We start from the raw sequence: 55,959 nt of genomic DNA, 5'->3' as shown, positions 1-55,959 counted from the left end.
CTACAACTTCGCGAGCAAATCTGTCCTCTTCGAAGAGCTGCTCCGGCACGGCGTGAGACTCCTCACCGCCTCTCTCCGGGAGGCGGCCGAGAAGACCGCTCAGGAGGGCGGCAGCAAGGTCGACGCCCTGGACGCGATGATCCGGGCGGGGCTCGTGTTCATCGACCGCTATCCGGCCTTCACGCAGCTGTACGTGGCGGAGCTGTGGCGTACGAACCGGGCCTGGCAGTCCACGCTGATGGTGGTCAGGCAGGAGGCCGTCGCGGTGGTCGAGGGAGTTCTGCGCGACGCCGTCGCGAACGGCGAGCTGAGCGACGAGATCGACATCCCGCTCACGGCGGCGGCCCTGGTGGGCATGGTCCTGGTGGCCGCCCTGGACTGGCAGGCCTTCCAGCCGGAGCGCTCCCTGGACGACGTCCACGCGGCACTGTCGCGGCTGCTTCAGGGACGGGTGAGCGGCAACCGCTGAAGCACCCGGGGACACAGGGGGCCAAAAAGCGAGCGCCGGTCCGAGGTGGCCGCGTCCCCCGCGGGCCACGCCGGACCGGCGCCCTTCTTGCTCCCCCGTTACTTCCCCCGTTTCGGTCTCCCCCCGGTTCCCCCGTGCCTCGCTCCCGCCCCACTTCTCGGCGGAAGGAGCGGCCAAGGGCGCTGCACCGTTCCGCCGCCCCGTGTCGGCGGTGCCGGAGCCGCGCCCCTTTCCGTGCCCCCACTCTCTCGTTCGCGCAGGTCGGGCCCCATCCGCGCGCGTACTCATCTCTCTGACTAGGTACGGCTACTCAGTCCTGCGCACTCAGGCCCAGAACGCACCGTTGCCTACTGGTTACGAACGCCTCCGTGCCGCTACTCCCGCGCCGCTCTCCTGGGCCGGAATCCGGGACCCACGCGCGCGAGGCGGTGGCAAGCCGATGGTGGCGGCGGCGTTGTCAGTGGCGGCCGATACAGTCCCTGGCATGGCACGAATTGCGGTGATCGGCGCCGGGATGGGCGCGCTGGCGGCCGCCGCCCGGCTGGCCGTCGCGGGCCACCGGGTGGTGGTGTACGAGCGCGCGGCGACGTACGGCGGGTCGGTGGGCATCCTTGAGCGCGACGGCTTCGTCTTCGACATAGGCCCGGGCCTGCTGCCTCTGCCCGCGGTCTACCGCGATCTGTTCGTCAAGACCGGCAAGGAACCCCTGGAGAAGTGCGTCGACCTGGTCCAGGTGGACCCGGCCTCGCACCACCTCTTCGCGGACGGCACGGAGGTCTCGCTGCCGAACGCCTCGCGCGCGGGAGTCGTCTCAGCCCTGGAAGCGGCCCTCGGTGCGGGCGCGGGAGAGCGCTGGGGCAAGCTTTTGGTACGGGCGCGCGAGGCCTGGGACCGTACGCGCCGACCGCTGCTCGAAGAGCCCCTGTGGCCCAACTGGCAGATTCTCGCCGAGCGTGAGCCCTATCCGCCGGTCAAGCAGCGGCGTCTGCTGCGTACCCGGACAGCGACGACTCTCGCGGAGGTCGGCGCCTGGGAGCTGGGTGACGCGCGACTCGCGGCCCTCTTGGAGAGCCACGCCCTCGCCTACGGCCTCGACCCGCGCGTCGCTCCGGCCGCCGCGACCGTGCTGCCGTACATGGAGCATGCCTTCGGGACGTGGTACGTGCGCGGTGGGATACGGGAGTTGGCGCGGGCCGTGTACGAGCGTTGCCTGGCCCGGCGGGTCGAGTTCCACTTCGATACGGCCGTCGAGCGGATCGTCGAGAAGGACGGCCGTGCAGCGGGCCTGGAGCTGGCCGACGGCGCCCTCCAGGAGGCGGACTTCGTGGTCGCAGGCGTGGCGCCCGGAGTGCTGGACCGGCTGACCTCCGGGATCGCGATACACGGCGACAGCGAGGTTCCGCCGCAACGGGGGCTGCCGAGCCGCCTGACGGTTCATCTGGCGCTGCGCGGCGGGCGGCCGGAGGGGATGGCTCATCGGACGGTCGTGCACGCGGCGGATCGCGAGGCGGAGCTGCACGCGTTGTTCGGCGACCGACCCGGACGTACGGCTGCTACGGGTGCCGGAGTCCCGGCCGCGCCCACGGTGACCGTGCTGCGTCCCAGCGATCCCACGCTGGTGCCGGACGACGACCACGAGGCGGTCACACTGCGCGTCACGGTGCCGTCAGGCCTGGAGCCAACCGAGGTAGACGTCCAAGGCGTTCTCACCACCGCCGAGCGCGCGATACCCGGCCTGCGCGAGCGCCTCCTCTGGCACGAGGTCCGTACGCCGGCTGACATCGCGGAGGCGACGGGCGCGGACGACGGCGCCGTACCGGCCCCGACCCTGGCCGCCGCGGGCGGACGGCTGCTGCACCCGTCCAACAGCACCCGTCTGCCGGGCCTGTTCACGGTCGGCGGCTGGGCCCACCCCGGCGGCGGACTGCCGCACGCGGGCATGTCGGGCGCGCTGGTCGCGGGACTGATCGTGGAGGGACCGGACTTCCAGGGCTCTCAGTGAGGGCCTAACAGGTCCCGAAAGAATCCGAACGGATCCTGCCGCGCTGCCAGAACCGATACTGCTCAGAACCGGTACTGCTCGTCGTACCCGTTGCCGGTGCCGTTGCCGTTCGCGTTCCCGTTGCCCTCGTACGGATACTGCTGCTGCTCCGGCGGGAGTTCACCGCCGTACGTGTCGTCGGAGCGCTGCTGCGGGACCCAGACGCCGCCAGCCGGGGTCTCGCCGCCGTAGCCACCGCCCGCGTACTGGTCCTGGGCGTATTCCTGCTGCCCGTACTGCGGCTGTTGCGAGGCGTCGTAGGGCGAGTCGTACGAGGCGCCCCCGTACGTCTGCGAGCCGAGGTACGGGTCGGAGTAGGCGGCGTACTGCTGCTGGCCGGTGTCGTAGCCGTACTGCTGCTGGTCGTAGCCGGAGTAGCCGTCGTACCCGTAGTTCTGGCCGGCGAAGTCCTGGGACTGGGTGGATGCCGCGTACGCCGGGTCGGTGGCGGCGGCGTAGGCGGTGTCGCTGTAGACGCCGTAGTTGCCCGTGTCGTCGGGCAGGGGCTGCGGTTCGTAGACAGAGGTGGTCTCGGCGGCTGTTTCGGCGTGCTGCCCGAAGCTGTCGGAGCGCTGCCCGAAGACGGACTCCTCGCGGCCGTAAAGGTCGTCGCCCGGGCCGAAGTTGTCCCGTGGACGCATTCCGTTGTCGGCCGCCTGGAGGTCGGAGACCTCGAGCGTCGGGTCGCGGTCCGGCTCGCCACGGCGGCGCTTGTTGGCGCCCGGGCGGCCGACGACGGCCCAGCCGGCCGCGAAGCCACGGCGGAAGGACAGCGTGACGTAGGTCTGCCCGACGGCGAACGCGGCGGCGCCCAGGCCGATGACCGGCACGGACGGGATGAGCACGCCGATCACCACGCCGAGGAAACCCGCGAAGGCCAGCAGCCGCCAGCGGAGCCGTGCCTTGTACTGCAGCAGGACCTCGCCGAGCAGCCACAGCGCGACGATGCCGAACGCGATATAGAGGACCGTCCAGCCCATGTACGCCCCTCTCCCAGTGGCCGTTACGCAGTGTGTCGTACGAGGATGCGTCCGGTCTAGGCCTGCTGTGGGTGGTGCAGTCCCAGATTCTCGTAGATTTCCAATGTCGCGGTGGAGTTGTTCAACGTGATGAAGTGCAGTCCGGGGACTCCCTCGGCCAGCAGCCTCGCGCAGAACTCCGTAGCGAACTCGATTCCAATGGAGCGTACAGCCGCCGGATCGTCCTTGGCTGTGAGGATCCTGTCTTTCAGGGCGTCCGGGAACGAGGCGTTGCTCAGCTTGGGGAGCCGCTCCAGCATCTTCACGCTGGTCACGGGCATGATTTCGGGGATGACCGGGGTCTCGCAGCCGGCCGCGTCGACTCGGTCACGCAGCCGCAGGTACGACTCCGGGTGGAAGAACATCTGCGTGATCGCGTAGTCGGCACCGGCCCGGCATTTGTCGACGAAGTGCGCGACGTCCATGTCCCAGTCGGCGGAGCGCGGATGCATCTCCGGGAAGGCCGCGACGCCCACGCAGAAGTCGCCCGACTCCTTGATGAGTCGGACGAGCTCGGCTGCGTAGGTCAGGCCCTGGGGATGCGGGATCCAGTCGCCCATGGGGTCGCCGGGCGGGTCGCCGCGCACGGCGAGCATGTTCCGGATCCCGGCGTCCGCGTACTGGCCGATGATGTTGCGCAGTTCGGCGATGGAGTGGTTCACCGCGGTGAGGTGGGCGACCGGGGTGAGCGTCGTGTCCGCGACGATCTGCTCGGTCTCCTTCACCGTGCCGGCGCGGGTCGAGCCGCCCGCGCCGTAGGTCACGGAGACGAAGTCGGGGGCGACGGCCTCGACGCGGCGGAGCGCGTTCCACAGATTCCGCTCGCCCTTCGGGGTCTTCGGCGCCGAGAACTCGAAGGAGTACGTCGTCTTGCCGGTGGCGAGCATGTCACGCACAGTGCGTGCGCGGTCAGTCCTGGTGGACGCAGATCCGAGGGCCATACCCGCAGGTTAGTCAGGGGCTGGCGGTCCCCCAACCAGACGATGAAAATTGCCCGGTTTGTCGGTCAATTGTCCATGCCTCGGACAACTATCGGACAACTAACCGTGACGCAATCGTTTCGAGAACTCCCTAGCCGCCGCACCCGGATCATCGGCTTCCGTGATCGCCCGTACGACGACGACGCGGCGGGCGCCCGCTTCGAGGACCTCGTCGAGGTTGCCGAGGTCGATGCCGCCGATGGCGAACCAAGGGCGGTCGGTGCCGAGCGCCGCCGTGTACCGGACAAGGCCCAGGCCCGGTGCGTGGCGGCCCGGCTTGGTGGGTGTCGGCCAGCAGGGGCCCGTACAGAAGTAGTCCACGCCGTCCTGGACGGCGGCGGCTGCGGCCTCCGGCCCGGCGTGTGTGGAGCGGCCGATGAGGATCTTGTCGCCGAGGACCGCGCGGGCGGCGGGTACGGGCAGGTCGCCCTGTCCCAGGTGCAGCACGTCGGCGTCCGCCGCGTGGGCGACGTCCGCGCGGTCGTTCACCGCGAGCAGCTTGCCGTGCCGTGCGCAGGCCTCGGCGAACACCTGGAGGTGCTCCAGCTCCTCGGCGGCCTCCATGCCCTTGTCGCGCAGCTGCACTATGTCGACGCCGCCCGCGAGGACTGCGTCCAGGAACTCGGCGAGGTCGCCCTGGCGTTTCCGGGCGTCCGTGCAGAGGTAGACGCGGGCGTCGGCGAGCCGCGCGCGTGCGGTGGCTTCGGGCATGCGGAAATCCCCCGTTGTCGGTGGCGTACGGACCCTGCCGTGCAGGGCACGGCCCGTACGCCGGACGGTGTGTTCAGGTCAGACGGCGAGCGCCTGGGCTCGGCGCTTCACCTCCGTACCGCGGTTCTCGCTGAGGGCCTGCGCGGGGGTGCCGGGCAGGCTCGGGTCCGGGGTGAAGAGCCACTCCAGCATCTCTTCGTCCGTGAAGCCGTCGTCCCTCAGGAGCGTCAGGGTGCCGGTCAGGCCCTTGACGACCTTGTCCCCGTCGATGAAGGCGGCGGGAACGTGCAGCGCTCGGTTCTCACCACGGCGTACGGCGATGAGCTGGCCTTCCTTGACCAGCTGCCGCACACGGGTCACCTCGACGCCGAGCTGTTCGGCGATGTCGGGGAGGGTGAGCCAGGCGGGGACGAGAGCATCGATTTTTGCGTCAATCTCGGTCACGGGATTAAGCGTGCCATCCCGGACTGACAGTCGGAAGTCGTGGCCGCCCAGCCTGGGCCGTTCGCTGGACCCCACAGCGTGCGCCGCCCGGTGCGTTGGCCGGACTCGGGCGGTCTACGCGGTCGCCGATTTCGCCGATTTCAGCGGCCGGGACGGGTCCGACAGCAGCTCAGGATTCATCAGGACTCCGGCCTCGATCAGCTTGCGTCCCTGCGCCAGGTCCCGGGGCCGTCCCACCGCGAGCACGGCGACCAGCCGGTTCTCCCGGAGCCAGCACACCGACCAGGCCGGGCCCGTCGGGTCGCCGCGCCAGATCGTGGCGTCCGCGCGCGCGTGGTGGCCCGCGTACTGGACGAAGCGGCCGAACTGCTCGGACCAGAAGTACGGCACGGGGTCGTAGGCGGCGGGCGTCTCGCCGATGATGTTCGCCGCGACCGTACGGGGCCCCTGGAGGGCGTTGTCCCAGTGGTGCACCAGGAGACGCTCGCCGTACCTGCGGGAGGGGAAGGAGGCGCAGTCGCCGACCGCGTACACATCCGGGGCGGAGGTGCGCAGATGGTCGTCCGCGACCACCTCACGATGGGCGCCGAGTTCGATCCCGGACCCGGTCAGCCAGGCGGTGGCGGGCCGCGCCCCGATACCCACGACGACGGCGCCCGCCGGCAGCCGTGAACCGTCGTCCAGTACGACCGCGCCGGGTTCGACGTGCTCCACGCGCGCGTGGGTACGCAGCGAGGCGCCGCTGTCCGCGTACCAGGCGGCCATCGGGGCGGCCACCTCGGCGGGCAGCGCGCCGGCCAGTGGCCGGTCGGCGGCCTCGACGACGGTCACCGCGCATCCGGCCTCGCGCGCCGCCGTGGCGAACTCTGCGCCGATCCAGCCCGCGCCGACGACCACGATGTCGTGCTGCCGGGCGAGCACGGGCCGCAGCCGCTCGGCATCGTCCAGGGTGCGCAACAGATGCACTCCGGGTACGCCCTCCGCGCCCGGCAGCCGCATGGGTTCCGCGCCCGTCGCGATGACCAGGACGTCGTACGGAACGGGGCCCGCGGCCGTGTCGAGTCCGTGCTCGAGGGGGCGCACACCGGTTACCTCGAGCCCCAGGCGCAGCTCGATACCCAGGGCCTCGAAGTCGACGTCGAAGGCGGAGCCCTCGGCCGTGCCGAGCAGGATGGCCTTGGAGAGCGGTGGGCGGTCGTACGGCTGGTGCGGCTCCGCGCCGATCAGCGTCACGGTGCCGGTGAAACCCTGTTCCCGCAGGGCGACCGCGGTCTGCACGCCGGCCATGCCCGCGCCGGCGATCACGACACGTCGTCGCGCCGTCCGGCTCCGTTCCCGCGTCTGCTCGTTCACCCGATCACCATAGTCAACTGACGTTCCGTCAGTCAGCGGGAGCGATCAGTGACGTCCTGCACAGCCGTCATGCCGTCCCGCGCAGCCGTCAGCGGTCGTCGGCGAGCTGCTCCACCACGCTCGTCCCGCTGCCTTCCTGCGACTCCCACTCCCAGGTCTCCTCCAGGCGTACGCGCCCGTCGGCGAGCTCGACCACCTGGGACACACAGTGCCCCGAGGAGGTGCTGCCGTCCCGCTTCAGCTGCACGTACCGGAAGTCGAGGCGGTCACCTTCACGCGTACCCACGAGGTGGCCTCGTACGACGTCGCCGCCCTCGTACTCGGCCCAGATCTCGCCGTCCTTCTCGTGGTACGTGAAGCGGGTGCGCGTACCGACCTGACCTGGAGCTTGGTCCGCGACCGGGGCGAGAACGAGACCGTCGAGCGAACCTGCCATGAGGTACGGCTCCCTTACTGAGCTATGACACGAAGAGTTAGGGTGGCCAACGTAGAGCACTCGCGGGAGTCCGGACGCACCGGGCTGAGAGGGAGGCTGGGACGGCCTCCGACCGTACGAACCTGATCCGGGTCATGCCGGCGAAGGGAGGGGCTGGACGCCCATGTCGCGTACATCGTTCGCACCGCACGCGTCGTCGAGCACATCCGACACATCTGCCACATCTGACGTCCTGGTCGTCGGGGGCGGAATCATCGGCCTGGTGACCGCCTGGCGGGCCGCGCAGCGCGGCTTCACCACCGCACTCGTAGACCCCGAACCCGGCGGCGGAGCGGCACAGGTGGCCGCCGGAATGCTGGCCGCCGTCACCGAGCTCCACTACGGCGAGCAGACCCTGCTCGGCCTCAATCTGGCGTCCGCCCGGCGCTATCCGGAGTTCGCCGCCGAGCTCACCGAGGCAACGGGCCTGGACCTCGGCTATCGCCAGTGCGGTGCGCTCGCCGTCGCGCTGGACGCCGACGACCGCGCCCATCTGCGCGAACTGCACGCGCTGCAAGTCCAGTCGGGCCTTGATTCCGAGTGGCTGAGCGGGCGCGAGTGTCGGCGCCTGGAGCCGATGCTCGCGCCGGGCGTGCGCGGAGGGCTCAGGGTCGACGGCGACCACCAGATCGATCCACGGCGGCTCGCCAAGGCGCTGGTCGCGGCGTGCGAGCGGGCCGGAGTGGTCTTCCACCGGGTCTGGGCGGAACGGCTCCGGGTCGCAGGTGACCGGGCCACCGGGGTCGTCACCACCGACGGGACCGAGTTGGCCGCGGGCCAGGTCGTCCTCGCCGGGGGCAGCCTCAGCGGGCGGCTCGCGGGCGTTCCCGACGCCGTGCTGCCGCCCGTACGGCCGGTGAAGGGCCAGGTGCTGCGGCTGACCGTGCCGAAGCGGTACGCGCCCTTCCTGAGCCGCACCGTGCGGGCCGTCGTCCGGGGCAGCCATGTGTACCTGGTGCCGCGTGAGAGCGGTGAGCTGGTCGTCGGCGCGACGAGTGAGGAACTGGGCTGGGACACCACGGTGACCGCGGGCGGCGTGTACGAACTGCTGCGCGACGCCCATGAGTTGGTGCCCGGCATCACCGAACTCCCGCTCAACGAGACCCGCGCGGGACTGCGCCCCGGTTCCCCCGACAACGCGCCCCTGCTCGGCCCGACGGAGCTGGACGGCCTGCTCCTGGCCACCGGTCACTACCGCAACGGCGTTCTGCTCACCCCCGTCACGGGCGACGCCATGGCGCACCTGCTGACCACCGGTGAACTCCCGGAAGAGGCCCGGGCGTTCACGCCCAAGCGCTTCAGTACGGCCCGCACGGAGCAGCCCGTATGAACGCCTTCGTCAGGAACGTCATCGTCATGAACGTGTTCGTCAACGGTGAGCGGCAGGAGATCGCCGCCGGCACCGCCCTCGACGCACTGGTCGCCACCCTCACCAAGGCGCCCTCCGGAGTCGCCGCCGCGCTCAACGAAACCGTCGTCCCGCGCGCGCAGTGGCCGGACACACGCCTCTCCGAGGGAGACCGCATCGAAGTCCTCACCGCCGTCCAAGGAGGCTGAGCCATGGCCGACGATCCGTTCCTCATCGGCGGTGCGTCCTTCACGTCCCGCCTCATCATGGGCACCGGTGGGGCACCCAGCCTCGATGTGCTGGAGCGCTCGCTTGTCGCGTCCGGCACGGAGTTGACGACGGTGGCCATGCGGCGCGTAAACGCTTCCGTGCAGGGGTCGGTGCTGTCTGTGCTTGAGCGGCTGGGGATTCGGGTGCTGCCGAACACGGCGGGGTGTTACACCGCCGGGGAGGCTGTGCTGACCGCCCGGCTTGCTCGGGAAGCGCTGGGTACCTCGCTGGTGAAGCTCGAGGTCATCGCTGATGAGCGGACCTTGCTGCCGGATCCGATCGAGTTGCTCGACGCGGCGGAGACTCTCGTGGATGACGGGTTCACTGTGTTGCCCTACACGAACGATGATCCCGTTCTGGCGCGGAAGCTGGAGGATGTGGGGTGTGCGGCGATCATGCCGCTCGGGTCGCCTATCGGGTCGGGGCTGGGGATTCGGAATCCGCACAACTTTCAGTTGATCGTGGAGCACGCGCGCGTGCCGGTCATTTTGGATGCGGGGGCCGGTACGGCGTCCGATGCCGCGTTGGCCATGGAGTTGGGGTGTGCGGGGGTGATGCTCGCTTCTGCCGTTACTCGGGCTCAGGAACCGGTGCTTATGGCTGAGGCCATGAAGCACGCGGTGGAGGCGGGGCGGTTGGCTCGGCTCGCCGGCCGCATTCCTCGCCGCCACTTCGCCTCGGCGTCGTCTCCTGCGGAGGGCTTGGCTCGGCTGGATCCGGAGCGGCCGGCGTTTTGAGCGGGCGGGGGTTTCTTTCCCCAAGCCCGCCCCTTCCCGAAACTGTGGGCTGCGCCCCAGGCCCCGCCGCTGCCTCCGGCGGGTGGGGGCGGGCATGCCGGGCGCGGGGTGGAGGGTGGGGCGCCTACCGGGCGGGGGGGTTGAGTTCGTGGGCGACTGCGGGCCCGCCGTGGCTTGTCGCGCAGTTCCCCGCGCCCCTTTGGGGCGCTGTCGCGTCCACGCTGCGGAGCCGCATATCGACACAGCCCCGTGCCTTACGGGCGTGATCCAGCCACCAGCCCTCGAGGCGGCGCTCCCCCTCGCGCTGTTGATCCCGGTGTGCCCTGTGGTACCGGTGTGACCTGCGATCTCGTCACAGCTCGGCTGCAGTCCGGACCCGAATCTTCACCGATCACGCGGCGTTGACAGTGTCGGCTCGTACACTCACCTGCGTGGATACGACCCTTCAGGACCCGTTGGTCGGTCAGGTGCTCGACGGCCGGTACCGCATCGACGCGCGCATCGCGGTCGGTGGGATGGCCACGGTCTATCGGGCCGTGGACACCCGCCTGGACCGCGTGCTCGCGCTCAAGGTGATGCATCCCGGGCTGGCCGCGGACGCCACGTTCGTGGAGCGGTTCATCCGCGAGGCCAAGTCGGTGGCCAGACTCGCGCACCCCAATGTGGTGCAGGTTTTCGACCAGGGGACCGACGGGCCGTACGTCTACCTGGCCATGGAGTATGTCGCCGGGTGCACGCTGAGGGACGTACTGCACGAGCGCGGGGCCCTGCAGCCGCGGGCGGCGCTCGACATCCTGGAGCCGGTGCTCGCCGCGCTCGGCGGGGCGCACCGCGCCGGGTTCGTGCACCGTGACATGAAGCCGGAGAACGTCCTGATAGGGGACGACGGCCGGGTCAAGGTGGCCGATTTCGGTCTCGTACGAGCCGTTGACACGGTCACCAACACGACGGGGTCCGTGCTCGGCACAGTGTCGTATCTGGCCCCGGAGCAGATAGAACACGGCACGGCCGATCCACGCGTCGACGTGTACGCCTGCGGAATCGTCCTCTACGAAATGCTGACCGGCGACCGGCCGCACCTCGCGGACTCGCCCGCCGCGGTGCTCTACAAGCACCTCCACGAGGACGTACCGCCGCCGTCGGCGGAAGTGCCGGGCCTGGCCTACGAGCTCGACGAACTGGTCGCGTCGGCGACCGCCCGCCGCGCAGACGTACGTCCGCACGACGCCGTGGCCCTGCTCGCTCAGGTCCGCGACGCGCGCGGCAGGCTGACCGCCGAGCAGCTGGACGCGGTGCCTCCGCAGGCGCTCACCGAGGACCACGACATCGGCGAGGACCGTACGAGCGTGATCCCGCGTGCGCTGTCCATGCCACGGCCGCTTCCGGTGAACGAGGACGGCGGCGATCGCGGGGTCCAGCACACGAGCGTCCTTCAGGCCCCGCCTCCCGACGTCCCCTCGCGTCGCCGTGCCCGTGCCCCGTTCCCGCGGCGCGGTGTGTTCGCGATCGTCGGGGCCGTGCTGCTGGTTCTCGGGCTCGGTGCGGGTGTCTGGTACATCAACTCCGGCCAGTTCACGAAGGTCCCGCCGCTGCTCGCGATGACGGAGGCGAAGGCCAAGGACCGGCTCGCAAGCGCCGGGCTCGATGTGGGGCCGGTTGAGCGTGAGTACAGCGACACCGTCGAGCGCGGCACGGTCATCAGCAGCGACCCCAAGGCGGGCGCCCGGATCCGTGACAACGACCCGGTGTCGCTGACGATCTCCAGGGGCCCGAAGAACGTACGGGTGCCGGACGTGGAGGGCTACGCGCTGGACAAGGCCAGGGAGCGACTGAAGGAGCAGGGTCTGAAGGCGGGCATGATCACCACGGCCTTCAGCGACGAGGTCACCTTCGGCTTTGTGATCAGTACGGAGCCGGGTGCGGGCACCACGCGCCGCGCGGGCTCCGCCATCGCGCTCACCGTCAGCAAGGGCAGCCCGGTGGATGTGCCGGATGTCACGGGCGACGAGCTCGCCGACGCGCGGCAGGAGCTCGAGGACGCGGGCCTGAAGGTCGAGATCGCCCCCCAGCAGATCAACTCCGAGTTCGAGGCGGGCCTGGTCGCCCGGCAGTCGCCGTCCCCGGAACGGCAGTTGGGCGAGGGCGACACCGTCACGCTGACGATCTCCAAGGGCCCCAAGCAGATCGAGGTCCCGGACGTGGTGGGCGACAAGGTCGACGACGCCAGGCGGGAGCTGGAGGGCGCCGGCTTCAAGGTCAAGGAGGACGGGGGCTTCCTCGGGCTCTTCGGTGGGGACACGGTCAAGGGCCAGTCGGTGACCGGTGGCGAGACGGCACCGGAGGGCTCAGAGATCACCATCGAGATCGAGTGACGGGGGTCGGCCAGGGCTGATCGGCATCCGCCGACGGGGTGCGCGGGACCCCATGGCACCCTGAACGGGTGAGCACTCCGCAGTCCCGCAACCCCGTCGGCAGCCATGTCCCCGTGGCCGGCGGTCTCGCCTCCGTAGGCCTGTCGTACGCGCGTGATCTGGGCGCCGAGACCGTCCAGGTCTTCGTCGCCAACCCGCGCGGCTGGGCGACTCCGCCGGGGAATCCGCGGCAGGACGAGGAGTTCCGTGCGGCCTGTGCGGCGGGGTCGATCCCCGCGTACGTCCACGCGCCCTATCTGATCAACCTCGGCTCGCACACCGAAGCGACCCTGGAGCGGTCCGTGGAGTCGCTGCGGCACTCACTGCGGCGCGGGCGCGCGATCGGGGCGCGGGGAGTCGTCGTCCACACCGGTTCGGCGACCGGCGGCCGGACGCGGGCGGTCGCGCTGCAGCAGGTACGAGAGCATCTGCTGCCGCTCCTCGACGAGCTGACCCACGACGACGACCCCGACCTGCTCATCGAGTCGACCGCTGGCCAGGGCGCGTCCCTCTGCTCCCGGACCTGGGACTTCGGCCCGTACTTCGAAGCACTCGACGCCCACCCGAAGCTCGGCGTCTGCCTGGACACCTGCCACATCTTCGCCGCAGGCCACGACCTCACCGGCCCCACCGGCACACACCAGACCCTCGACCTACTGGTCGACACAATCGGCGAGGGCCGCCTGAAACTGATCCACGCCAACGACTCCCAGGCCGTGGTCGGCGCCCACAAGGACCGCCACGCGAATATCGGCGCCGGCCACATCGGCGAGGACCCCTTCCGCGCCCTGATGACCCACCCCGCCACCGCCGACGTACCCCTGATCATCGAGACGCCCGGCGGCAAGGAAGGCCACGCGGCGGACGTGGAGCGGCTCAAAAAACTCCGGGACGGCTGAGGGCTACGCGCCGGGTCAGTCCTCCGTCTCGAAGAGCACGTGTGACGTGTCGACGAGGTGGACCACTAGCACGATCAGCAGACCGTCACTGATGACGTACTCGATCGCCATGGAGTGAGTCAGCGCGAGCGACCGGGTGTTCTCGTCCCCCGAGATGGCCGCGGAGATCTTGGTTCGCGGATCCTTGGCCACTATGGCCAGACCGCGCTGGAGTACCTCAAGGCGGTCCTCCGGCAGGCTGTCACGGACCCGCGCCGCAGCCTCCGAGAAGATCACGTTGAACACGGCCATGGAGGGCTCCCTGCACAGTTGTCGTGGTACCGGCCATGAGCCTACCGCCGCGGCCAGAACGACAGCACTCGCCTGCGGGAGCTCAGAGCTCAGGCCCGTCCCCCGGCTCCTCCTGGTACGAGTAGCGCTGTTCGCGCCAGGGGTCGCCGATGTTGTGGTAGCCGCGTTCTTCCCAGAAGCCGCGGCGGTCGGCTGTCATGTATTCGATGCCGCGGACCCACTTGGGGCCCTTCCAGGCGTACAGGTGGGGTACCACCAGGCGTAGTGGGAAGCCGTGTTCCGCGGTGAGGAGTTCGCCGTCCTTGTGGGTGGCGAAGATCGTGCGCTCGGCGGCGAAGTCGGTGAGGCGGAGGTTCGAGCTGAAGCCGTATTCCGCCCAGACCATGACATGCGTGACGGTGGCTGCGGGCGGGGCGATTTCCAGGAGCGTACGGGCCGGGACGCCGCCCCATTCGGCTCCGAGCATGCTGAACTTCGTCACGCAGTGCAGGTCGGCCACGACGGTGGTATACGGCAGGGCCGAGAATTCCTCGTGGTTCCAGCAGTGCTTCTCGCCATCGGCGGTGGCGCCGAAGACCCTGAACTCCCAGCGTTCGGGCCGGAACTTGGGGACGGGCCCGTAGTGCGTAACCGGCCAGCCACGCTGCAGTCGCTGCCCCGGCGGAAGCTCCGACTGCGCCGCATCTCCAGATTCTCGCTCCACCGGCTGACCCATGCCTCCATCCTGACAGACCGGAGTCGGTGCAGATGACCAGGCCTGTCCCGATTCGGGCATCTGCTACTAAGCCTGCACTTACTGGACGGCCTCAGATGCCGGTGGAATCATGCGGCGCATCCTGCCTGTTACCCGCGTGGAAGGAGCCTCTGCAATGCAGGGCGACCCCGAGGTCCTCGAATTCCTCAACGAGCAGTTGACCGCCGAACTCACCGCGATCAACCAGTACTTCCTGCACGCGAAAATGCAGGAGAACTTCGGCTGGACAAAGCTCGCGAAATACACACGGGCCGAGTCCTTCGACGAGATGAAGCACGCAGAGGTGCTCACCGACCGGATCCTCTTCCTGGAGGGCCTGCCGAACTACCAGCGACTCTTCCACGTGCGCGTCGGACAGACGGTCACCGAGATGTTCAAGGCCGACCGGCAGGTCGAAGTCGAGGCGATCGACCGCCTCAGGCGCGGCATCGAGGTGATGCGGAACAAGGGCGACATCACCTCGGCCAACATCTTCGAGTCGATCCTCAAGGACGAGGAGCATCACATCGACTACCTGGACACCCAGCTGGAACTGGTGGAGAAACTCGGCGAGGCCCTCTACATCGCCCAGCTCATCGAACAGCCGGACAGCTGAGCAGCCGCCCACCTACGCGGCTTCACGCCTACGCGGCTTCGTCCAGCTCCGACACCCCGGCGAGCGCGGACCGCGCCTGATCGGCGACCTCACCGCGGGACGCGGCCCGGCCCAACAGTGCCTGAATGCGTCGTACGCAGGACCCGCAGTCGGTGCCCGCCTTGCAGGCCGACGCGATCTGGCGAGGCGTGCAAGCACCGGCTTCCGCATGCTGCCTCACCTGCGCCTCGGTGACACCGAAGCAGTTGCAGACGTACACGCGGTTCACCACCCGACGGGAGAAAAGCGGGACAGACAGGTCGCGCCATCCCGACTTATCGGCAGATTTATCGGTGAGGCAAACCTAACCTTACCCGTCAGTGGTGCATCGTAAAAGTGGGATGGGGCGTGGATCGTATGTGATCCACGCCCCATCGCATGCCCTGTGCACCCACCGGAGGGCTACTGGTCGCGGTACATCTCCGCCACCAGGAACGCCAGATCCAGGGACTGGCTGCGGTTCAGCCGCGGGTCGCAGGCCGTCTCGTAACGCTGGTGCAGATCGTCGACGAAGATCTCGTCGCCGCCGCCCACGCACTCGGTGACATCGTCACCGGTCAGCTCGACATGGATGCCGCCCGGGTGCGTGCCCAGCTCCTTGTGGACCTCGAAGAAGCCCTTGACCTCGTCGAGTACGTCGTCGAAGCGGCGGGTCTTGTGCCCGGACGCCGCCTCGAAGGTGTTGCCGTGCATCGGGTCGGTCACCCAGGCCACGGTCGCGCCCGAGGCGGTGACCTTCTCCACCAGCTCGGGCAGCTTGTCGCGGACCTTGTCGGCGCCCATCCGGACGACGAAGGTCAGCCGGCCCGGCTCACGCTCCGGGTCGAGACGCTCGATGTACTGCAGCGCGTCCTCGGCCGTCGTCGTCGGGCCCAGCTTGATGCCGAGCGGGTTGCGGATCTTCGAGGCGAACTCGATGTGCGCGCCGTCCAGCTGACGGGTGCGCTCACCGATCCACACCATGTGCCCGGAGACGTCGTACAACTGCCCCGTACGGGAATCAACCCTGGTCAGCGCCGATTCGTAGTCGAGCAGCAGCGCCTCGTGGGAGGAGTAGAACTCGACCGTCTTGAACTCCTCCGGGTCGGCCCCGCAGGCGTGCATGAAGTTCAGCGCCTGGTCGATCTCGCGCGCGAGCTGCTCGTAGCGCTGCCCGGAGGGGGACGACTTCACGAAGTCCTGGTTCCAGGCGTGCACCTGACGCAGGTCGGCGTAGCCGCCCGTGGTGAAGGCGCGCACCAGGTTCAGCGTGGAGGCGGAGGCGTGGTACATCCGCTTCAAGCGCTCGGGGTCCGGGATGCGGGCCGCCTCGGTGAACTCGAAGCCGTTGACGGAGTCGCCGCGGTACGTCGGCAGGGTCACGCCGTCGCGGGTCTCGGTCGGCTTGGAGCGCGGCTTGGAGTACTGGCCGGCGATCCGGCCCACCTTCACGACCGGCACGGAGGCCGCGTACGTGAGGACGGCGCCCATCTGCAGCAACGTCTTCAACTTGGCGCGGATCTGCTCGGCGCCCACGGCGTCGAAGCTCTCCGCGCAGTCGCCGCCCTGCAGGAGGAACGCCTCGCCCTTGGCGACGGCCCCCATCCGGGCGCGCAGCTGGTCGCACTCGCCCGCGAAGACGAGGGGCGGATAGCTCGCCAGCTCGGCGATCACTTCGCGCAGGGCCTCGGCATCGGGGTAGTCGGGCTGCTGCGCCGCGGGCAGGTCTCGCCAGGTCGCTTGCGCAGCGACGGCTTGGGTATCAGCGTTCACGGTCACCCACTAAACATTACGGGGTCGTGTCGAGCGATTTTCGTCCGGTTCGACTGGTGAGACAAAGCCTGGAGGCAGTGAACCGCCCCCGCGACCGGGCCCCGGCATGGGCTCCGTATGGGATAAGGTGCCGCACATGTTCGCGCACTCGACCAAAACCCAGAACCAGAACTGGTGGTGGACCGCTCACCCGGCGGCCCACTGACTGCGCGTACGCAAGACTTCGCGAAGGCCGCCCGAGGGGCGGCCTTCAGTGTTTTCACGACCAGGGCCGTTCCTCCCGATCAATCGGCATCGATCACCGACGATCACGACGGAAGAGGAACTCATGCACCTGACCCGGCTCCTGCACGACGACCGCCCGTTCGCCCTGCTGCGCCGCCGTACCCCCGGACACGACCACGACACCGTAGAAGTCCTGCTCGGCCCGGTCGCCACGTACGACCGTCTCGCCGACATTCCCGACGAGGGCCTGGCCCTCATCCCCTTCCGGCAGATCCGCGAGCGCGGCTTCGACGTCCGCGACGACGGTACGCCGCTCTCGGTGCTGACCCCCGAGGAGACGTACGAACTCCCCCTGGACCAGGCCCTGTCGCAGCTGCCCGCGCACGACGTGAACGTGACGGGCGGTGGCTTCGACGTCGACGACGAGGAGTACGCGGAGATCGTCGGGCGCGTGCTGCGGGAGGAGATCGGGCAGGGCGAGGGCGCGAACTTCGTGATCCGGCGTACGTACGAGGGGGAGATCCCCTGCTTCGGCAGAGCGGACGCGCTCGCGCTGTTCCGGCGGCTGCTCGTCGGGGAGCGGGGGGCGTACTGGACCTTCGTGGTGCACACCGGAGAGCGGACGCTTGTCGGGGCGAGTCCCGAGGTGCACGTCCGCATGGCGGGCGGGACGGTGGTCATGAACCCGATCAGCGGGACGTATCGCTATCCGGCCGAAGGACCGACTCCCGAGGATCTGCTGGACTTCCTCGCCGACGGCAAGGAGATCGAGGAGCTGTCGATGGTCGTCGACGAGGAGCTCAAGATGATGTGCACGGTCGGCGACATGGGCGGGGTCGTCATCGGGCCGCGGCTGAAGGAGATGGCCCATCTCGCGCACACGGAGTACGAGTTGCGGGGGCGGTCGTCGCTCGATGTGCGCGACGTCCTGCGCGAGACGATGTTCGCGGCGACCGTCACCGGGTCGCCGGTGCAGAACGCCTGCCGGGTGATCGAGCGGCACGAGGTGGGTGGCCGCGGGTACTACGCCGGGGCGCTGGCGCTCGTCGGCCGGGACTCCGGCGGTGCCCAGACGCTCGACTCCCCCATTCTGATCCGTACGGCCGACATCGACGCCGACGGAAAGCTGCGGGTGCCGGTCGGTGCCACGCTCGTCCGTGGCTCCGATCCGGCGAGCGAGGTCGCCGAGACGCATGCGAAGGCGGCGGGGGTGCTGGCCGCTCTGGGGGTACGGCCCGGAAGGCGGGCCGAGGAGCGCGTACGGCCCCGGCTGGCCGACGATCCGCGGGTGCGGGCCGCGCTCGACGGGCGGCGGTCCTCGCTGGCGCCGTTCTGGCTGCGGATGCAGGAGCGTTCGGCCGAATTGGAGGGCCATGCGCTGGTGGTCGACGGGGAGGACACTTTCACGGCGATGCTCGCGCATCTGCTGCGTTCGTCGGGTCTCGAGGTGTCCGTGCGGCGGTACGACGAGCCGGGGCTGCGGGAGGCGGTTCTGGCGCATGAGGGGCCGCTGGTGCTTGGTCCCGGTCCGGGCGATCCCTCGGACACGGCCGATCCCAAGATGGCGTTCCTGCGCGGGCTCACCACCGAGGTGATCGGCGGTCACCGGCACCGTGTGCTCGGTGTCTGCCTCGGGCACGAGCTGATCGCGGCGGAGCTGGGCCTGGAGATCGTACGGAAGGAAGTCCCGTACCAGGGTGCGCAGACGGAGATCGACCTCTTCGGGCGGACGGAGACCGTCGGCTTCTACAACAGCTTCGTGGCGCGCTGCGACGACGAGAGCGCGGCGGAGCTGGCGGCGCAGGGTGTCGAGGTCAGCCGGAGTGACAGCGGGGAGGTGCACGGGCTGCGTGGGCCCGGGTTCGCGGGGGTGCAGTTCCATCCGGAGTCGGTGCTGAGCCTCAACGGCACCGCTGTCGTACGGGAGTTGATCGGTCAGCTGCGGGGCACCGGCACGGTCTCCGAGCGGCGCCCCGCCGTGTAGGTCGCGTACGGGGTGTCGGGCGGCCTCAGCCGAAGAACACGCCGACCTCCTCGTACAGCTTCGGGTCCACGGTCTTCAGCCGGGCCGTGGCCTCAGCGATCGGGACGCGCACGATGTCGGTACCGCGCAGGGCGACCATCTTGCCGAAGTCGCCCTCGCGGACCGCGTCGATGGCGTGCAGGCCGAAGCGGGTGGCGAGCCAGCGGTCGAAGGCGCTGGGGGTGCCGCCGCGCTGCACATGGCCGAGGACGGTCGTACGGGCCTCCTTGCCGGTGCGCTTCTCGATCTCCTTGGAGAGCCATTCGCCGACGCCGGAGAGCCGGACGTGCCCGAACTCGTCCAGAGAACCGTCCTTGAGCACCATGTCGCCGTCCTTGGGCTTCGCTCCCTCGGAGACGACGACGATCGGGGCGTACGAGGCCTTGAAGCGGGAGGTGACCCAGGCGCAGACCTGGTCGACGTCGAAGGGCTGCTCGGGGATGAGGATGACGTTGGCGCCGCCGGCCAGTCCGGAGTGGATGGCGATCCAGCCCGCGTGCCGGCCCATGACCTCGACGACGAGGACACGCATATGTGACTCGGCGGTGGTGTGGAGGCGGTCGATGGCCTCCGTGGCGATGTTGACGGCCGTGTCGAAGCCGAAGGTGTAGTCGGTGGCCGAGAGGTCGTTGTCGATGGTCTTGGGTACGCCTACGCAGGGGACGCCGTAGTCGTCGGAGAGGCTCGCGGCGACGCCGAGGGTGTCCTCTCCGCCGATCGCGATCAGGGCGTCGACCTCGTCCTTTTCGAGGTTCTCCTTGATCCGGCGGATGCCGCCGTCCACCTTGAGGGGGTTGGTGCGCGAGGAGCCGAGGATGGTGCCGCCACGCGGCAGGATGCCGCGTACGGCGGGGATGTCGAGCTGGGTGGTGTCGCCCTCCAGCGGACCGCGCCAGCCGTCCCGGTAGCCGGTGAAGTCGTAGCCGTACTCCTGCACGCCCTTGCGGACGATGCCTCGGATGACGGCGTTGAGTCCGGGGCAGTCGCCGCCTCCGGTCAGTACTCCGACCCGCATTGGAAAAGTCCCTTCGCCGCGGTTGCCTGATGGAGGTCACGCTAATAGTGATCCAGGTCACTTAGGCATGGGGCGGAAGGTCAATTCCGGTGAATTGTGCGGAGATTGATCTTCGAGGTTCACTCGAAGGTGGGTGCCGGGTGGATGGGTTGACTCGGTGCCGGTTGTTCGCGGCTGACGGCTGGGCGGGCGGTGGCTTGGCTCTTGGTTACTCGTCTACTCGTCGTCGAGGCCTCGCTCGATTGCGTAGCGGACGAGTTCTACGCGGTTGTGGAGCTGGAGTTTGCCGAGGGTGTTCTGGACGTGGTTCTGGACGGTGCGGTGGGAGATCACGAGGCGTTCGGCGATCTGCTTGTAGCTCAGGCCCTTGGCTACCAGGCGCAGGACCTCCGTCTCGCGGTCGGTCAGCTGGGGGGCCTTGGGCTCGTCTGCGCCGGGGGCGGGGGCGGGCTCGGAGGCGAGTCTGCGGTACTCGCCCAGGACCAGGCCTGCTAGGCCGGGGGTGAAGACGGGGTCGCCTGCGGCTGTGCGGCGGACCGCGTCGATGAGTTCCTCCGTGGAGGCGGACTTCAGGAGGTAGCCGGTGGCTCCTGACTTGACTGCTTCCAGGACGTCGGCGTGTTCGCCGCTTGCGGAGAGGACGAGGACGCGTAGGGCTGGGTTGGCTCCGACTAGTTCCTTGCAGACCTGTACGCCGGGCTTGGCGGGGAGGTTCAGGTCCAGTACCAGTACGTCGGGGGTGGCTGCCTGGGCTCGGCGTATTGCCTGGTCGCCGTCGCCTGCCGTGGCCATTACGTTGAAGCCGGCCTCGGTCAGGTCGCGAGCCACGGCGTCCCGCCACATGGGGTGGTCGTCTACCACCATGACCTTGATCGGGCTTTGCTGGTTACTCATCGTTGCTCCCGCTTCGTGGCTTTCTTTTCCCCAGCCCCGCCCTTTCCCGGAACTGGGGGCTTCGCCCCAAGGCCCCCATGGGTCGTGTTTTGGCTGAGGGGCCGTCGTGGCTGGTCGCGCCCGCGCGGCGGAGCCGCACATTTATACAGCCCCGCGCCCCTTCAGGGCGCGACATCCTCACGTCGACTTTTCGGTGCCCTTAGTTCTACTTCCGTGCCTTGCCCGGGTATTGAGATCAGTTCTGCTGTGCCGCCTATGTCTCTTAGGCGGCCTCTGATCGAGAGGGCTACGCCCATGCGGCCCTCTCCCTCGGCCTGGGCCAGGCGGCCCTCTGGGATGCCGGGGCCGTCGTCTCGGACTGTGACGATCACTGCGTCTGGTTCGTCCTCGATCAGGATCCAGGCTCGGACTGTTTCGCCTGCGTGGCGGTGGACGTTGTCCAGGGCGGCTCCTACCGCTGCCGCCAGTTCCTTTGCCGTGGAGGGGGGCAGGAGGACGGGGGCGCCGGGTTCGGAGAAGGTGACCTTCGCGGTGGCGTACGGGGTCAGCAGGGCGCGGAGGTCGCGGGGGGCGTCCTCGGTCTCGTCTGACTCTTCGGGTTCGTCGATCGCGCGTACCAGGGCTCCCTGTGTCGCGTCCTCCGAGACGCGGGAGGGCGGGAGGCCGCCGGAGACCAGGGTGCGCAGGGCTACCTCCTGCTCGCCTGCCATACGGCCCAGTTCCGCCGCATCGCCGCCCAGCGCCGAGCCGCGGCGCTGCACCATCGCGAGGACCTGGAGGACGCTGTCGTGGATGTCGCGGGCCAGGCGCTCGCGCTCTCGCGTCGTGGCCTCGATCTCCAGGGCGCGCGCGAGGGTGCGTTCGGAGGCTCGGGCGACCTCGACTACGTATCCGATGGCGATGGAGGCTACCCAGACGAGCAGCACGTTGTGGAGGGTGTCCTGGCTGAGTGCTCCGCGCTGGACGACGTTCGCGATGCCTACAAGCGTCGATGCGAAGGCCGCCCAGCGCCAGCCGCCCTTGATCGCGAACGCCAGGACCGAGCCGGCGGTCCATATCGACGGCAGCGTCGGCCCACCGGTGACGATCCGGTCGTGGGAGTCCGCGACCGGGGTGAGCAGAATGCCGGTGAGCGCCACGGTCAGGTCGGCGGCCAGGAACCGCTTGGTGCAGCTCGCCTCGTTGGCCACCTTGGGCAGCGTCGCCAGCGTCCACACGAAGAGCACCGAGAGGAAGGCGATGGCCACTTCCGGCCGGGGGAACTCGTCATAGGCGCTGACGAAGAGCCCGATCGCGTAGCACATCGTCAGTACGCGGTAGGCCGAGAGCGCGCGCCACAGCGGCTGCTCGACCGACATCCTCATGACTCGCTCGCGCTTGGCCATGTCCCCCGCCCCCCTTGACCTTGACGACAACCCACCCCAGACGGACGCGCCTAGGACCCGGACCGTTCCTTCCCGGCCGCCTTGTCCGTTTCCTGTCCGCCCGCTTCCTGTTCGGCTGCCTTCTCGGCGTCCTGTTCCTTACGTGCCTGCCCTGCCTGCCTCTGCGCCTGTTTCTCCGCCTTCGCCGCCTCCGCGAGCTGCCGTTTGGCGGCGGTCGCGTAGATGTCGACGTACTCCTGGCCGGAGAGCCTCATGATCTCGTACATGACCTCGTCGGTCAGGGCCCGCAGTACGAACCGGTCGTGCTCCATGCCCTGGTACCTGCTGAAGTCCAGCGGCTTCCCGATGCGGATCCCCGGGCGCATCAGCTTCGGGACGACCTTGCCGGGCGGCTGGATCTTCTCGGTGTCGATCATGGCGACCGGGATGACCGGCGCCCCGCTGGCGAGCGCCACGCGCGCGAGGCCGCCGGGCTTGCCCCGGTAGAGGCGGCCGTCGGGTGAGCGCGTGCCCTCGGGATAAATGCCGAACAGCTCTCCGCGCTCGAGAACGTCGAGGCCGCTCTTGATGGCCGCCTGTCCCGCGCCACGGGCTCCGGAACGGTCCACCGGAAGCTGTCCGACGCCCTTGAAGAAGGCGGCTGTCATACGACCCTTGATGCCGGGCGTCGTGAAGTACTCGGCCTTCGCGATGAAGGTGACCTTGCGGTCGAGGACTGCGGGCAGGAAGAAGGAGTCCGAGAACGACAGGTGGTTGCTCGCCAGTATCGCGGGGCCCTCCGCGGGTACGTGCTCGAGGCCTTCCACCCAGGGCCTGAAGGCGAGCTTCAGAGGCCCTCCGACGGCAACCTTCATCGCGCCATAGATCACCCGACTGCCTCCTGTGTCCGTGGATCAGACCCTAACCCGGAGCACTGTCAAAGGACCCGACGGCCCTGGTCGGTGTCAGTGCCGTCGCGTACGGTGAAGTACACCTCGAAGTCTCGGGGTGATCGTCTTGTCGCCCCTGTCGGATGAACACCCCTGAACGCCCCTGAACACCCTTTGAGACATTCCTTGGTACGTCCCTTTGTACGCCCCTTCAGACGAACAGGAGACCGAAGGTGCCGGTCCTTCCTGGAGCCGAACCGTACCGCCACGACGGCGGAGAGGTCGGCGTCCTTCTCTGTCACGGCTTCACGGGTTCCCCGCAGTCGCTGCGCCCCTGGGCGGAGTATCTCGCCGAGCGCGGTCTGACCGTCTCGCTGCCCCTGCTGCCCGGACACGGCACACGCTGGGAGGACATGCAGCTCACCGGCTGGCAGGACTGGTACGCGGAGGTGGACCGCGAGCTGCGCGCCCTGCGTGAGCGCTGCTCCCGGGTCTTCGTCTGCGGACTCTCCATGGGCGGCGCGCTGGCCCTGCGGCTGGCCGCGAAGCACGGGGACGCGGTGAGCGGGATCGTCGTCGTCAACCCGGCGAACAAGGTGCACGGGCTGTCCGCGTACGCCCTTCCGCTGGCCCGCCATGTCGTCCGTACGACGAAGGGGATCGCCAGCGACATCGCCAAGGAGGGCAGCGTCGAGATCGGCTACGACAAGGTTCCGCTGCACGCGGCGCACTCGTTGCGGAACTTCTTCCGGCTGGTCGACGGCGAGCTTCCGCAGGTCACGCAGCCGCTGCTGCTTCTGCACAGCGTCCAGGACCACGTGGTGCCGCCGGCCGACTCGGCGCGGGTGCTGAGCCGGGTGTCCTCCACGGACGTACAGGAGATCGTGCTGGAACAGAGCTACCACGTCGCGACGTTGGACCACGACGCGGACCGTATTTTCGAGGAGAGCTTCGCCTTCGTCGAGCGGCTGGCGCCGGAAGCCGGCAAGCAGCCCGACGCGGTTCGGATGGACCAGTCAGGTCAGGCAGGTCAGGTGGGTCAGCAGGAAGGGACGGCCACTGGTGGCTGAGCACGACGCGGACCGCGAGCCCGAGGAGAAGGACGCGCCGCCCGGCGAGGAACAGGGGCCGTCGTTCGACGAGGCCGCGGCCTGGGCTGCGATCGTCGCCGGGTACGGCGAGGAACCGCCGGACCCGCCCGGCGCCAAGCCCTTCAAGTCGGTCGAGGACCTGGCACTGCTGGAGTCCGAGACGAACGACGCGAAGGGCCCGGACGAGCCGGACGGCACCGACTCCGAGCGGCCCGGGGACACCAAGGAGAGGCCCAGGGGCTCGGAGGCGTCCGAGGGTTCCGACGGCGATACGAGGGACGATCAGTCGACGGCCGGCAAGAAGGCGGACTTCAGAAAGGGGGACGACAAGCCCGCCGGCGAGAAGCCGCTCGGCAGCTCCGTCGCCTTCCCGCCCGGGGTCGGGGGCCCGCGTGACTACCAGGCGCCGGAGCCCTCCGAGGAGGACTTCGACGCGGACGACGAGGGCCACTTCGTACCGCCCGAGCCGCCGCCGCTGCCCGCCGCGGACACCACGGCCAAGTTCGCCTGGCTCGCCGTGCTCGGCGGCCCCCTTCTGCTGCTGCTCGCCGTGCTGTTCGACTGGCACATGACCTGGTGGCTGGCCACGCTCGGCATCGGCGGCTTCGTGGGCGGCTTCGGCACGCTGGTCCTGCGGATGCATCCGGGCGACGAGGACGAGGACGATGATCCGGGGCGCGGCGCGGTGGTGTGACCGCGGTCCGCGCTCTTACTTGTGGGCGGGCACTCTGAGGGCGGCCAGTACGGGCAGATGGTCCGTGGCCGCCCTCAAGTCTGTTTCCGTGACGCCCGGTTGCCCCAAGGGGACGCCGCAGCCCAGGACTTCGATGCCGTCGGTGGCGAAGAGGGCGTCGATCCGCTGATGCGGGGCGGTGGGCGTGGAGGTGTACTCGCCGCCCCAGGGGGCGACCGCCCAGCAGTCCTGGAGTTCGGTGGCGAGGCGTTTGAACGTACGGCCGCCGGGGCGTTCGTTCACGTCGCCGCCTGCGATCGCGTACGGCGCTTCGAGTGCGGCCAGGCGGTCGAGGAGCATGCCGCCCTGCTCGTGGCGTTCGTCCTTCTGCAGCGAGAGGTGGCAGCTCAGTACGCCGAGGCGGGCGGCTCCGAACCGTACGACCGCGGTGGCGAAGCCGCGGCGGTGGAGGCCGGGAGTGAGGGGCAGGAGTACGTCCTCGCTGCGCTCGACTGTTGCCCGGAGGGAGGAGAGGAGGGCGGGGCCTGATGCGGTGGCCCCGCCGGAGAGGATCACCTGGCCCGACGCTGCGGCCAGGCGGGCCAGTTTTTTCCGCCAGCGGAAGAAGCGGGGGGCTTCTTGGACCAGTACGAGGTCCGGGGCGCAGGCGCGGATGACTCGGGCCAGCGCCTCGGTGTCGTCGCGCATGGAGCGGATGTTGTAGCTGAGGACTCGGATGACGGCTGAACCGTCGGGTTCGGTGTGGGAGGTTGGGAGCGGCGGCGTTGGCATGCGGTCAATTTACGGTTGGACCGCGGGTGGGGGCGCCTAATAGCTCGGGGAGCGGGGGTTGTGGGCGACTGACGGTTGTCTGTGGCTTGTCGCGCAGTTCGCCGCGCCCCTACCGGCGGTGGAGCGCGGGTTCGCCTGCAAGCTGAGCGTGGCTGGTCGCGCCCACGCGGCGGAGCCGCAAATCGACACAGCCCCGCGCCCCTTACGGAGCGGCTCCCCTGAACCCTGCGTTACATGATCGGGTCCGGCTCCCTCGCCAGGTCTGCTGCGCCTACCAAGCCCGCCTTGTTGCCTAGCTGTGCGGCGATTACGTCGGCTACTGGGCGCCAGTTTCCGCCGACGAGCCACCTCTTGTACGACTTGCGGATGGGGTCCAGGACCAGTTCGCCCTCGTCTGAGAGGCCGCCGCCGACGATGAAGGCGGAGGGGTCGAAGAGGGAGGCCAGGTCTGCCAGGCCTGCGCCTGCCCAGCGGGCGAGTTCGCGGTAGGAGTCCACGGCTACCGGGTCGCCTTGTCGTGCCGCCATCGAGATGTGCTTCCCCTCGATGCCCTCGGGGGTTCCGTCGCCCAGGGAGAGGAGGATCTCGGCGTTTTCCGGCGTGGCGTTGGCGCGCTGCTTCGCGTAGCGGACGAGGGCGCGGCCGGAGGCGTACTGCTCCCAGCAGCCCTGGCTGCCGCAGCCGCAGAGGAGGCCGTCCGGCACAACCCGGATATGGCCGAACTCGGCGGCGACGCCGAAGTGGCCGCGACGGAGCTTGTTGCCGATGATGATGCCGCCGCCCAGGCCGGTGCCGAGCGTGATGCAGATGACGTTGCGGTGGCCCTTGCCCCCGCCGAACTTGTACTCGCCCCAGGCGGCCGCGTTGGCGTCGTTCTCCACGACGACCGGCAGGCCCACCCGGCGCTCGACCTCGTCCTTCAGCGGCTCCTGGCGCCAGTCGATGTTCGGCGCGAAATAGACCGTGGAACGCTGCCGGTTGACGTACCCTGCGGCGCCGATGCCCACGCCGACGATCTCGTGTCCGGCACGGGCGCCCTCGACGGCGGAGGCGATGGCGTCCACGATGGCCTCGGGCGTGCCCGGAGTCGGCACCTTGTGGGTCGAGAGGATGTTGCCTTCCTCGTCGACCACGCCGGCCGCGATCTTCGTGCCGCCGATGTCGACGCCGATGGTGAGTCCCATGAATCCCTCAGTTTCGGTCGAGCCCCGCTACGGCCAACCTTATCCGAGGGCCTGCCGTCGGCTTCCCGTCGTCCGCCCGCCGGACAGGCGGGAAGCCGACGGCAGGGCCTCCGGGGATTGCAGGGCGTCCGGGGGATTTCAGTCCAGGTCGATGTGCTCCCCGGGACCGGAGTCCTCGTCAGGGCGGTGCGGGGGCTGGTCCTGGGTCCAGCGTCGCTCCTGGGACTCGACGGCGGAGCGGTAGGCGGCGAGGAGTTCGTTGCCGGCCGCGGCCAGGTGGTCGAAGAGGTCGGGGTTGCGCTCGATCACGGGCTCGACGGCGGCCTTGGCCTGCTGCACGACCTGGTTCACCATCTGCTGGGCGGCACCGCCGGCCACGGCGCCGAGCAGCGGCGACTGCAGTCCGGACAGCCGGTCGGTGACGGTGTCGAAGAACTTGCGCAGTTCCTCGCCGGCCGAGCCGGGAGGCGGGCCGTACTGGGCGCGGCGGCGGGCCTTCTCCGCGGCCAGGTCCTCCGCGCACGCCGTCGCCCAGGCGTCGGCGTCGGTCGCTCGCACCTCGCTGCCGTGCGCCTTCTCGAGGGCGTCCTCCGCGGCGTCGGACGTGGGGCGCTCATCGCTCATGGCGGACTCCAAGCATTGGCTCTGTGTCTCTCGACGTTACCCGAACGGGATGTGCCGTTCACCGTCTCCGGCGGCCAAGAATCCCGTACGGGCACGTACTCGGCCAACCCGGCCAACTCAGTCAACGTACCGAAGCCACCGTCACGTTCCCCGCAGCCACCGTCACGTTCCCCGCGGCCACAGCTCCGGGTCCGGTGCGAAACGGATGCGCAGCTCGCCGTCGCGCAGGGCGGCGCCGTGCACGGTGCAGCGGCAGAGGGCCGAGGGGAGCGGGACGATGCGGTGGAACGGGCCGACGGTGACGACGAGTTCGTCGCCGCGCCGGATGAGCTCGAGGTCGTCCCGTACCGCACCGGGCAGCGGGATGTGCCAGACGATCACGCCGTCCGCGGAGAGCCGGTCGGTCATCGTCCACTCGACCGGGCGCGGGGCCGGGCCCGCGCCGGGCACGGGCAGCGCGGTGAGGTCGTCGGGTCCGCGCGGATCGCGGCCGAGGTGCGGCACCTCACACACCTCGTACGTGCCCCGCCACTCGTCCAAGGCCTTGCGCTGCTGGGCCGCGAGGCCCGCGAGCCAGGTGTCGGGGGACGATTCGGGCAGGACGCGGTTCGCGATCAGGGCGTCGGGGCGCAGTCCGCGCAGGGCGAGGCCGGTGGTGGCGGTGCGTACGGCGTCGGTGCCGGCCGGGCCGGGCTCGGCGACCAGCCGTACGGTCGTCGACCGGTCCGCCAACACCGCCTCCACCGCGGCGAGTTCGAGGTCCCAGCGGGCGGCCGTGTCGTACAGCCGGTCCGCGGGCATCGGGACGCCGGCAAGGCGGCCGAGTACGGGCCGCAGGGCGCGGGCCGCTTGGCGCTCGGCGGGGAGCAGGCGGCTGAGGTAGCGGCGCAGTTGCTCGGGGAGGGCGAGGAGGGCCAGCGCGTGGGGGGTGGGGGGCAGGTCGACGATCAGGAGGTCGTACGTGTCTGCCGTTGCCGCGTCGCGGAGGGCGCGGAGGAGGGCGAGTTCTTCGGCGCCGGGGAGGGGGGTGAGTTCCTCCGCGTCCAGGCGGGTGGCGCCGAGCAGGTCCAGGGCGGAGGCGGCCCTCTCCTGGAAGGCCAGGAGGTCTTCGCGGAAGTCCTCGCCGGCGTCTGGGCGCCAGGTTGTCAGGTTCGGGTCCGCCACCGCGGGGGTTGGGGCGGTGGGCCGGCCCAGGGCGGCGCCGGGGGTGTCTGTGCGGTCTGCGCTCAGGAGCAGGGTTTTTGTGCCCTGGCGGGCGGCTTTTAGTGCCGTGGCCGCGGCGATGGTCGTGCGGCCGGAGCCGCCGGGGCCGGTGACTAGGACTGTGCGCATGCGCTCCGCTCGGGGTTACTTATCGTTGAGCCTTGCTATGACTGCACCCGGTACTGGTGTGCTGTGCCCACCCGTTCCGCCGGCGCGGAACGATTGCCCACAGCGGGCAGCGGTAGCGGCGGGCTGCCCGCAGCGGTCACAGCGGTGCGGCGCGGCCGCCCACAGCCCGGGCGGCTACTCGCCGCCCGTCTCCACCCTCTTCTTCAGGCCCGCCAACGCCCTGTCGATGATGACCTTCTCCGCCTTGCGCTTGATCATGCCGAGCATGGGGATCTTGACGTCCACCGTCAGTTTGTAGGTGACCTCGGTGGAGCCCGCGCCCGCCGGCTTCAGGATGTACGACCCGTCCAGGGAGCGGAGCATCTGGGACTTGACCAGGGTCCAGGAGACCTCGTGGGGGCCGGTCCAGGTATAGGCCAGGACCTGGTCGTCCTTGATGGCGCCGGCGTCCATGACCAGGCGTACCTGCTCGGCGCGGCCCTGGTCGTCGCTGGCCAGGACCTCGGCCTCCTTCACCTCGCCGGTCCAGTCCGGGTAGCGCGCGAAGTCGGCGATCACCCCCATGACGTCGGCCGGTGCCGCCTCGATCGTGATACTCGAGCTGGTGTGTTCCGCCATCGCTGTGGCTCCTCCAGATGCGGTCCGGACAAAGAGGGGTGTTTCTCAACGTTCCTGAGGTTCTACCTGCGGATGCAGCGTGAAGGCTACCGCGTGACGGCAGGCCACCCGTCGCCGGGAGTCCCAGGACGTCACCACTTCGGACATCACCACTCCAGAACCCACGGCTTTCCCGATCCCGCGAAGTGCCCGACGTTGACGCACTCGGTCGCCCCAAGGCGCATCCGCCGCACCAGCGGCTGGTGGACGTGCCCGAAGAGGGAGTACCGCGGGCGGGTCTTCCGGATCGCGTCCAGCAGCGCCCGGCTGCCCCGTTCGAAGCGCCGCGCCACCGTGTCGTAGACGAGCTCGGGGACCTCCGGCGGGATGTGCGTGCACAGGACGTCCACCTCGCCGAGGGCCTCGATCTTGGCCGCGTACTCCTCGTCGCTGATCTCGTACGGCGTGCGCATCGGCGAGCGCAGGCCCCCGCCGACGAAGCCGAAGGTCCAGCCGCCGATCTCGACGCGCTGCCCGTCGAGCACGGTGGTGCCGGGGCCGGCGTATTCGGACCACAAGGTCGGCATGTCGACATTGCCGTACGTGGCGTACGTCGGCGTGGGAAAGGCGGCGAACAGCTCGGCGTACTGCTTGCGTATGGCCTTCTCGATGGCCGAGCCGCGGTCGACACCCGCCCAGAGCCGGTTGCCGAACTCGCGCGCCTCCTCGTAGCGGCGGGCGGTGCGCAACTCGACGATGCGGTCCGCGTTCTCGGTGCCGAACAGGTCGGGGAAGATACCGCGCGAGTGGTCGGCGTAGTCGAGGAAGAGAACGAGGTCGCCGAGACAGATCAGGGCGTCCGCGCCGGTTCCGGCTCTGGCCAGGTCACGGGCGTTTCCATGGACGTCACTGACGACGTGGATCCGCGTCCTGGGGGTGCCGCCTTGAGTGCCTGCCATGGCGATCAAGGGTAAGCGCGTGGAGCAAAGGTGTGTAGACAAGGTGTGCAGACGTGGCCGGACCTGCGGTGACTTCGCGGGGCGTCCCATACTCGATTACGCTCGTCCGGGAAAGGTCCGGACGCGTGACGCCGTTGTGACGCGGGGAACATCTCCCCCGGGCCCCTGTCGCAGAAGTGGTACCGACGGGTAACCTCCGGGCAGTCCCGTGTACTCAGGGTTTCAACAACTGAATCCCCGAGTGCCCGCCCGAGCCTTGGACCGCTCCGTCGCAACACACGAGGTCGTGGCGTCGGCGCCCTATGAGGAGCAGCAGTCTTGCGCGAGTTCAGCCTTCCGGCTTTGTACGAGGTCCCTGCGGACGGCAATCTGACCGACATCGTCCGCAGAAACGCCGCGCAGCATCCGGATGTCGCGGTCATCGCCCGCAAGGTGGGCGGCAGTTGGACGGATGTCACCGCGACCGTGTTCCTCGCCGAGGTGCAGGCCGCCGCCAAGGGCCTGATCGCGTCGGGGGTGCAGCCCGGCGACCGGGTCGGCCTGATGTCCCGTACGCGCTACGAGTGGACGCTGCTGGACTTCGCGATCTGGAGCGCGGGCGCGGTCACCGTGCCGGTGTACGAGACGAGTTCGCCGGAGCAGGTGCAGTGGATCCTCGGTGACTCGGGCGCGACCGCCTGCATCGTGGAGTTGGACACCCACGCCGCGTCCGTCGAGTCGGTGCGCGACCGGCTGCCCGAGCTGAAGCACGTCTGGCAGATCGAGGCGGGCGGCATCGAGGAGTTGGGCCGCGCGGGCAAGGCCGTCGCCGACGAGACGGTCGAGGAGCGCAGTTCGCGCGCCAAGGCGGACGACCCTGCGACGATTGTCTACACCTCCGGAACCACCGGCCGCCCCAAGGGCTGTGTGCTCACCCACCGCAGTTTCTTCGCGGAGTGCGGCAACATCGTGGAGCGGCTGCGGCCCCTGTTCCGTACGGGCGAGTGCTCGGTCCTCCTCTTCCTGCCGCTCGCCCATGTCTTCGGGCGGCTCGTGCAGGTCGCGCCGATGATGGCGCCGATCAAGCTGGGCACCGTCCCGGACATCAAGAACCTCACGGACGAACTGGCCTCGTTCCGGCCGACGCTGATCCTCGGTGTGCCGCGGGTCTTCGAGAAGGTCTACAACTCGGCGCGCGCCAAGGCGCAGGCGGACGGCAAGGGCAAGATCTTCGACAAGGCGTCGGACACGGCGATCGCGTACAGCAAGGCGCTGGACACCCCGTCGGGCCCGTCGCTCGGCCTGAAGATCAAGCACAAGACGTTCGACAAGCTCGTCTACAGCAAGCTGCGGGCCGTGCTCGGCGGCAAGGGCGAGTACGCGATCTCCGGCGGCGCCCCCCTCGGCGAGCGGCTCGGGCACTTCTTCCGCGGCATCGGCTTCACGGTCCTGGAGGGCTACGGGCTGACCGAGTCCTGCGCGGCCACGGCCTTCAACCCCTGGGACCGGCAGAAGATCGGTACGGTCGGCCAGCCGCTGCCCGGCTCCGTGATCCGGATAGCGGACGACGGCGAGGTACTGCTGCACGGCGAACACCTGTTCAAGGGGTACTGGAACAACGAGGGCGCCACCGAGGAGGCGCTGGCCGACGGCTGGTTCCACACCGGGGACATCGGCACGCTCGACGAGGACGGCTACCTCAGGATCACCGGCCGCAAGAAGGAGATCATCGTCACCGCGGGCGGCAAGAACGTCGCTCCGGCCGTGATCGAGGACCGTATCCGCGCCCATGCGCTGGTCGCGGAGTGCATGGTCGTCGGCGACGGCCGCCCGTTCGTGGGCGCGCTGGTCACCATCGACGAGGAGTTCCTGGGCCGCTGGTGCGCCGACCACGGCAAGCCGGAGGGTTCCACCGCGGCGTCGCTGCACGAGGACGCGGACCTGCTGGCCGCGATCCAGTCGGCGGTCGACGACGGCAACGCCGCGGTGTCGAAGGCGGAATCGGTGCGGAAGTTCCGCATTCTGTCCTCCCAGTTCACGGAGGATTCGGGCCACCTGACGCCGTCCCTGAAGCTCAAGCGGAACGTGGTGGCGAAGGACTACGCGGACCAGATCGAGGCGCTGTACCAGAAGTAGCCGACCCCGGTCGTACGACGGCTCATGGCGCGGTGTCCTCGGCGAGGACCCGCGCCATCGTGCGTTCGGCGAGCGCGGTGATCGTCACGAGCGGGTTCACTCCGATCGAGCCGGGCACGAGCGAGCCGTCGGTGACGTACAGCTTCGAATACCCCTTCACCCGGCCGTAGTTGTCGGTCGCCCTGCCCAGCACACAGCCGCCGAGCGGGTGGTACGTGAAGTCGTCGGCGAAGATCTTGCTGGGTGAGCCGAACAGGTCGTACCGGTAGATCGTCGAGTTCGCCGAGTTGATCCGGTCGAACAGCTTCTTGGCCATGGAGACGGAGACCGCGCTCTGGGCGGCCGTCCAGCCGAGCCGCACGCCGCCGGTGCCGCTGTCGTACGAGAACGACGCCCGCTGCGGGTTCTTGGTGAGCGCCAGGTAGAGGCTGACCCAGTGCTCGAGGCCCGTGGGCAGCGGGGCGATCTCGGCGAAGACGGGGTTGGCGGTGTTGGCCCAGTCGTCGATGGCCATGACGGGCATGGTGGACTGGTTGGCCCCGACGGTGTCCCACAGGTGGTTGGCCCGCCCGAGCATCACGTTCCCGTTGGTCCCCCAGCCGCTGCCGACGCTCGCGTCCAGTGCAGGAAGCGTCCCCGTCTCCCGGGCGCGGACGAGGAGTTCGGTGGTGCCGAGGCTGCCGCCGCCGAGGAAGAGGTACGTGCAGCCGTACTGCTTGGTCTCGACGACCGTGCCCGTGGCGTCGATGCGGTCGGCGGTCAGGACGTACGTGCCGTCGGCGGCCCGCTCGATCCCGCGCACCTTCTCCATCGTGTGGATGGTCACGTTCCCCGTCCCCAGCGCCGAGGCCAGGTACGTCTTGTCCAGGCTGCGTTTGCCGTGGTTGTTGCCGTAGATCACCTCCTGGGCGAGTGCCGACCTCGTCGCGGTACCGGCGGCCTCGCGCTGCATATGGCCGAAGTCGTAGACGCTCGGCACGAACGTGGTCCGCAGACCGGTGTTCTGCGCGTGCTTACGGGACACACGTGTGAACCGGTACCACTCGGTCGACTCGAACCAGGCGGGATCGACGGAGTTGACGCCGAGCACGGACCGGGCGCGCGGGAAGTACGTCCCGTACATCTCATCCGCGTCCACGGTGGGGAACTGCTCGGTGAAGTACGACCGGAGCGGGGTGACCGCCATGCCACCGTTGACGAGCGAACCGCCTCCGACTCCCCGCCCGACGAACACGGACATGTTGGCGAAGCGCACACGGTCCAGGACGCCGGGGTACCGGCTGATGTCCCGGTTGACGACGTCCAGCCACAGGAAGGTGGCGAGCGGTGCCTCGGTACGCGTGCGGAACCACATGGACCGCTGGTCCGGGGCGGCCGTGGAGCAGAAGACCTTGCCGTCGGGGCCCGGCGTGTTCCACAGCCGGCCCATCTCGAGGACGATCGTGCGGATGCCGGCCTGACCGAGACGGAGGGCGGCGACGGCGCCGCCGTATCCCGAGCCGATCACGATGGCGGGAGCGTTGTCGACGGCGGCGGGTTCGGCGGCCGACGCCGACTGCAGACCGATGCGGGTGAGACCGGACGCGGCGGCGGTCTGGAGGGCGACCATGCCCAAGACCTGACGTCTTGTCAGCTGATGCTGCATCAGTTTTACTGTCATGTGCGCAGCATGTGCGGATTATCCGGTTCCGCCTAGGGCTCGCGCTACAGCAACGTCCGCAATTTCTCCGCCAGCAGATCCCAGCGCCACGTCTCCTCGACCCACTGCCGCCCCCGCTCCCCCATCCGACGACGCAGCTCCGCGTCGCCGAGGAGGGTGGTGATGCGGTCGGCTGCCGCCTCGGGGGAACCGCCGCGGACGACCCAGCCCGTCTCGCCGTCCAGCACCGCGTCCGGCGCACCGCCGGAATCGCCGGCGACGACCGGCAGGCCCGTTGCTGAGGCCTCCAGGTAGACGATGCCCAGACCCTCCACGTCGAGCCCGCCCCGGCGGGTCCGGCAGGGCATGGCGAAGACATCGCCCGCGCCGAAGTGGGCAGGCAGCTCGGCCCAGGGCACGGCCCCGGTGAAGTGCACGGAGTCGGCGACCCCGGTCTCGTAGGCGAGCCTGCGCAGCTCCTTCTCGTACGGGCCACCGCCGACGATCAGCAGGACGGCGTCCGGCTCCTTCGCGAGGATGCGCGGCATGGCGAGGATGAGCGTGTCCTGCCCCTTGCGCCGGACGAGCCGCGAGACGCAGACGACCACCGGGCGGTCGGTGAGCCCGAGCCGGGCCCGTACGGCGTCTCCGCCCGAACCAGGGTGAAAGGTCTTCTCGTCGACACCGGGCGGCAGTTGGACCATACGGCCCGCGGCCGCGGGCGTGAGGGCGGTGGCGATCCGTGAGCGGGTGTACTCGCCGAGGTAGGTGATCGTGTCCGTGGACTCGCCGATACGGCGCAGGAGTTGGCGCGAGGCGGGCAGCTGGGCCCAGCCTGCCTCGTGGCCGTGCGTGGTGGCGACGAGGCGCTCGGCGCCGGCTTTGCGCAGCGCGGGCGCCATCAGGCCGAGCGGGGCCGCCGCTCCGAACCACACCGAAGTGCAGCCGTGCCCGCGCAGCAGCCCTGCCGCCCGCCGGGTGACGGCCGGCGTCGGCAGCAGCATCGTCGTGCGGTCGCGTACGACGGTGAAGGGCTGCTCGGCGTCGAAGGCGGCGGTCGCCTCGATGCCGGCGCGTCCGCGTTTCCACGTGGACGCGTAGACGACGAGTTGGTCGGAGTCCAGGCGTAGCGCCATGTTGTGCAGGAAGGCCTGGATGCCGCCGGGTCTGGGCGGGAAGTCGTTGGTGACGATCAGGGTTTTGTGCATCGCGGTTACGACTCTAGCGAGTTGCCTCCGGCGGTTGGGCGGGGTGCTTACCGGGGGGTGAGTTCGGTCCGTTGGCGACTGCGGGTGCGTTGTGGCTTGTCGAGGAATTCCCCAGCCCCGCCCCTTCCCGAAACTGGGGGCTGCGCCCCAAGGCCCCGCTGCCTACGGCGGGTGGGCGCCTACCGCGGGTGGGTGGGGTGCCTACCGGGGCGGTGGGTGACAGTCGTGTCGCGGCTGCGGGTGCGTTGTGGCTGGTCGCGCAGTTCCCCGCGCCCCTGGAAAGCCTGCGACTGCCCGCACCCGGAAGAGCAAGCGAACCGAAAAAGCCCCCGCCCCGAAGGGGCCTGCGCCCCGTACCCGTCCGCACGGAAAGCCCGGACCCCCGACTGCCCGCTGCTTCCCGTCGGCGGGAGGGGACGTGGGCCGGTGCGTCGTATGCCCGTCGCTTAGCTTCGGTCTGGGCACACCAGAACCCTGTGTCAGCACGGGGTCGTATGCCCTGTTGGCGACGGGCTGACGCACCGGCCCGCGGCCCCGCACCCACCAACCACCCAAGGGGCGCGGGGCTGTGTCAATTTGCGGCTCCGCCGCGTGGGCGCGACCAGCCACACACAACCCGCACCCGCGACACGAAGTGTCACCCACCACCCCCTGGCGGGGGCCTGGGGCGCAGCCCCAGTTTCGGGAAGGGGTGGGGCTGGGGAAAAGAAACCTCGCCCAAAAACACGTCATCATGGCAACGCACAGCATCCCCACGAAACAGAACTGGGCGGCCATGGCACACGCGAGGGCGACAAGCACGTACGGGCTGCTCGCGGTCTGGACCCTCACCAGAATCCTGCTGCTCATCTTCGTCTTCAAGGTGATCGTGTTCCCGGGCCCGGACGTCACGACCGACGTCGAGGGGATCTACCAGGGCTGGTACGTCACCCTCCGCGACGGCACGTTCCCGCTGAGCGACGTGGCCTGGCAGTACCCACCCGCCGCCGCCCTCCCCATCCTCTCCCCCGCCCTGCTGCCCTTCCTCGACTACGCCTCGGCGTTCTTCGTCCTCGTCTGCCTCACCGACGCCTGCGTCCTCGCCCTGCTCCAGTACGCGGGCCGCCGCCCCGGCCAGAGCCCACGCGGCGCCTGGGTGTGGACCCTCGGCGTCCCCCTCCTCGGCCCGACGGTCTACGCCCGCTACGACGTGATGGTGACAGCCGTCGCCGTGGCGGCGCTCCTCGCGGGCCTGCGCCGCCCACGGCTACTCGGCGCCCTCGCGGCCTTCGGCGCGCTCCTGAAGGTATGGCCGGCCCTGCTCCTGGTGGGCACCACGAAGCGGAAGCCCTGGGCCGCCGCGGCGGTGACGGCCGTGGCGATCGCGCTGGCGTTCACCGTGACGATGCCCGGCGCGTTCGCGTTCCTGACCGCCCAGCGCGACCGCGGCACAGAGGTCGAGTCCCTCGGCGCCCTGGTCTTCCACGTAGCCCGGCACTTCGGCTGGGAGGGCGAGGTGCTGCTCAACTACGGCTCCATGGAGTTCGTCGGCCCTTACGTCGGCGTCGTGAGCACCGCGGCTCTCATGCTGGCCATGCTCGCCTTCGGCTGGCTCCTGCTGTGGCGCCTGCGCGCCAGGCGCTTCGCGCCGCACACCCTCTCCGACGCCGCGTTCGTGGCCGTACTCCTGTTCACGGTCACCAGCCGGGTGATCAGCCCGCAGTACCTGGTGTGGCTGATCGGCATCGCCGCCGTCTGCCTGCTGTTCCGTGAGAGCCGGATGACCCTGCCGGCCGTCCTGCTTCTCGCGGCGGCGTTCCTGACGGTCCTGGAGTTCCCCCTCTGGTTCGGCCATGTCGTGGCCAGCGACGCTCTGGGCGTCACCGTCCTCTTCCTCCGCAACGGCCTGCTGGTCGCCGCGACGGCCATCGCGGCGGTACGCCTGTGGCGCGACACGGTGCCGCACGAGCGCCCGGCTCCGGAGCCCGGCCAGGCGCCCCCGCCCCGGACCGAGCAGCTGACTCAGCCGAGTTGAGAGGCGAGATACGCCCGCCACTGCTCGGTGAACTTCTCCGGCGTCGTCTCCAGCACCTCCCCCATTGCGGCCTCCACCGCACCCTCGCGCGAACCGTGCGCACCCACCGCGCGGTAGAACTCGCCGAGGCGCACCTCGCCCCACCGTTCGGCGATCAGCCGGCAGGCCATCCAGCCGGCCTCGTACGCCTCCGCCAGCCCGCCCGCCTCCCCGCCGAACTCGAAATCCTTGTCGGCCGGGAGCCCGCCGGGGGCCCGCCCGTCGCGCACCGCGTCGCGCAATTCGGGGGCGCCCTGTACGGGGGTGCGGCCTGTGCCGCGGTAGCCGACCCAGTCCGCGTAGCCCTCGGAGAGCCACAGGGGGGTGGCCGCCGTGGTCTGGGCGCGGGTGGCGACATGGGTGGTCTCGTGGGTGAGGACGACCTGCCGGCCGAAGCCGCCGAGGACGGCGTACGCGTCGGGGTTGACCACGATCCGGTCCGCGGGCGCCTTCGCCGCGCTTCCCGTCTCGCCGGTGGTGACGGCCGCTATCCCCCGGTATCCGGACGCGGGCGCCCCGAGCAGCTGAGCCATCTCGTCCAGTGACTTCGGTACGAGGACGACGACCCGTCCCGACCATTCCTCGCCCCACGCCTCCTGGACCGCCGGCACCGCGCGGTCGGCCAGCTGGGCGTACCCGCGCAGGGCCCTGGCCGTCTGCCCGACACCGAGGACGAGGCTGTGCTCCCCGCGTACGACCTCGACGGCGCCCTGCTCCCACAGCTGCTCGCTGGCGTCCTCGGCGGGCCGGTCGGCGGCGACGTACCAGTGGCCGTCTTCGCGTCTCAGGCTCAGGGTGCGGGCGGCGACGAGGGGCGCCTTGTCGTAGCCGGCTATGCGGTAGCTGAGGTCCGCTTCGGCGGTGGCGCGGTCGCCGGAGCGGTGGAAGCCGGTCACGCGGTAGGACCAGGACTCCAGCGGCAGGGCCCGCAGCCGCTCGAACTCGGTGCGGGCGGCGGCCGGTTCACGGCTGGGCGCCCACGTGGCGACGTACGCGCTCCCGTTGCCGTCGAGCACCGCCTGAGCCCGCCGGTCGAGCAGCCGCTGGGCGTCCGTGGCGGCGGGGTCGGGGGCCGTCGAGCCGCAGGCCACCAGACCGGCCAGCAACAGCCCGATCATCCACCACGGCACATGCGTACGACCAGCCACAAGTCCTGATCGTACGGGCCGTCGCCGCTGAGGTCAGGGGCGCGTCACGGACGAGATCGGCATCATGCCTACGGGGTCGTAGCGGACGGGAGCGCCCGGGTAGGGCGCGTGGATCACCTGGCCGTTGCCCATGTACATCCCGATATGGCTGGCGTCGCTGCGGTAGGTGACCAGGTCGCCGGGCCGCGCCTGCGAGAGCGGCACCCGGTGGCCGGCGTGCGCCTGGGCCTGTGAGGTGCGCGGCAGGCCGACGCCGGCCTGCGCGTACGACCACTGCATGAGGCCCGAACAGTCGAAGCCGGTGGGCCCGTTGGCGCCCCAGACGTAGGGGCGGCCGACGGCCGAACGGGCCGCGGCGACGGCGGCCCGCGCGCGCGCGGAGGGCGGGACGGCGCCGCCGAGGTCGGGGAGGCGGCCGGAGCGGGAGGCGCGATCGTAGGCGGCGCGCTCCTGGTCCGGCATCGCGTTCAGGAGCTGCCGCGCCTCGGTGAGCTTCCGCTCGACGACGCGTTTGTGGCGGGTGACGGCCACGCGGCTCTTCTCCAGCTCGGCGAGGTCGCGGGTGGCTTCCTTGCGTTCCTGGGAGAGCTGCCTCATGGCGCTCCGAAGGTCCTTGAGGGCGCCTGCCTGGCGGACGCCGATCCGGTCGAGTACGGCCGCCTTGTCGAGGTAGTCGTCGGGGTCCGCGGAGAGCATCAGCGCCAGGGAGGGGTCGAGGCCGCCCGAGCGGTACTCGGCACCGGCGAGCGAGCCGATCGCGTCCCGCATGGTGTTGATGCGGTCCTGTTGGCGGGCGATCCGGTCCTGGGCGGTGGTCACCTTCTCGCGCAGGGCGTCCGCGCGCTCACCAGCCTTGTTGTGCGCCTCGGTGGCCCGCTCGGCCTCCGCGTACAGCCGGTCCATCTCGGCGCGTGCGTCGTCCTGAGGCACGGCCGGTGAGGGCGGTGTGGCGCCCGCCGGGACGAGACCGAGGGCCGCTGCCGCGGCGGACAGTACGCAAACGGTGGCGCTGCGGGCGCCCCGGTCGAGACCGGATGGTGCGGGACGGCGATGAGAACCCACGGAAAACCGCTCTCCCTTCCGCTGACGAACCCCCTGAGTCGGGGGAAGCGCGCCAGACAGTAGCCGCGCGACTACGCAACGAACAAAGCCCTGGGCGTGCACACACCGTGACGTCCCGCCTCAGACGCAGGTCACCGGCGGGACGTACGGCCGCCGGGGAGCGACGGAATTCCCCCGTTCGGCCGGTGGTGACGGGGAGCGCTCAACGCAGGTGGCGCTCGAAGAACGTCATCGTCCGGTCCATCGAGTCCGGCCAGCGCGGCGCGAACGTGTGCCCCTCACCGGCGTACATCACGAACTCGACGCTCTTGCCCGCCGCTTCGAAGTCGGCGACCACCCGCTCCGACCAGGCGATCGGGCAGGTGTCGTCGGCGGTGCCGTGGTGGACCAGCAGCGGCTCGGTCACGCGGTCTACGTAGGTGAGCGGCGAGACCTGCTTCCAGAACTCCGGGCTCTCCTTGGGGGTACCGTGCTTCGCCTCGATCTCGGCGACGATCGGATCGCCGTTACGGCGCTGGAAGTGGTCGATGTTCTCGGCCGGACGTGAGCTCACGGGCGCGAAGACCACCGCGGCGTCGAAGAGGCCGGGCGCCACCACCAGCGTGTTGTAGACCACGCCGCCGCCCATCGACCGCCCGAGGAGGCCGATCCGCTCTCCGTCGATCTCCGGCCGGCCGGACGAGTGCAGCGCCATGGCGGCTCCGATGACGTCCTCGGTGTAGCCGAGGCGGAGGTTCACGTCGTTGTCGGCGTCGCGGTCGGAGTCCGCGTGGTTGCGGTAGTCGGTGTGCAGCACCACGTAGCCGTTACGGGCCAGCAGGTCCTGTTCACGGGCGAGGCCGCGCCCGGTGGTGTAGATGGCCGGGTCGATGTAGCCGTGGGCCAGCACCAGCGCCGGGAACGGGCCCTTGCCCCGCGGGATGTTCATCAGGCCCGAGATGGTGAGCCCGTTCGCCTCGTACGTGACCGTGTAGCTGGTGTAGGCGTCGGTGCGGGCGCGTACGGCGCCGAGCCGCAGGTCCGAGCCCGTGTGCTTGCGCGCGATCAGGCCCGGGATCGACACCGGGTTCGCCGGGGAAGGGCTCGGACTGGGCGTCGCAGCAGGGGACTTGCTGGCCGCGCGGGACGACGCCGGTGGATTCGTACGCCCGGCTTCGTCGCCGTCGTCGCTTCCGGTGCAGCCGACCGCCGCCACCAAGGCCAGTGCCAGGGCGGCGGCGATACGGGCCGTGCCCACTATCCGCATGCGGCCCAGTATCGCCCGAGCCGCGAGGGAATTCAGATGCGGACGCCGAACTGGAAGGTGCCGATGGTGCTCATCGACTCGAAGCGGACCACGGTGCCCGGCTTCGGGGCGTGAATGATCGTGCCGTTGCCCGCGTACAGGCCGACGTGCCCGAGGTTGTTGAAGAACACCAGGTCGCCGGGCGCGAGCTCGCCGCGGCCGATCTTCGTGCCGTCGTTGTGCTGCGTGTACGTGGTCCGGGTGATCCCCACCCCGGCCTGGGCGTAGGCCCACTGGGTCAGCCCGGAGCAGTCGTAGGAGTTGGGGCCGCTGCCACCGGAGACGTACGGCTTGCCGAGCTGGGTCTCGGCAGCGGCGAGGGCGGCGGCACCGCGGCCGGAGGCCGGCTTCTCGTTGCCGAGGTCGACGCGGTCCCCGGCGGAGCGGCTGGCGCGCTGCTCCTCGGCGGCGAGTGCCGCCTTCTCCTTGGCGGTGAGGGTATTGAGAAGCTTCTGCGCGTCGGAGAGCTTGCCCTGGATCTCCTTCTTCTTCTCGCCGAGGGTCTTGCGGGTGTCGGCGAGGTCCTTGAGCTTCTCGGCGGCTTCCTGGCGCTGCTGGGCGAGCGTGCGCTGCTTCTCCTGGACCTTCTTGAGCGTCTCGACCTGCTGAGAGCTCATCTGGTCCATCGCGGACGCTTTGTCGAGGTAGGTGTCCGGGTCGGAGGACAGGAACAGTTGCACGGAGGGGTCGATGCCGCCCGTGCGGTACTGGGAGCTGGCCATCAGGCCGAGGCCGTCCCGGAGGTCGTTGAGATCGCCCTGGCCGCGTGCGACCTGGTCCTGGAGGGTGTCGATCTCTTTCTCGAGCTTGTCCTGCTTCTCCTTGGCCCCGTTGTACTTGTCGGTGGCCAGCTCCGACTCGTGGTAGAGCTTGTCGACCTTGGCCTTGACCTCGTCCTTGCTCGGCTTCTCGCCGGGCGCGGCGTTGGCCGCCTGTGAGGTGAGGGCCACGGCGGCAGCGGCGGCGGTGGTGAGCACGGTCACGCGGGTGCGGCTCGGCTGCTTAGGTCGACGGTGGGACGCCACGTGGGCGAGCTCCTTCATTACCTCAGCCGCCACCGAGAACACCGGTTGGCGGGGCCCCTCCACCGTCGCTCCCGATAAGCGATCACCCGAGTGGAGGTTCGAGGCCAGACCTTAGTGATCCTCCTGTGATCAGATCAAATCCTTGCAGGAAAAATCTCGGCTACCGAGCGTTTTCTTTACACCGAACTCACATGCGGTCATGCACGCTTGACACTACGTTGCGTATAGATCACGTCAATTCGGGCAAGCGGCACAGAGGTTGCGATTGGGATCTACGGTCCTCATGGGGCGTACGCCGCAAAAGCTCCGCCGCGCTGGAGGCGGCCGGGTCGCCTTCCCCGGACGGGCGGAGTCAACCCCGCGAAAAGCGCTTGAGCAGCACCGCCGAAGCCACCGGCCGCGCGCCCGCTTTGGCCACTCCGTCGGCCACCTCCCGGTCGGTCGAGGCGACGATGACGGGCCGGCCGGGCGGCTCGGCGCGCACCAGTTGGCGGATCAACTCATCGGCGGTGACGCCCGCTTTGGAGAACAGCACGCGTACGCCGCGCGGTGGCGCGAGCAGTACGGGGGCGGCCAGTTCGGCCCCGTCGAAGACGCAGGTGACCTCGGCGCCGGTCTGCGCGGCGAGCTGCGAGAGCTGACCGAGGAGGCGCAACCGCTGCTTCTCCAGGGGCATTTGGGGATAGCCGGTCTTGGTGACGTTGTAGCCGTCGACGACCAGATGCGCCTGCGGCAGCGCGAGCAGTTGGTCGAGGATCGCGGGGTCGTTGTCGGACAGTGCGCGGGCGGCGATGTCCTTCGGGGTCATCCGTCCCGGTTCGTCCGCGTCCACGGTCTCGGCGGGCCGCATCGACACGGGCGGCAGGGCCAGCTCGCGCCGCAGTCCCTGTGCCGCGTCGAGCACGGTGTCGAGCAGCAGTCGTACGCGCATGTCCTCGACGCTGCGGCCCTCCCGCGCCGCTCTGCGGGCGGCCTCCAGGGCGGCCTCCGTCTCCCCGAGCCGTGCCTTCAGCCGCCGGGTCTCGCTCTCGGCGGCCGACACCTGGGCCTGCCCTTCGGCGCGTACGGCCTCGATCTCGCCCCGTGCCTTCCGCAGGGCGGCCTCGCCGCGCTTGACGTCGCTGAGGGCGGAGCGCAGCTTGCGATGCAGCGACTCGGCTTCCTTCTTCGCCGATTCCAGCTCCGTACGCAGCCGTTCGGTCTCGGCCTTGGTCTGGCCGCGGGCTTCGGCGAGTTCCTGGCGCAGCCGCTCCAGTTCGGCGCGGTTCTCCTCGTCGGCGCGCTCGGCGTCCGCCCGCTGGGCCTCCTCACCGGCGGCGGTCACCAGCTTCACCCAGCCCGTGGGCCGGAGCACATAGGCCGCGGCGGCCACGTCGAGCGGGTCCGCGGCCGGGGGCGGCGAGCCCGAGTCGAGGGCGCCGGCGAGCTCCGGCTGGGCCTCTCGGAGCCGCTCGCCGATCCGCTGCCGGAAGAGCGGATCGGTCTCCAGGGCCGCCGCCATGGCGTTGCCGGCGAACTTGGCGCGGCGGGTCGGGGTGAAGCGGGCGTACTGCCGCAGCTGGGTGGGCAGCTCGGCGACCGTCAGCCCGCCGAAGCCGTCCGAGACGATCTGTACGACCCTGCGGCGCACTCCGTCGGGCATCGGGCGGTCGAGCACCTCAGCGGCGCCGTCGGCCGGCTCCCCGCCTGTGGTCTCCACCATCGGTCACCCCAATACCTCGACGGGGCCCGCTCCCTCAGGAGCCGGCGCCCGGCCTGTCCACGAGTTCCACCTGATCCACCGCATTGCACCAGCGACAGCGCACCGACTCGATGGTCTCACTGACCACCTCCTGCTCCTCGACCTTCGGCTCACCGGCCAGATCGAGGTGCACGTACTCCACGACCTTCGACGAACGGGTCACGTCGAAGCGCGTGAGATTGCCGCAGAGCGTGCAGCGCCACCGGGTCTCGGCGGTCGGCAGGGGAACCGTCATCGTCGCAGTCGCTCTCTTTCGTCGGTGCTTCGTTCCGCGCCGGGCGGCGCCGGAGCGTGTTGGCTCGTAACCCTACGGCCTGGCGTGTAGTCGACGCCCGTCACCGGGGAACGGCGAGGCACTATGCGCTGCCTGGTCCGGTTACGTCATGATCTGACCATGATCGGCAACTGGGGTGCGACCCTCGTCCGGGCGGCCCGGAGTCAGTCCGCACCGGTGACCCACTCACTGATCACCCTGTGCTGTCTGATCTTCCTGTTCGGCCCGGCCTCGGGGCTCAACCCCGTGTACGGCACCGGTGACGAGCTCCTTTCCGCGCAGCGGGCCTATTTCGAGCGCTGGGGTGTCGTGCCCGTCGAGCTTTTCCGCGGGGAGGCGCGTGCCGTCGTCACCCCGGCCACGGCGCTGTTCGTGCACGGCAGCTGGCTGCATCTCCTCGGCAACATGCTCTTCCTCTTCGTCTTCGGTGCGATGGCCGAGGAACGGATGGGCCACCTCGGGTACGCCCTCTTCTATCTGGGCTGCGGCTGCCTCGCCCTGCTCGGCTACGCGGCCGCCCACGCCGACTCCGGACAGTCCCTGGTCGGCGCCTCCGGGGCGATCTCCGCGGTCCTCGGCGCGTTCCTTTACCTGTTCCCCAAAGCCCGCGTGACCAGTCTCTTCCCGTTCTTGTTCTTCCTGCCGCTGCGGTTCCCGGCCTGGGTGGTCCTGCCGTTCTGGGTGGCCCTGCAGTGGCTGGCTGCGACCCGTGAGACCAGGGGTCCGGGGGTCGCCTATCTGGCCCACCTCCTGGGCTTTTCCTTCGGCTTCCTCTACGCGTGGGTGCGTCAGGGCCGTACGGCTAAAGTGAAATCCCCAGCGACGGCCACCGAGGGAGAAAACCAGCCGTGATCACCGCGATCGTGCTCATCAAGACCAGCGTGGACCGCATCCCCGAGATCGCCGAGTCGATCGCGGCGCTGGACTCCGTCAGCGAGGTCTTCTCCGTGACCGGTACGTACGATCTGATCGCCATGGTCCGGGTGAAGGCCCATGACGATCTGGCGGACATCATCCCCGGGCAGATCAGCAAGATTCCGGGAGTGGAGGCCACGGACACGCATGTGGCGTTCCGTACGTACTCGCAGCACGACCTCGAGGCGGCGTTCTCCATCGGCCTCGACCACTGACGGTCTGGCGAAGCCCATGGCCACGGACGGTCCACTGAAGCCCAGGATGAAGAGTTCTTCATCCTGGGCTCATGCTTCTCGCCGTCTTCCGGCCGCAGGGTTACGGACATGGCTTTCTCTCGTCGAATGGCGGCGCTGTCCGCCGTTGTACTGATCCCGCTGGGTATCGCCGCGACCAGCTTCGCTCTGGCCGACAATCCCGAATCGCCCAAGGTCCCTGCCACGGTGGAGTTGGACAGCGGCCCTCCCTCGCCCACCATCTCACCCGGCACCGGGCCCTCCCCCACACCCAAGCCCTCGCCGACGCCCAGCGACGAGGTCGTACGGCCTCCGGTGACCGACAGCCCCACGGGGGACGACGATGACGACGACAGCGGCCAGGGCGACGCCGACGACGGCCCCGGTGACGACGGACCCGGTGACAACTGATCATGGGCACCGGCGGATCACCGCCCGGTTCCGGATCCTCCTCTGGCTGCTGCTCATGATGGCCGTCGGGCTTGTCTCGGTGGCCACCACCACGCGCTACCTGCTGCTGCAGGACGTCGACAAGCGGATCAACCGCCTGCTCACCCAGGAGACCGCCGAGTTCGTCAACTTCGAGGAGCGCGGCGGGGATCCGCAGACGGGCCGGGCGTTCACGGATCCGGCCGAGGTGCTGTATGCCTTCCTGGAACGGCAGTTCCCCGACCCTGACGAAGAGCTCATCGGCCTGGAGCGCGTGCCGGGCGAACCCGACCCGCGGAAGATTCTCCAACAGCACGACGTGCCCGGCACGCAGCCTCTGATCGAGGACAACCACGCCCTGCGCCAGATCTTCCGTTCTTCCGCCTCCTCGGGCGTGCTGCACCGGGCGGAGGGCGAGGTCCGCTGGGCCAAGGTCTCCGTGGCGCAGCGGGGCGCGAGTCCGAGTGCCGCGTTCGTGGTGGCCATCCATCCCCAGGCCGAGCAGGAACGCGTGAACCATGAGTTCCGTATCCTGCTCGGCATCTCCGGGGGCGCTCTGCTGCTGACCATCGGCATCGGCTGGGGGGTCGCCGGGCGGATCCTCAAGCCGGTGCGGCTGGTGCGCACCACGGCCGCGGAGCTCACCGAGCAGGACCTCACCCGCCGTATCCCGGTGCGCGGCAGCGACGACATCGCCGCCCTGGCCGAGACGTTCAACGCGATGCTCGACCGGCTGGAGCGGGCCTTCACCGCCCAGCGCGAGTTCGTCGACGACGCCGGACACGAGCTGCGCACCCCGATCACCATCGTGCGCGGCCACCTGGAGGTGATGGGTGACGATCCTGCCGACCGTGAGGAGACCATCCGGCTCGTCGCCGACGAGCTGGACCGGATGAGCCGCATCGTCGAGGACCTGCTCCTGCTCGCCAAGACGGAGCGGCCCGACTTCGTGGTACCGGAGCCGGTCCAGGTCGCGGAGCTCACCGCCGATGTCTTCGTCAACGCGCGCACCCTCGGGGAGCGCGACTGGCAGCTGGCCGAAGTCGCCGACGTGGAAGCCGAGTTGGACTTCCAGCGGATCACACAGGCCATGGTCCAGCTGGCGCAGAACGCCGTGCAGCACACCACGCCCGGCCAGACCATCCGTATCGGCTCCCGCGTCGACGGTCCGAACCTGGAGTTGTACGTCGCCGACTCCGGGCCCGGTGTCCAGGAGCAGGACGCCGAGATCATCTTCGAACGCTTCCGGCGCGGAAGCTTCCGGCGCGGTGCCCGCGGCTCAGGCGCCGGACTCGGACTGTCGATCGTCAAGGCGATCGCGGAGGGGCACCGGGGCCGCGTACGGCTGGACGACACACCCGGCGGCGGTGCCACCTTCACCCTCGTTCTGACCGAATCCCAGGTACTGGAAGGCAGCCCCACGTGAACCGCATCCTCATAGTCGAGGACGAGGAACGCATCGCTTCGTTCGTCGACAAAGGCCTGCGCGCCAACGGCTTCACCACGACCGTCGCCTCGGACGGCGACGACGGCTTCGAGTACGCCCTGACCGGCGGCTTCGACCTGATGGTGCTGGACCTCAACCTGCCAGGACGGGACGGCTTCACCATCCTGCGCGAACTGCGCGAGGCCCGGGTGACGACCCCCGTGATCGTGCTGACCGCGCGGGACTCCGTACGGGACACGGTGGCCGGCCTGGAAGGCGGCGCCGACGACTGGATGACCAAGCCGTTCCGCTTCGAGGAGCTGCTCGCCCGAGTCCGACTCAGGCTGCGTACGGCCGCCAGGGCACCCGAGGTGACGGTCCTCAAGTCGGGCTCGCTGAGCCTGGACCTGCGCACCCGCCGCGCCCGGGCCGGGGAGCAGACCGTGGACCTGACGGCCCGTGAGTTCGTCCTGCTGGAGCTGTTCCTGCGGCATCCGGGGCAGGTGCTGTCCCGGGAGCAGATCCTGTCCCACGTGTGGGGCTACGACTTCGACCCCGGGTCCAACATCGTGGACGTCTACGTGCGCACGCTGCGCAAGAAGCTCGGGGCGGAGCGGGTGGAGACGGTCCGCGGGATGGGATACCGGCTGCCCACCGCGTGAAGCCCCTGCCGAAGCCCGGGCGAGAGCCCGGGCTGACGGCTGCCCGAATGCCTGGGTGAAGTTCCTTTCATATTCGGCTCATCGACGGCTCACCGCCCGAGTGAACCCTCGATGACGTGACATTGAACCTACGAGCAACCATTGCCCTGTGCGTGGCGCTGTCCCTGAGCACGCTGCTCGCGATGCCCATGAACTTCCCCGGGCTCGGCGCCGACGCGCGTTTCACACTCATCGTGTTCGTCCTGGCGACGGCCGCCTGGGTCGGCACGAACATCGACGACACGTATATCGCGCTGGGCGCCGCACTGGCGCTCACGGTGACCGGCGTCATCAGCAACAACGCGTTGTTCGGTACCCTCGGCGACTCCACGGTGTGGCTGCTCATCTGCGCCTTCGTCATCGCGGCCGCGGTCACCCGGACCGGGCTCGCGGGGCGGGCGGCGGTGTTCCTGGTCAGCGGGGCCCGCACCGTGCGGCAGCTCGTACATCTGACGACGGCCGCGCTGGTCGTCACGGCGTTCGCGGTGCCGGCCACCTCGGGCCGGGCGGCGCTCGCGCTGCCCGTGTTCCTCGCCCTGGCCAAGGTGCTCGCCGACCGGAAGCGCCTGGTCGTGATGCTGGCGCTGCTGTTCCCGACCGTGATCCTGCTGTCGGCGGTGGCGACCCTGATCGGCGCCGGCGCGCATCTGATCACCGTGTCGGTGCTGCTGGACCAGACCGGGGAGCACATCGGCTTCACGCAGTGGCTGCTGCTGGGCCTGCCGCTGGCGGTGACGTCCTCCCATCTGGCCGCCGAGCTGGTGCTCCTGACGACGACCCGTCGCAAGGACCGCCGCGGCCCGGTCCACATCACCGCCGAGCAGATCCAGGAGCACAGCGAGAGCCAGGTCACCGGCCCCTGGACGCAGGCCGAGAAGCGCTGCGCCCTGCTGCTCGCCACGGTCGTACTCCTGTGGTGCAGCGAGCCGCTGCACCGCCTGTCGCCCGCGATCGTCGCGCTGATCGGCGCGATCATCGCCGCCTCGCCCGCCCTGGGAACCGTACGCATGAAGGACGCGCTGAAGACCGTGCCCTGGTCCCTGCTGCTCTTCATGGCGGCGACGATGGCGATGGGCCTCGCGCTCGAGCACTCGGGAGCGGCGAAGTGGCTGGTCTCCGGGCTGCCGACGAATGAGCCCCCGGTGGTGTTCCTGGCCCTCGTGATCGTCATCAGTACGGCGGCGCACCTGGTCCTGCAGTCCCGCTCGGCCCGCTCATCCGTCCTGGTCCCGCTGGTGGCGGCCGCCGCCGTCGGCGTCGGCGTCAACCCGGTGTCGGCCGCGATCGCCTCCACCGCCGCCGCGGGCTTCTGCCACACGCTTCCCGCCTCCGCCAAGCCGGTCACGCTCTTCTCCCAGATTCCCGACGTGCCCACCTACGCCCCTCGCGACCTCCTGCGGCTGTCCGCCTTCCTGGCGCCGCTGACCGCCGCGCTCGTCCTGCTCTTCGCCGTCGCGGTCTGGCCGCTGCTCGGCGTGTCCGTCACCCGCTGATCCATCACCCCGTTCCCGCTGATCCGTCACCCGTCAAGGAGCCCTCATGCTGACCCGTGTAGTCGTAGCCCCCAGTGGTTTCAAGGAGTCCCTGTCCGCGGAGGCCGCCGCCGACGCCATCGCGGCCGGCGTACGCCGTGTCCTGCCCGACGCCGAACTCGACCTCGTCCCACTGGTGGACGGCGGCGAGGGTACGGCCGCCGCCCTGGCCGCCGCGACCGAGGGCCGGGTCGTCACCCTGTCCGCCACCGGCCCCCTAGGGGAGATCGTCGGCACCCACTTCGCGCTGCTGGGCGGCGGGGACACCGCGGTGGTGGAGATGGCGGCGGTCGCCGGACTCTCCCTGGTTCCGCGCGATCTACGCGACCCGGGCGCCACCACCACCTACGGCGTCGGCGAACTGATCGGCGCCGCCCTCGACATGGGCGTACGGCGAATCCTGGTCGGCTGCGGCGACTCGGGCACCTCGGACGGGGGCGCGGGCGCGCTCCAGGCGCTCGGGGCCCGGCTGCTGGACGAGGACGGTCTCGAACTCGGCCCCGGCGGGCTGGAGTTGAACCGGCTCCATCGCATCGACCCGTCCGGTCTCGACGCCCGGCTGAAGGACGTGGAACTGCTCGTCGCCTGCAACCCGTACAACGTGCTGTGCGGCGAGCGGGGCGTGGCCCGGGTGTTCGGCCCGCAGAAGGGCGCGACGCCCGAGCAGGTCGAGGAGCTGTCGGCGGCGCTGGAGAACTGGGCCTTCGTCCTCACCCGCGACGTCGCCGTCCCCGACACCGACCTCCGCAACGGCCCCGGCACCGGAGCCTCCGGCGGCCTGGGCGCCGGCCTCGCCGCCCTGGGCGCCCGGCTCCTCCCCCGCTTCGAGGTCCTCCTCGAACGCCTCGACCTGGACGCCCGCCTGGCCCGCGCCGACCTGGTGATCACCGCCGAGGGCGCACTGGACCACCAGACGCCGCGCGGGAAGGTCCCGGCCGAGGTGGCCCGCCGCGCCAAGCAGTACGGACGGCCGGTCCTGGCCCTCGCGGGCACCCTCGGCGAGGGCGCCCACAATGTGCCGGGCGTGGACGCCTACCACGGGATCATGCCCTACCCGATGCCCCTGGCCGAGGCCATGGACCGGGCCACCGAACTCCTCACGGACGCCACCGAACGCGCCCTGCGGATGATCGCCCTCGGTGCCCGGCTACCGGTGACCGACGGGGAGGTGCCCGCTCAGGCGGAGGTGTCGGGAACGCAACGCCCGTCCTCCGTACGGTAGTTCCACTTCGCGCCGTCCCGGACGAGCTCCTTCACGGCCTGCACGAACCGCTCCACGTGCTCGTCCGGCGTCCCCGCACCGAAGCTGACCCGGATCGCGTTGAGGGACTTCTCCCCGGGTGCGGCCTCGGGGGCCCCGCACTCGCCCTGCGACTGCGGGTCGCTCCCCAGCAGCGTACGTACGAGCGGATGGGCGCAGAAGAGCCCGTCCCGTACGCCGATGCCGTACTCGGCGGAGAGCGCGGCGGCGAAGTGCGAGCTGTTCCACCCCTCGACGACGAAGGAGATGACGCCGACGCGGGGGGCGTCATCTCCGAACAGGGAGAGAACCCGCACCTCGGGCACGTCGGCGAGGCCCTCCCGCACCTTGCGGATCAGGCACTGCTCACGCGCGACAAGCGCGTCGAAGCCGGCCTCGGTGAGGGCCTTGCAGGCGGAGGCGACGGCGTAGGCGCCGATGACGTTGGGCGAGCCGGCCTCGTGACGGGCGGCGGTGTCGTGCCACTCGACGTCGACGCCGCCGTCCGTACGCCGGGTCACCTTGCGGCTGGCACCGCCGCCCGCGAGGTACGGCTCGGCCGTACGCAGCCAGTCGGAGCGCCCCGCCAGCACGCCCGTGCCGAAGGGCGCGTACAGCTTGTGCCCCGAGAAGGCGACCCAGTCCACGTCCAACTCCCTTACGGAGACGGGGTGATGGGGCGCCAGCTGCGCCGCGTCGAGCACGATCCGCGCACCGTGCGCGTGCGCGGCCGCCGCAAGCTCCTGTACGGGCCACAGCTCGCCGGTGACGTTCGAGGCGCCGGTGACGCAGACCAGGGCCGGTCCCTGGGGGTCGCGTTCGGCGAGCGCGCGCTCGAGGGTGGCGACGGCCTGCGCGGGCGTGCGCGGCGCGTCGAGGTACGTGACGCGGGCCTGCCGCCAGGGCAGCAGCGAGGCGTGGTGCTCGGTCTCGAAGACGTAGACCTGGCAGTCGGCGGGGAGGGCGGCGGCGAGCAGGTTCAGCGAGTCGGTGGTGGACCGGGTGAAGACGACCTGGTCCTCGTCGCGGCAGTCGAGGAACTCGGCGACGGTCTGCCGGGCGTTCTCGAACAGGTCGGTGGACAGCTGGGACAGGTAGCCGGCGCCGCGGTGCACGCTTCCGTAGTACGGCGCGTATGCGGCCACGTCGTCCCATACGCGCTGCAGGGCCGGGGCGCTGGCGGCGTAGTCGAGGGCGGCGTACGTGACTTCGCCGCCGGTGACGAGCGGGACGGTGACGTCCCGTCCCAGGACGGCCAACGGCTCGGCAACGGACTGCTCGGCGACGGCGGTGTTGGCAGACATGACACTCCCTCAAGACCAGGACCCCTGGTCTGTGCGAGGGGTCCGCGCTTGTCGTAGGCCTTGCTGCCTACGACCTGGTCTTCACCCGGGGCACCCCGCCACGGACGGAGGGTTGCCGGACAGCCGGCCGGGGCCTTGTGGCTGTCACTCATGACCTGGCATCGAACCTAAGCGGTCCGATCGTCCGCCCGCAACTCGGGTCCGGATCCCGGACGGTGCCGTAACGAGCGGTTCCTTTCCCCAACCCCGCCCCTTCCCGAAACTGGGGGCTCCGCCCCCAGGCCCCTCTGCCTCCAGCGGGGTGGGTGGCGCCTTCGGCGGGTGGGTGGGTTTGTGGCGTGGGTGGGGCGCCTACCGCGGGTCGGTAGGGTGCCCACCGGGGTGGAGGGTGACAGTCGTGTCGCGGCCGCGGGTGCATCGTGGCTGGTCGCGCAGTTCCCCGCGCCCCTGAAGGGGCGCTCCCCGAGCCGTCAGCTGAAATACTCACCAGTCGCCAGGCTCGCCAGCCACGACGAAACCGGCACTCTCCCTCCGGCGGGAGGGGACGTGGGCCGGTGCGTCGTATGCCCGTCGCTTAGCTTCGGTCTGGGCACAGCTACGCCCTGTGTCAGCACGGGGTCGTATGCCCTGTTGGCGACGGGCTGACGCACCGGACCGCGGCCCCGCACCCACCAACCACCTCAGGGGCGCGGGGAACTGCGCGACAAGCCACAACGGACCGTTAGCCGTTACTGACCGCTACCCAGCGGTCAAGCGTCCGCTTCGCCGCCCCGGAGTCAATCGCCTCCGCCGCCCTGCCCATCCCCTCACGCAGTTGGTCCGCCAGCGGGCCGTCGCCCGGGGACAGAGCCACCAACGCCGCCGCCGAGTTCAGCAGCACAGCGTCCCGTACAGGACCCGTCTCCCCACCCAACAGCCGTTGCGCGACATCCGCGTTGTACGACGCGTCAGCGCCCCGCAACGCCTCCACCGGTACCAACTCGATCCCCACATCCCGCGGATCGAAGGTCTCCTCGTGGACCTTGCCGTCACGGACCACCCACACCCGCGACGTGGACGTCGTCGTCAGCTCGTCCAGGCCGTCGTCGCCGCGGAACACCAGCGACGAGTTGCCGCGCTCGGCGAGGACGCCGGCCATGATCGGCGCCATCCGCGCGTCGGCGACCCCGACGGCCTGCGACCTCACGCGGGCGGGGTTCGTGAGCGGCCCCAGGAAGTTGAAGGTCGTGCGGATGCCCAACTGCCCCCGCGCGGCGGCCACATGCCGCAGCGCCGGATGGAACTTCACCGCGAAGCAGAAGGTGATCCCGGCCTCCTCGGCCACCTCGGCCACCCGCCTCGGTGTCAGCTCCAGGTTGACCCCGAGCTTCTCCAGTACGTCCGAGGCACCGGACGCCGACGAAGCCGCCCTGTTGCCGTGCTTGACGACCTTCGCCCCGGTCCCGGCGATGACGATCGCCGACATCGTGGAGATGTTGACCGTCTTGGCCCCGTCACCACCCGTGCCGACGATGTCGACCGTCTCTCCCGGCACCTCGATCACGTTCGCGTGCTGGTACATCGTTCGCACGAGTCCGGCGATCTCGTCGACGGTCTCGCCCTTGGCCCGCAGCGCCACCGCGAACCCGGCGATCTGCGCGTCGGTCGCCTCGCCCCGCATGATCAGGTCCATCGCCCAGGCCGTGTCGTCCGCGCTCAGGTCACGCCCGTCCAGCAAGCCGTTCAACAGCGCGGGCCAGGAACGACCCGCCGCGGTGTCGCCTCCAGCGGGGATCACAGCGCTCATAAGCCGCTCCTGGGTTCCGTCCCGGATCAGGGACTCCATACAAGGATGGGAAACACCCTATCCAGCCCCGGGCACGGCAAAGAGCCCCGTCCATGCAATGGACGGGGCTCTTTGGAACCGCGTGGCGAACGATCGGAGATCAGTGGTGGCCGTGACCGCTCGTAATCTCCCGGTACTCCTCAGCCGTCGGCTTGGGGATCTGGCTGTCCTCCCCGTAGTACGCCTTGCTGAGCTTGGACCGCAGCTTCTGCGGAGCCTTCACCTTGCGCTCGACGCCGTTCTCGTCGACCGTCGGGCCGATCTCGGCCGGCTGGTACTGCTCGTGCGTGGTGAGCACGTGCAGTTGTTCCTGGCTGAGCGGCTCGTGGATCTCGATGAACTCACCGTGCGGCAGGCGCTTGATGATGCCTGTCTCGCGGCCGTGCAGCACCTTCTCCTTGTCGCGGCGCTGCAGGCCGAGACAGATCCGCTTGGTGACGATGAACGCGATGACCGGCCCGACAAAGAACCCGATCCGGACGAACCAGGTGACCGCGTTGATCGACAGATGGAAGTGCGTGGCGACGATGTCGTTGCCACCGCCGATCAGCATGATCATGTACGCGGTGATCCACGCGACACCGAAGCCCGTCCTGGTCGGGGCGTTGCGCGGCCGGTCCAGGATGTGGTGCTCGCGTTTGTCCCCGGTGATCCAGGACTCGATGAACGGATAGAGCGCGATCACTCCGAGGAAGAGACCGAAGAGCACCAGCGGAATGAACACACCCAGGACGAGCGTATGGCCGGCGAAATTGATCTCCCAGCCGGGCATGGCGCGGATCAGTCCCTCGGCGAAGCCCATGTACCAGTCGGGCTGGGCGCCCGTGGACACCAGGTCCGAGCGATACGGCCCCAGATTCCAGATCGGGTTGATGGTCGCGACCGCGGACAGCATGGCGATGAAGCCGAAGACCAGGAAGAAGAAGCCTCCGGCCTTGGCCATGTAGACGGGCAGCAGCGGCATGCCGACGACGTTCTTGTTGGTGCGTCCGGCCCCCGCGAACTGCGTGTGCTTGTGGTAGAAGACCAGGATCAAGTGGCCGACCACGAGCCCGAGCATGATGCCCGGCAGCAGCAGGATGTGGATCGAGTAGAACCGCGCGATGAAGTCGGTGCCTGGGAACTCCCCGCCGAACAGGAACATCGAGATGTACGTACCCACGATCGGCGTGGCCAGGATCGCGCCCTGGGTGAAGCGGACACCGGTGCCGGAGAGCAGGTCGTCCGGGAGCGAGTAACCGGTGAAACCGGTGAACATGCCCAGCACGAACAGCAGGAAGCCGAACAGCCAGTTGATCTCACGCGGCTTGCGGAAGGCGCCGGTGAAGAAGACGCGCATCATGTGCACGAACATGCCGGCCAGGAAGACGATCGCCGCCCAGTGGTGGATCTGCCGGATCAGCAGACCGCCGCGGATGTCGAAGCTGATGTCCAGCGTGGAGGCGTACGCCTCCGACATCAGCTGGCCCTGCATCGGCACGTAGCTGCCGTGGTACTCGATCTCGTTCATCGACGGGTGGAAGAACAGCGTCAGATACACACCCGTGAGGATGATGATGATGAAGCTGTAGAGGCAGATCTCACCCAGCATGAAGGACCAGTGGTCCGGGAAGATCTTGCGCATGTTGGCCTTGGCCAGGCCGTAGATGCCGAGGCGGCCATCAGCCCAGTCGGCGACCCGCTCGCCCGCGGGTGCCTTGCGGCGGTCGTCGTCGTGTGCAGTGCTCATCCGCGCTCCCAGAATGAAGGACCGACGGGCTCTTCGAAATCGCTGAGCGCCTCGAGGTAGCCCTCGTCGTTCACACCGATGCGCAGCTGCGGCAGGGCGTGACCGGCCGGGCCGAAGATCACTCGGGCACCGTCGGAGAGGTCGAAGGTGGACTGGTGGCACGGGCAGAGGACGTGGTGCGTCTGCTGCTCGTACAGAGAGACCGGGCAGCCCACGTGGGTGCAGATCTTCGAGTACGCCACGATGCCCTCGTGGGACCACTCAAGTTCGCGCTTGTCCTTGATGTCGTCCGGCTGGATCCGGACGATCATCAGAGCCGCCTTGGCGATCTCGGTCTGGAAGCCGTGGTCGTGCTCCTCCAGGCCCTCGGGCTTGGCGAAGGTCAGTGAGCCGACCGCGATGTCGGAGGGACGCAGCGGCTCGTCCGTGTTCATGTTGACGAGCAGCTTGCCCTTGGCCCACAGCGTGTGCCGCAGCTTGTCCTCCGGCAGCGGACCGAGGTCGCGCAGCAGGACGACGCCGGAGAGCGGGAACAGGGCCAGCGCGCCGAACATCGTGTTGCGGATCAGCTTGCGACGGCCGAGGGCCGAGTCCTTGGCACCCTGCCGGAAGTCCTCCATGACCTTGGCCTTGACCTCGGGCGTGGCCTCGATCGCGTGCCGCTCGTCGACGAGTTCCACGTCGGACATCAGCGTGCGGGCCCAGTGGACCGCGCCCGCACCGATGCAGAACAGTGCGCTGCCGAGGGTCATGCCCAGCGCGAAGTTCAGCGCGCTGATGTGGCCGAGCGGCCAGATGTAGACAGACTTGTCGACCGGGATCGC

Annotated in this window: 53 protein-coding genes and 2 riboswitches (2 of these 55 cut by a window edge); of the genes, 21 read left to right on the top strand and 32 right to left on the bottom strand. The window is 69.8% G+C overall.

The genetic code is table 11. From position 1 onward, the window contains the following. Both OHT21_RS34990 and OHT21_RS34985 read left to right on the top strand, forming a co-directional pair. A protein-coding gene (locus tag OHT21_RS34990; RefSeq protein ID WP_328772262.1) for a TetR/AcrR family transcriptional regulator crosses the window boundary here: on the top strand, positions 1–469 show its 3' portion. It extends 161 nt beyond the left edge of the window; the window shows 469 of its 630 coding nt (coding positions 162–630); its start codon lies off the left edge, out of view; its stop codon occupies positions 467–469. Positions 470–953: 484 nt separating this feature from the next. Beyond that, positions 954–2,471 (top strand): phytoene desaturase family protein, encoded by a 1,518-nt coding sequence (locus OHT21_RS34985; RefSeq protein WP_328772261.1) that lies wholly within the window; start codon positions 954–956, stop codon positions 2,469–2,471. 62 nt (positions 2,472–2,533) lie between these two features. Here OHT21_RS34985 and OHT21_RS34980 read toward each other — a convergent pair whose 3' ends face one another. The 6 genes from OHT21_RS34980 to OHT21_RS34955 all read right to left on the bottom strand — a co-directional run bounded on the left by OHT21_RS34980 (position 2,534) and on the right by OHT21_RS34955 (position 7,453). Beyond that, on the bottom strand, positions 2,534–3,490 hold the full coding sequence (locus tag OHT21_RS34980; RefSeq protein ID WP_328772260.1) for an SCO2102 family sporulation regulator: 957 nt from the start codon (positions 3,488–3,490) through the stop codon (positions 2,534–2,536). Positions 3,491–3,546: 56 nt separating this feature from the next. After that, positions 3,547–4,470, bottom strand: a complete 924-nt coding sequence (gene metF, locus OHT21_RS34975) for a methylenetetrahydrofolate reductase [NAD(P)H] (protein ID WP_328772259.1) — start codon at positions 4,468–4,470, stop codon at positions 3,547–3,549. Positions 4,471–4,569: 99 nt separating this feature from the next. Further along, entirely contained in the window at positions 4,570–5,220 is a 651-nt protein-coding gene (thiE, locus tag OHT21_RS34970; RefSeq protein ID WP_328772258.1) for a thiamine phosphate synthase, read from the bottom strand. 78 nt (positions 5,221–5,298) lie between these two features. Then, a complete protein-coding gene (locus OHT21_RS34965; protein WP_328772257.1) occupies positions 5,299–5,664 on the bottom strand; it encodes an Rv2175c family DNA-binding protein in 366 nt (121 codons plus the stop codon). A 114-nt stretch (positions 5,665–5,778) separates the two neighbouring features. Next, positions 5,779–7,017: an NAD(P)/FAD-dependent oxidoreductase gene (locus OHT21_RS34960; protein ID WP_328772256.1), complete on the bottom strand. Its 1,239-nt coding sequence runs from the start codon at positions 7,015–7,017 to the stop codon at positions 5,779–5,781. Between the two features lie 88 nt (positions 7,018–7,105). Continuing rightward, positions 7,106–7,453 carry a hypothetical protein gene (locus OHT21_RS34955; RefSeq protein ID WP_328772255.1) on the bottom strand — a complete coding sequence of 116 codons (348 nt, stop codon included), beginning with the start codon at positions 7,451–7,453 and terminating at the stop codon, positions 7,106–7,108. Positions 7,454–7,505: 52 nt separating this feature from the next. Next, positions 7,506–7,619: riboswitch (TPP riboswitch) on the top strand. Between OHT21_RS34955 and thiO the strand changes: the two genes are divergently transcribed. From thiO to OHT21_RS34930, 5 genes are all read left to right on the top strand, one after another. Next, positions 7,617–8,822 carry a glycine oxidase ThiO gene (gene thiO / locus OHT21_RS34950; RefSeq protein WP_328772254.1) on the top strand — a complete coding sequence of 402 codons (1,206 nt, stop codon included), beginning with the start codon at positions 7,617–7,619 and terminating at the stop codon, positions 8,820–8,822. It overlaps the preceding riboswitch by 3 nt. A 26-nt stretch (positions 8,823–8,848) precedes the next feature. Further along, positions 8,849–9,049, top strand: a complete 201-nt coding sequence (thiS, locus tag OHT21_RS34945) for a sulfur carrier protein ThiS (RefSeq protein WP_328774342.1) — start codon at positions 8,849–8,851, stop codon at positions 9,047–9,049. A 3-nt stretch (positions 9,050–9,052) separates the two neighbouring features. Continuing rightward, positions 9,053–9,847, top strand: a complete 795-nt coding sequence (locus OHT21_RS34940; protein ID WP_328772253.1) for a thiazole synthase — start codon at positions 9,053–9,055, stop codon at positions 9,845–9,847. A gap of 431 nt (positions 9,848–10,278) precedes the next feature. After that, entirely contained in the window at positions 10,279–12,219 is a 1,941-nt protein-coding gene (gene pknB, locus OHT21_RS34935; protein WP_328772252.1) for a Stk1 family PASTA domain-containing Ser/Thr kinase, read from the top strand. 68 nt (positions 12,220–12,287) lie between these two features. Beyond that, positions 12,288–13,157, top strand: a complete 870-nt coding sequence (locus tag OHT21_RS34930; protein WP_328772251.1) for a deoxyribonuclease IV — start codon at positions 12,288–12,290, stop codon at positions 13,155–13,157. A gap of 15 nt (positions 13,158–13,172) precedes the next feature. Here the strand turns inward: OHT21_RS34930 and OHT21_RS34925 are convergent, their stop codons facing one another. Continuing rightward, positions 13,173–13,448 carry a hypothetical protein gene (locus OHT21_RS34925; protein ID WP_328772250.1) on the bottom strand — a complete coding sequence of 92 codons (276 nt, stop codon included), beginning with the start codon at positions 13,446–13,448 and terminating at the stop codon, positions 13,173–13,175. A gap of 82 nt (positions 13,449–13,530) precedes the next feature. Beyond that, on the bottom strand, positions 13,531–14,163 hold the full coding sequence (locus OHT21_RS34920; protein WP_328772249.1) for a sulfite oxidase-like oxidoreductase: 633 nt from the start codon (positions 14,161–14,163) through the stop codon (positions 13,531–13,533). A 154-nt stretch (positions 14,164–14,317) separates the two neighbouring features. Between OHT21_RS34920 and bfr the strand changes: the two genes are divergently transcribed. Next, positions 14,318–14,797, top strand: a complete 480-nt coding sequence (gene bfr / locus OHT21_RS34915; protein WP_328772248.1) for a bacterioferritin — start codon at positions 14,318–14,320, stop codon at positions 14,795–14,797. A 28-nt stretch (positions 14,798–14,825) separates the two neighbouring features. Here the strand turns inward: bfr and OHT21_RS34910 are convergent, their stop codons facing one another. Beyond that, positions 14,826–15,065 (bottom strand): (2Fe-2S)-binding protein, encoded by a 240-nt coding sequence (locus OHT21_RS34910; RefSeq protein ID WP_328772247.1) that lies wholly within the window; start codon positions 15,063–15,065, stop codon positions 14,826–14,828. A 173-nt stretch (positions 15,066–15,238) separates the two neighbouring features. After that, positions 15,239–16,594 (bottom strand): class II 3-deoxy-7-phosphoheptulonate synthase, encoded by a 1,356-nt coding sequence (locus tag OHT21_RS34905; RefSeq protein WP_328772246.1) that lies wholly within the window; start codon positions 16,592–16,594, stop codon positions 15,239–15,241. A gap of 100 nt (positions 16,595–16,694) precedes the next feature. Between OHT21_RS34905 and OHT21_RS44845 the strand changes: the two genes are divergently transcribed. Next, positions 16,695–16,793: a trp operon leader peptide gene (locus OHT21_RS44845; RefSeq protein ID WP_393414635.1), complete on the top strand. Its 99-nt coding sequence runs from the start codon at positions 16,695–16,697 to the stop codon at positions 16,791–16,793. Between the two features lie 123 nt (positions 16,794–16,916). Further along, the gene (locus OHT21_RS34900) at positions 16,917–18,797 is read left to right on the top strand and encodes an anthranilate synthase family protein (protein ID WP_328772245.1); all 1,881 of its coding nucleotides are present in this window, start codon (positions 16,917–16,919) and stop codon (positions 18,795–18,797) included. A gap of 25 nt (positions 18,798–18,822) precedes the next feature. Here OHT21_RS34900 and OHT21_RS34895 read toward each other — a convergent pair whose 3' ends face one another. From OHT21_RS34895 to OHT21_RS34880, 4 genes are all read right to left on the bottom strand, one after another. Then, positions 18,823–19,851: a 6-phosphofructokinase gene (locus tag OHT21_RS34895; RefSeq protein WP_328772244.1), complete on the bottom strand. Its 1,029-nt coding sequence runs from the start codon at positions 19,849–19,851 to the stop codon at positions 18,823–18,825. A gap of 216 nt (positions 19,852–20,067) precedes the next feature. Continuing rightward, positions 20,068–20,745: a response regulator transcription factor gene (locus OHT21_RS34890; RefSeq protein WP_328772243.1), complete on the bottom strand. Its 678-nt coding sequence runs from the start codon at positions 20,743–20,745 to the stop codon at positions 20,068–20,070. A 161-nt stretch (positions 20,746–20,906) separates the two neighbouring features. After that, positions 20,907–22,130, bottom strand: coding sequence for a MacS family sensor histidine kinase (macS, locus tag OHT21_RS34885; protein WP_328772242.1), 1,224 nt, complete (start codon positions 22,128–22,130; stop codon positions 20,907–20,909). A 50-nt stretch (positions 22,131–22,180) separates the two neighbouring features. Next, entirely contained in the window at positions 22,181–22,984 is an 804-nt protein-coding gene (locus OHT21_RS34880) for a lysophospholipid acyltransferase family protein (RefSeq protein WP_328774341.1), read from the bottom strand. Positions 22,985–23,232: 248 nt separating this feature from the next. On the opposite strand from OHT21_RS34880, the gene OHT21_RS34875 reads away from it, so the two are divergent. Then, positions 23,233–24,069, top strand: a complete 837-nt coding sequence (locus OHT21_RS34875; RefSeq protein ID WP_328772241.1) for an alpha/beta hydrolase — start codon at positions 23,233–23,235, stop codon at positions 24,067–24,069. Further along, positions 24,062–24,784 carry a hypothetical protein gene (locus tag OHT21_RS34870; RefSeq protein WP_328772240.1) on the top strand — a complete coding sequence of 241 codons (723 nt, stop codon included), beginning with the start codon at positions 24,062–24,064 and terminating at the stop codon, positions 24,782–24,784. The genes OHT21_RS34875 and OHT21_RS34870 overlap by 8 nt, the downstream gene beginning before the upstream one ends. Positions 24,785–24,799: 15 nt before the next feature. Here the strand turns inward: OHT21_RS34870 and OHT21_RS34865 are convergent, their stop codons facing one another. The 6 genes from OHT21_RS34865 to OHT21_RS34840 all read right to left on the bottom strand — a co-directional run bounded on the left by OHT21_RS34865 (position 24,800) and on the right by OHT21_RS34840 (position 30,251). After that, positions 24,800–25,555, bottom strand: coding sequence for an endonuclease/exonuclease/phosphatase family protein (locus OHT21_RS34865; RefSeq protein ID WP_328772239.1), 756 nt, complete (start codon positions 25,553–25,555; stop codon positions 24,800–24,802). 230 nt (positions 25,556–25,785) lie between these two features. Beyond that, entirely contained in the window at positions 25,786–26,739 is a 954-nt protein-coding gene (locus OHT21_RS34860) for an ROK family glucokinase (protein WP_189321210.1), read from the bottom strand. Positions 26,740–26,877: 138 nt separating this feature from the next. Then, the gene (locus OHT21_RS34855) at positions 26,878–27,363 is read right to left on the bottom strand and encodes a DUF5304 domain-containing protein (protein ID WP_328772238.1); all 486 of its coding nucleotides are present in this window, start codon (positions 27,361–27,363) and stop codon (positions 26,878–26,880) included. A 162-nt stretch (positions 27,364–27,525) separates the two neighbouring features. After that, entirely contained in the window at positions 27,526–28,695 is a 1,170-nt protein-coding gene (locus OHT21_RS34850; protein ID WP_328772237.1) for an ArsA family ATPase, read from the bottom strand. Between the two features lie 174 nt (positions 28,696–28,869). Then, positions 28,870–29,313, bottom strand: a complete 444-nt coding sequence (locus OHT21_RS34845; protein WP_328772236.1) for an SRPBCC family protein — start codon at positions 29,311–29,313, stop codon at positions 28,870–28,872. A gap of 146 nt (positions 29,314–29,459) precedes the next feature. Continuing rightward, positions 29,460–30,251 (bottom strand): metallophosphoesterase family protein, encoded by a 792-nt coding sequence (locus tag OHT21_RS34840; RefSeq protein ID WP_328772235.1) that lies wholly within the window; start codon positions 30,249–30,251, stop codon positions 29,460–29,462. A gap of 318 nt (positions 30,252–30,569) precedes the next feature. Between OHT21_RS34840 and OHT21_RS34835 the strand changes: the two genes are divergently transcribed. After that, on the top strand, positions 30,570–32,366 hold the full coding sequence (locus OHT21_RS34835; protein WP_328772234.1) for an AMP-dependent synthetase/ligase: 1,797 nt from the start codon (positions 30,570–30,572) through the stop codon (positions 32,364–32,366). A gap of 22 nt (positions 32,367–32,388) precedes the next feature. On the opposite strand, the gene OHT21_RS34830 is transcribed toward OHT21_RS34835, so the two are convergent. Further along, positions 32,389–33,975, bottom strand: coding sequence for a GMC oxidoreductase (locus OHT21_RS34830; RefSeq protein ID WP_328774340.1), 1,587 nt, complete (start codon positions 33,973–33,975; stop codon positions 32,389–32,391). Between the two features lie 95 nt (positions 33,976–34,070). Further along, the gene (locus tag OHT21_RS34825; protein WP_328772233.1) at positions 34,071–35,213 is read right to left on the bottom strand and encodes a glycosyltransferase family 4 protein; all 1,143 of its coding nucleotides are present in this window, start codon (positions 35,211–35,213) and stop codon (positions 34,071–34,073) included. 775 nt (positions 35,214–35,988) lie between these two features. Between OHT21_RS34825 and OHT21_RS34820 the strand changes: the two genes are divergently transcribed. Then, positions 35,989–37,227 (top strand): glycosyltransferase family 87 protein, encoded by a 1,239-nt coding sequence (locus OHT21_RS34820; protein ID WP_328774339.1) that lies wholly within the window; start codon positions 35,989–35,991, stop codon positions 37,225–37,227. Here the strand turns inward: OHT21_RS34820 and OHT21_RS34815 are convergent. The 6 genes from OHT21_RS34815 to OHT21_RS34790 all read right to left on the bottom strand — a co-directional run bounded on the left by OHT21_RS34815 (position 37,215) and on the right by OHT21_RS34790 (position 43,762). Next, positions 37,215–38,384 (bottom strand): hypothetical protein, encoded by a 1,170-nt coding sequence (locus OHT21_RS34815; RefSeq protein WP_328774338.1) that lies wholly within the window; start codon positions 38,382–38,384, stop codon positions 37,215–37,217. The genes OHT21_RS34820 and OHT21_RS34815 overlap by 13 nt on opposite strands. 63 nt (positions 38,385–38,447) lie before the next feature. Beyond that, complete coding sequence (locus OHT21_RS34810) at positions 38,448–39,476, bottom strand: C40 family peptidase (RefSeq protein ID WP_328772232.1); 1,029 nt, start codon at positions 39,474–39,476, stop codon at positions 38,448–38,450. A gap of 202 nt (positions 39,477–39,678) precedes the next feature. Beyond that, complete coding sequence (locus tag OHT21_RS34805) at positions 39,679–40,722, bottom strand: alpha/beta hydrolase family protein (protein ID WP_328772231.1); 1,044 nt, start codon at positions 40,720–40,722, stop codon at positions 39,679–39,681. 32 nt (positions 40,723–40,754) lie between these two features. Beyond that, on the bottom strand, positions 40,755–41,786 hold the full coding sequence (locus OHT21_RS34800; protein WP_328772230.1) for a C40 family peptidase: 1,032 nt from the start codon (positions 41,784–41,786) through the stop codon (positions 40,755–40,757). A 352-nt stretch (positions 41,787–42,138) separates the two neighbouring features. Beyond that, positions 42,139–43,488, bottom strand: a complete 1,350-nt coding sequence (locus OHT21_RS34795; protein ID WP_328772229.1) for an NYN domain-containing protein — start codon at positions 43,486–43,488, stop codon at positions 42,139–42,141. Positions 43,489–43,522: 34 nt separating this feature from the next. Further along, positions 43,523–43,762, bottom strand: a complete 240-nt coding sequence (locus tag OHT21_RS34790; protein ID WP_165340765.1) for a hypothetical protein — start codon at positions 43,760–43,762, stop codon at positions 43,523–43,525. Positions 43,763–43,921: 159 nt separating this feature from the next. Between OHT21_RS34790 and OHT21_RS34785 the strand changes: the two genes are divergently transcribed. The 7 genes from OHT21_RS34785 to OHT21_RS34755 all read left to right on the top strand — a co-directional run bounded on the left by OHT21_RS34785 (position 43,922) and on the right by OHT21_RS34755 (position 50,259). Continuing rightward, the gene (locus OHT21_RS34785) at positions 43,922–44,653 is read left to right on the top strand and encodes a rhomboid family intramembrane serine protease (protein WP_328772228.1); all 732 of its coding nucleotides are present in this window, start codon (positions 43,922–43,924) and stop codon (positions 44,651–44,653) included. Then, the gene (locus OHT21_RS34780; protein WP_328772227.1) at positions 44,650–44,931 is read left to right on the top strand and encodes an Lrp/AsnC family transcriptional regulator; all 282 of its coding nucleotides are present in this window, start codon (positions 44,650–44,652) and stop codon (positions 44,929–44,931) included. Before OHT21_RS34785 ends, OHT21_RS34780 begins: the two co-directional genes overlap by 4 nt. Positions 44,932–45,039: 108 nt before the next feature. Beyond that, entirely contained in the window at positions 45,040–45,360 is a 321-nt protein-coding gene (locus tag OHT21_RS34775; protein ID WP_328772226.1) for a small secreted hydrophilic protein, read from the top strand. Further along, a complete protein-coding gene (locus OHT21_RS34770; RefSeq protein WP_328772225.1) occupies positions 45,293–46,804 on the top strand; it encodes a sensor histidine kinase in 1,512 nt (503 codons plus the stop codon). The genes OHT21_RS34775 and OHT21_RS34770 overlap by 68 nt, the downstream gene beginning before the upstream one ends. Continuing rightward, positions 46,801–47,466: a response regulator transcription factor gene (locus OHT21_RS34765; RefSeq protein ID WP_328772224.1), complete on the top strand. Its 666-nt coding sequence runs from the start codon at positions 46,801–46,803 to the stop codon at positions 47,464–47,466. The genes OHT21_RS34770 and OHT21_RS34765 overlap by 4 nt, the downstream gene beginning before the upstream one ends. A 116-nt stretch (positions 47,467–47,582) precedes the next feature. Further along, on the top strand, positions 47,583–48,998 hold the full coding sequence (locus OHT21_RS34760; protein ID WP_328772223.1) for an SLC13 family permease: 1,416 nt from the start codon (positions 47,583–47,585) through the stop codon (positions 48,996–48,998). 46 nt (positions 48,999–49,044) lie between these two features. Next, positions 49,045–50,259: a glycerate kinase gene (locus OHT21_RS34755; protein ID WP_328772222.1), complete on the top strand. Its 1,215-nt coding sequence runs from the start codon at positions 49,045–49,047 to the stop codon at positions 50,257–50,259. Here the strand turns inward: OHT21_RS34755 and OHT21_RS34750 are convergent. From OHT21_RS34750 to qcrA, 4 genes are all read right to left on the bottom strand, one after another. Beyond that, positions 50,214–51,581, bottom strand: coding sequence for an aminotransferase class V-fold PLP-dependent enzyme (locus OHT21_RS34750; RefSeq protein ID WP_328772221.1), 1,368 nt, complete (start codon positions 51,579–51,581; stop codon positions 50,214–50,216). The two genes, OHT21_RS34755 and OHT21_RS34750, sit on opposite strands and share 46 nt — an antisense overlap. A gap of 39 nt (positions 51,582–51,620) precedes the next feature. Further along, a riboswitch (SAM riboswitch) is annotated at positions 51,621–51,737 on the bottom strand. Between the two features lie 565 nt (positions 51,738–52,302). Beyond that, entirely contained in the window at positions 52,303–53,367 is a 1,065-nt protein-coding gene (gene trpD / locus OHT21_RS34745) for an anthranilate phosphoribosyltransferase (RefSeq protein ID WP_328772220.1), read from the bottom strand. A gap of 139 nt (positions 53,368–53,506) precedes the next feature. Further along, positions 53,507–55,135: a cytochrome bc1 complex cytochrome b subunit gene (gene qcrB, locus OHT21_RS34740; RefSeq protein WP_328772219.1), complete on the bottom strand. Its 1,629-nt coding sequence runs from the start codon at positions 55,133–55,135 to the stop codon at positions 53,507–53,509. Beyond that, positions 55,132–55,959, bottom strand: the 3' portion of a protein-coding gene (qcrA, locus tag OHT21_RS34735; RefSeq protein ID WP_328772218.1) for a cytochrome bc1 complex Rieske iron-sulfur subunit. It continues 234 nt past the right edge of the window; only the last 828 of its 1,062 coding nucleotides appear in the window; its start codon lies off the right edge, out of view; the stop codon is at positions 55,132–55,134. Before qcrA ends, qcrB begins: the two co-directional genes overlap by 4 nt.

The sequence above is a fragment of the Streptomyces sp. NBC_00286 genome, assembly GCF_036173125.1.
Lineage (GTDB): Bacteria > Actinomycetota > Actinomycetes > Streptomycetales > Streptomycetaceae > Streptomyces.
This window is presented reverse-complemented; position numbering and strand designations above follow the sequence as displayed.

Bases quoted from the DNA above. Each gene is read 5' to 3' on its own strand.
- OHT21_RS34985 (WP_328772261.1), top strand. From the start codon at position 954: ATGGCACGAATTGCGGTGATCGGCGCCGGGATGGGCGCGCTGGCGGCC.
- OHT21_RS34980 (WP_328772260.1), bottom strand. From the start codon at position 3,490: ATGGGCTGGACGGTCCTCTATATCGCGTTCGGCATCGTCGCGCTGTGG.
- metF (WP_328772259.1), bottom strand. From the start codon at position 4,470: ATGGCCCTCGGATCTGCGTCCACCAGGACTGACCGCGCACGCACTGTG.
- thiE (WP_328772258.1), bottom strand. From the start codon at position 5,220: ATGCCCGAAGCCACCGCACGCGCGCGGCTCGCCGACGCCCGCGTCTAC.
- OHT21_RS34955 (WP_328772255.1), bottom strand. From the start codon at position 7,453: ATGGCAGGTTCGCTCGACGGTCTCGTTCTCGCCCCGGTCGCGGACCAA.
- thiO (WP_328772254.1), top strand. From the start codon at position 7,617: ATGTCGCGTACATCGTTCGCACCGCACGCGTCGTCGAGCACATCCGAC.
- thiS (WP_328774342.1), top strand. From the start codon at position 8,849: ATGAACGTGTTCGTCAACGGTGAGCGGCAGGAGATCGCCGCCGGCACC.
- OHT21_RS34940 (WP_328772253.1), top strand. From the start codon at position 9,053: ATGGCCGACGATCCGTTCCTCATCGGCGGTGCGTCCTTCACGTCCCGC.
- OHT21_RS34925 (WP_328772250.1), bottom strand. From the start codon at position 13,448: ATGGCCGTGTTCAACGTGATCTTCTCGGAGGCTGCGGCGCGGGTCCGT.
- OHT21_RS34920 (WP_328772249.1), bottom strand. From the start codon at position 14,163: ATGGGTCAGCCGGTGGAGCGAGAATCTGGAGATGCGGCGCAGTCGGAG.
- bfr (WP_328772248.1), top strand. From the start codon at position 14,318: ATGCAGGGCGACCCCGAGGTCCTCGAATTCCTCAACGAGCAGTTGACC.
- OHT21_RS44845 (WP_393414635.1), top strand. From the start codon at position 16,695: ATGGGCTCCGTATGGGATAAGGTGCCGCACATGTTCGCGCACTCGACC.
- OHT21_RS34900 (WP_328772245.1), top strand. From the start codon at position 16,917: ATGCACCTGACCCGGCTCCTGCACGACGACCGCCCGTTCGCCCTGCTG.
- OHT21_RS34895 (WP_328772244.1), bottom strand. From the start codon at position 19,851: ATGCGGGTCGGAGTACTGACCGGAGGCGGCGACTGCCCCGGACTCAAC.
- OHT21_RS34890 (WP_328772243.1), bottom strand. From the start codon at position 20,745: ATGAGTAACCAGCAAAGCCCGATCAAGGTCATGGTGGTAGACGACCAC.
- macS (WP_328772242.1), bottom strand. From the start codon at position 22,130: ATGGCCAAGCGCGAGCGAGTCATGAGGATGTCGGTCGAGCAGCCGCTG.
- OHT21_RS34880 (WP_328774341.1), bottom strand. From the start codon at position 22,984: ATGAAGGTTGCCGTCGGAGGGCCTCTGAAGCTCGCCTTCAGGCCCTGG.
- OHT21_RS34865 (WP_328772239.1), bottom strand. From the start codon at position 25,555: ATGCCAACGCCGCCGCTCCCAACCTCCCACACCGAACCCGACGGTTCA.
- OHT21_RS34860 (WP_189321210.1), bottom strand. From the start codon at position 26,739: ATGGGACTCACCATCGGCGTCGACATCGGCGGCACGAAGATCGCGGCC.
- OHT21_RS34855 (WP_328772238.1), bottom strand. From the start codon at position 27,363: ATGAGCGATGAGCGCCCCACGTCCGACGCCGCGGAGGACGCCCTCGAG.
- OHT21_RS34850 (WP_328772237.1), bottom strand. From the start codon at position 28,695: ATGCGCACAGTCCTAGTCACCGGCCCCGGCGGCTCCGGCCGCACGACC.
- OHT21_RS34845 (WP_328772236.1), bottom strand. From the start codon at position 29,313: ATGGCGGAACACACCAGCTCGAGTATCACGATCGAGGCGGCACCGGCC.
- OHT21_RS34840 (WP_328772235.1), bottom strand. From the start codon at position 30,251: ATGGCAGGCACTCAAGGCGGCACCCCCAGGACGCGGATCCACGTCGTC.
- OHT21_RS34830 (WP_328774340.1), bottom strand. From the start codon at position 33,975: ATGGTCGCCCTCCAGACCGCCGCCGCGTCCGGTCTCACCCGCATCGGT.
- OHT21_RS34825 (WP_328772233.1), bottom strand. From the start codon at position 35,213: ATGCACAAAACCCTGATCGTCACCAACGACTTCCCGCCCAGACCCGGC.
- OHT21_RS34820 (WP_328774339.1), top strand. From the start codon at position 35,989: ATGGCACACGCGAGGGCGACAAGCACGTACGGGCTGCTCGCGGTCTGG.
- OHT21_RS34815 (WP_328774338.1), bottom strand. From the start codon at position 38,384: ATGATCGGGCTGTTGCTGGCCGGTCTGGTGGCCTGCGGCTCGACGGCC.
- OHT21_RS34805 (WP_328772231.1), bottom strand. From the start codon at position 40,722: ATGCGGATAGTGGGCACGGCCCGTATCGCCGCCGCCCTGGCACTGGCC.
- OHT21_RS34795 (WP_328772229.1), bottom strand. From the start codon at position 43,488: ATGGTGGAGACCACAGGCGGGGAGCCGGCCGACGGCGCCGCTGAGGTG.
- OHT21_RS34790 (WP_165340765.1), bottom strand. From the start codon at position 43,762: ATGACGGTTCCCCTGCCGACCGCCGAGACCCGGTGGCGCTGCACGCTC.
- OHT21_RS34785 (WP_328772228.1), top strand. From the start codon at position 43,922: ATGATCGGCAACTGGGGTGCGACCCTCGTCCGGGCGGCCCGGAGTCAG.
- OHT21_RS34775 (WP_328772226.1), top strand. From the start codon at position 45,040: ATGGCTTTCTCTCGTCGAATGGCGGCGCTGTCCGCCGTTGTACTGATC.
- OHT21_RS34770 (WP_328772225.1), top strand. From the start codon at position 45,293: ATGACGACGACAGCGGCCAGGGCGACGCCGACGACGGCCCCGGTGACG.
- OHT21_RS34755 (WP_328772222.1), top strand. From the start codon at position 49,045: ATGCTGACCCGTGTAGTCGTAGCCCCCAGTGGTTTCAAGGAGTCCCTG.
- OHT21_RS34750 (WP_328772221.1), bottom strand. From the start codon at position 51,581: ATGTCTGCCAACACCGCCGTCGCCGAGCAGTCCGTTGCCGAGCCGTTG.
- trpD (WP_328772220.1), bottom strand. From the start codon at position 53,367: ATGAGCGCTGTGATCCCCGCTGGAGGCGACACCGCGGCGGGTCGTTCC.
- qcrB (WP_328772219.1), bottom strand. From the start codon at position 55,135: ATGAGCACTGCACACGACGACGACCGCCGCAAGGCACCCGCGGGCGAG.